The sequence below is a fragment of the Stenotrophomonas sp. NPDC077421 genome, assembly GCF_049545505.1.
GTDB lineage: Bacteria > Pseudomonadota > Gammaproteobacteria > Xanthomonadales > Xanthomonadaceae > Stenotrophomonas > Stenotrophomonas nematodicola.
In genome coordinates this window covers 1-57,671 of the sequence record NZ_JBMWDP010000007.1, presented here as the reverse complement: position 1 = coordinate 57,671, position 57,671 = coordinate 1, and the positions used below count along the sequence as shown (strand labels likewise).

40 protein-coding genes and 1 riboswitch (1 of these 41 running past the window's edge) are annotated in these 57,671 nt (G+C 68.1%); of the genes, 17 read left to right on the top strand and 23 right to left on the bottom strand.

What is annotated here, in order from left to right:
• From ACPEH1_RS05505 to ACPEH1_RS05495, 3 genes are all read left to right on the top strand, one after another.
• Nucleotides 1-437, top strand: the 3' end of a protein-coding gene (locus ACPEH1_RS05505; RefSeq protein ID WP_423715398.1) for a sensor histidine kinase N-terminal domain-containing protein. 952 nt of this gene lie to the left of the window's left edge; 437 of the gene's 1,389 nt are visible here — the last part of the coding sequence; its start codon lies beyond the left edge, outside the window; it ends in the stop codon at nucleotides 435-437.
• Nucleotides 434-1,492: an ABC transporter substrate-binding protein gene (locus tag ACPEH1_RS05500; RefSeq protein WP_017357357.1), complete on the top strand. Its 1,059-nt coding sequence runs from the start codon at nucleotides 434-436 to the stop codon at nucleotides 1,490-1,492. The genes ACPEH1_RS05505 and ACPEH1_RS05500 overlap by 4 nt, the downstream gene beginning before the upstream one ends.
• A gap of 75 nt (nucleotides 1,493-1,567) precedes the next feature.
• Nucleotides 1,568-2,215: a LuxR C-terminal-related transcriptional regulator gene (locus ACPEH1_RS05495; RefSeq protein WP_017357358.1), complete on the top strand. Its 648-nt coding sequence runs from the start codon at nucleotides 1,568-1,570 to the stop codon at nucleotides 2,213-2,215.
• A gap of 1,273 nt (nucleotides 2,216-3,488) precedes the next feature.
• Here the strand turns inward: ACPEH1_RS05495 and ACPEH1_RS05490 are convergent.
• Nucleotides 3,489-6,140 carry a hybrid sensor histidine kinase/response regulator gene (locus ACPEH1_RS05490; RefSeq protein ID WP_423715397.1) on the bottom strand — a complete coding sequence of 884 codons (2,652 nt, stop codon included), beginning with the start codon at nucleotides 6,138-6,140 and terminating at the stop codon, nucleotides 3,489-3,491.
• Nucleotides 6,141-6,199: 59 nt separating this feature from the next.
• Nucleotides 6,200-7,369 (bottom strand): OprO/OprP family phosphate-selective porin, encoded by a 1,170-nt coding sequence (locus ACPEH1_RS05485; protein ID WP_017357311.1) that lies wholly within the window; start codon nucleotides 7,367-7,369, stop codon nucleotides 6,200-6,202.
• Nucleotides 7,370-7,626: 257 nt separating this feature from the next.
• Here ACPEH1_RS05485 and ACPEH1_RS05480 point away from each other — a divergent pair, with 257 nt between their 5' ends.
• Together ACPEH1_RS05480 and ACPEH1_RS05475 are read left to right on the top strand one after the other, a co-directional pair.
• Nucleotides 7,627-8,976: a dicarboxylate/amino acid:cation symporter gene (locus tag ACPEH1_RS05480; protein WP_017357310.1), complete on the top strand. Its 1,350-nt coding sequence runs from the start codon at nucleotides 7,627-7,629 to the stop codon at nucleotides 8,974-8,976.
• Between the two features lie 255 nt (nucleotides 8,977-9,231).
• The gene (locus tag ACPEH1_RS05475) at nucleotides 9,232-11,523 is read left to right on the top strand and encodes an NADP-dependent malic enzyme (protein WP_136002927.1); all 2,292 of its coding nucleotides are present in this window, start codon (nucleotides 9,232-9,234) and stop codon (nucleotides 11,521-11,523) included.
• 396 nt (nucleotides 11,524-11,919) lie between these two features.
• Here the strand turns inward: ACPEH1_RS05475 and ACPEH1_RS05470 are convergent, their stop codons facing one another.
• Nucleotides 11,920-12,624 carry a basic secretory protein-like protein gene (locus ACPEH1_RS05470; RefSeq protein ID WP_313243374.1) on the bottom strand — a complete coding sequence of 235 codons (705 nt, stop codon included), beginning with the start codon at nucleotides 12,622-12,624 and terminating at the stop codon, nucleotides 11,920-11,922.
• A 2-nt stretch (nucleotides 12,625-12,626) separates the two neighbouring features.
• Nucleotides 12,627-15,974, bottom strand: coding sequence for a GH92 family glycosyl hydrolase (locus tag ACPEH1_RS05465; RefSeq protein WP_423715395.1), 3,348 nt, complete (start codon nucleotides 15,972-15,974; stop codon nucleotides 12,627-12,629).
• A gap of 375 nt (nucleotides 15,975-16,349) precedes the next feature.
• Here ACPEH1_RS05465 and ACPEH1_RS05460 point away from each other — a divergent pair, with 375 nt between their 5' ends.
• From ACPEH1_RS05460 to ACPEH1_RS05450, 3 genes are read left to right on the top strand one after another with little or no spacing between them, the layout of a single operon-like run.
• Nucleotides 16,350-16,547 carry a zinc-finger domain-containing protein gene (locus tag ACPEH1_RS05460; protein WP_136002930.1) on the top strand — a complete coding sequence of 66 codons (198 nt, stop codon included), beginning with the start codon at nucleotides 16,350-16,352 and terminating at the stop codon, nucleotides 16,545-16,547.
• Between the two features lie 24 nt (nucleotides 16,548-16,571).
• Complete coding sequence (locus tag ACPEH1_RS05455) at nucleotides 16,572-17,675, top strand: glycosyltransferase (protein WP_423666444.1); 1,104 nt, start codon at nucleotides 16,572-16,574, stop codon at nucleotides 17,673-17,675.
• The gene (locus ACPEH1_RS05450; RefSeq protein WP_423715429.1) at nucleotides 17,656-18,993 is read left to right on the top strand and encodes an O-antigen ligase family protein; all 1,338 of its coding nucleotides are present in this window, start codon (nucleotides 17,656-17,658) and stop codon (nucleotides 18,991-18,993) included. Before ACPEH1_RS05455 ends, ACPEH1_RS05450 begins: the two co-directional genes overlap by 20 nt.
• Nucleotides 18,994-19,012: 19 nt before the next feature.
• Here ACPEH1_RS05450 and ACPEH1_RS05445 read toward each other — a convergent pair whose 3' ends face one another.
• Nucleotides 19,013-19,933, bottom strand: a complete 921-nt coding sequence (locus ACPEH1_RS05445) for an LpxL/LpxP family Kdo(2)-lipid IV(A) lauroyl/palmitoleoyl acyltransferase (RefSeq protein WP_017355402.1) — start codon at nucleotides 19,931-19,933, stop codon at nucleotides 19,013-19,015.
• Between the two features lie 88 nt (nucleotides 19,934-20,021).
• On the opposite strand from ACPEH1_RS05445, the gene waaA reads away from it, so the two are divergent.
• Nucleotides 20,022-21,320, top strand: a complete 1,299-nt coding sequence (gene waaA / locus ACPEH1_RS05440; protein ID WP_423715394.1) for a lipid IV(A) 3-deoxy-D-manno-octulosonic acid transferase — start codon at nucleotides 20,022-20,024, stop codon at nucleotides 21,318-21,320.
• Nucleotides 21,321-21,360: 40 nt separating this feature from the next.
• Here the strand turns inward: waaA and ACPEH1_RS05435 are convergent, their stop codons facing one another.
• From ACPEH1_RS05435 to ACPEH1_RS05410, 6 genes are all read right to left on the bottom strand, one after another.
• Nucleotides 21,361-21,486 (bottom strand): hypothetical protein, encoded by a 126-nt coding sequence (locus ACPEH1_RS05435; protein ID WP_017355400.1) that lies wholly within the window; start codon nucleotides 21,484-21,486, stop codon nucleotides 21,361-21,363.
• Nucleotides 21,483-22,613: a PepSY-associated TM helix domain-containing protein gene (locus ACPEH1_RS05430; RefSeq protein ID WP_313218023.1), complete on the bottom strand. Its 1,131-nt coding sequence runs from the start codon at nucleotides 22,611-22,613 to the stop codon at nucleotides 21,483-21,485. Before ACPEH1_RS05430 ends, ACPEH1_RS05435 begins: the two co-directional genes overlap by 4 nt.
• Nucleotides 22,614-22,621: 8 nt before the next feature.
• Complete coding sequence (locus ACPEH1_RS05425) at nucleotides 22,622-24,757, bottom strand: TonB-dependent siderophore receptor (RefSeq protein ID WP_262071235.1); 2,136 nt, start codon at nucleotides 24,755-24,757, stop codon at nucleotides 22,622-22,624.
• Nucleotides 24,758-24,968: 211 nt separating this feature from the next.
• Nucleotides 24,969-26,330 (bottom strand): TolC family outer membrane protein, encoded by a 1,362-nt coding sequence (locus ACPEH1_RS05420; RefSeq protein WP_017355397.1) that lies wholly within the window; start codon nucleotides 26,328-26,330, stop codon nucleotides 24,969-24,971.
• A gap of 16 nt (nucleotides 26,331-26,346) precedes the next feature.
• Nucleotides 26,347-26,994 carry a protein-L-isoaspartate O-methyltransferase family protein gene (locus tag ACPEH1_RS05415; protein ID WP_017355396.1) on the bottom strand — a complete coding sequence of 216 codons (648 nt, stop codon included), beginning with the start codon at nucleotides 26,992-26,994 and terminating at the stop codon, nucleotides 26,347-26,349.
• A gap of 136 nt (nucleotides 26,995-27,130) precedes the next feature.
• Nucleotides 27,131-27,802: a TetR/AcrR family transcriptional regulator gene (locus ACPEH1_RS05410; protein WP_017355395.1), complete on the bottom strand. Its 672-nt coding sequence runs from the start codon at nucleotides 27,800-27,802 to the stop codon at nucleotides 27,131-27,133.
• A 121-nt stretch (nucleotides 27,803-27,923) separates the two neighbouring features.
• Between ACPEH1_RS05410 and ACPEH1_RS05405 the strand changes: the two genes are divergently transcribed.
• The gene (locus tag ACPEH1_RS05405) at nucleotides 27,924-29,060 is read left to right on the top strand and encodes an efflux RND transporter periplasmic adaptor subunit (protein ID WP_017355394.1); all 1,137 of its coding nucleotides are present in this window, start codon (nucleotides 27,924-27,926) and stop codon (nucleotides 29,058-29,060) included.
• 4 nt (nucleotides 29,061-29,064) lie between these two features.
• Complete coding sequence (locus ACPEH1_RS05400) at nucleotides 29,065-32,235, top strand: efflux RND transporter permease subunit (RefSeq protein ID WP_423715393.1); 3,171 nt, start codon at nucleotides 29,065-29,067, stop codon at nucleotides 32,233-32,235.
• Between the two features lie 135 nt (nucleotides 32,236-32,370).
• Here ACPEH1_RS05400 and leuB read toward each other — a convergent pair whose 3' ends face one another.
• The 9 genes from leuB to ilvC all read right to left on the bottom strand — a co-directional run bounded on the left by leuB (nucleotide 32,371) and on the right by ilvC (nucleotide 42,064).
• Complete coding sequence (gene leuB, locus ACPEH1_RS05395; protein WP_423715392.1) at nucleotides 32,371-33,435, bottom strand: 3-isopropylmalate dehydrogenase; 1,065 nt, start codon at nucleotides 33,433-33,435, stop codon at nucleotides 32,371-32,373.
• Complete coding sequence (gene leuD / locus ACPEH1_RS05390; protein WP_262071238.1) at nucleotides 33,425-34,003, bottom strand: 3-isopropylmalate dehydratase small subunit; 579 nt, start codon at nucleotides 34,001-34,003, stop codon at nucleotides 33,425-33,427. The genes leuB and leuD overlap by 11 nt, the downstream gene beginning before the upstream one ends.
• Nucleotides 34,003-35,424, bottom strand: coding sequence for a 3-isopropylmalate dehydratase large subunit (gene leuC, locus ACPEH1_RS05385; RefSeq protein WP_423715391.1), 1,422 nt, complete (start codon nucleotides 35,422-35,424; stop codon nucleotides 34,003-34,005). The genes leuD and leuC overlap by 1 nt, the downstream gene beginning before the upstream one ends.
• Before the next feature lie 34 nt (nucleotides 35,425-35,458).
• Nucleotides 35,459-36,241, bottom strand: coding sequence for a class I SAM-dependent methyltransferase (locus ACPEH1_RS05380; protein WP_423715390.1), 783 nt, complete (start codon nucleotides 36,239-36,241; stop codon nucleotides 35,459-35,461).
• 10 nt (nucleotides 36,242-36,251) lie between these two features.
• Nucleotides 36,252-37,805 carry a 2-isopropylmalate synthase gene (locus ACPEH1_RS05375; RefSeq protein ID WP_017355388.1) on the bottom strand — a complete coding sequence of 518 codons (1,554 nt, stop codon included), beginning with the start codon at nucleotides 37,803-37,805 and terminating at the stop codon, nucleotides 36,252-36,254.
• Entirely contained in the window at nucleotides 37,802-38,899 is a 1,098-nt protein-coding gene (locus tag ACPEH1_RS05370) for a threonine dehydratase (protein WP_153164741.1), read from the bottom strand. Before ACPEH1_RS05370 ends, ACPEH1_RS05375 begins: the two co-directional genes overlap by 4 nt.
• A gap of 171 nt (nucleotides 38,900-39,070) precedes the next feature.
• A complete protein-coding gene (locus ACPEH1_RS05365) occupies nucleotides 39,071-39,331 on the bottom strand; it encodes an ACT domain-containing protein (RefSeq protein WP_153164740.1) in 261 nt (86 codons plus the stop codon).
• Nucleotides 39,315-41,051, bottom strand: coding sequence for an acetolactate synthase 2 catalytic subunit (ilvG, locus tag ACPEH1_RS05360; RefSeq protein WP_136002940.1), 1,737 nt, complete (start codon nucleotides 41,049-41,051; stop codon nucleotides 39,315-39,317). Before ilvG ends, ACPEH1_RS05365 begins: the two co-directional genes overlap by 17 nt.
• 38 nt (nucleotides 41,052-41,089) lie before the next feature.
• Nucleotides 41,090-42,064 carry a ketol-acid reductoisomerase gene (gene ilvC, locus ACPEH1_RS05355; protein WP_423715389.1) on the bottom strand — a complete coding sequence of 325 codons (975 nt, stop codon included), beginning with the start codon at nucleotides 42,062-42,064 and terminating at the stop codon, nucleotides 41,090-41,092.
• Nucleotides 42,065-42,732: 668 nt separating this feature from the next.
• Here ilvC and ggt point away from each other — a divergent pair.
• Entirely contained in the window at nucleotides 42,733-44,451 is a 1,719-nt protein-coding gene (ggt, locus tag ACPEH1_RS05350; protein ID WP_423715388.1) for a gamma-glutamyltransferase, read from the top strand.
• Nucleotides 44,452-44,572: 121 nt separating this feature from the next.
• On the opposite strand, the gene ACPEH1_RS05345 is transcribed toward ggt, so the two are convergent.
• Nucleotides 44,573-46,141: a BCCT family transporter gene (locus ACPEH1_RS05345; protein ID WP_423715387.1), complete on the bottom strand. Its 1,569-nt coding sequence runs from the start codon at nucleotides 46,139-46,141 to the stop codon at nucleotides 44,573-44,575.
• Nucleotides 46,142-46,420: 279 nt separating this feature from the next.
• Nucleotides 46,421-46,522: riboswitch (TPP riboswitch) on the top strand.
• Between the two features lie 138 nt (nucleotides 46,523-46,660).
• Between ACPEH1_RS05345 and thiC the strand changes: the two genes are divergently transcribed.
• From thiC to ACPEH1_RS05320, 5 genes are all read left to right on the top strand, one after another.
• Nucleotides 46,661-48,538 (top strand): phosphomethylpyrimidine synthase ThiC, encoded by a 1,878-nt coding sequence (thiC, locus tag ACPEH1_RS05340; RefSeq protein ID WP_313217270.1) that lies wholly within the window; start codon nucleotides 46,661-46,663, stop codon nucleotides 48,536-48,538.
• A gap of 100 nt (nucleotides 48,539-48,638) precedes the next feature.
• On the top strand, nucleotides 48,639-49,316 hold the full coding sequence (locus ACPEH1_RS05335) for an ion channel (protein ID WP_017355111.1): 678 nt from the start codon (nucleotides 48,639-48,641) through the stop codon (nucleotides 49,314-49,316).
• A gap of 251 nt (nucleotides 49,317-49,567) precedes the next feature.
• Complete coding sequence (locus ACPEH1_RS05330) at nucleotides 49,568-51,904, top strand: winged helix-turn-helix domain-containing protein (RefSeq protein WP_423715386.1); 2,337 nt, start codon at nucleotides 49,568-49,570, stop codon at nucleotides 51,902-51,904.
• A 112-nt stretch (nucleotides 51,905-52,016) separates the two neighbouring features.
• Nucleotides 52,017-52,919, top strand: a complete 903-nt coding sequence (locus ACPEH1_RS05325; RefSeq protein ID WP_136002945.1) for a helix-turn-helix transcriptional regulator — start codon at nucleotides 52,017-52,019, stop codon at nucleotides 52,917-52,919.
• A gap of 47 nt (nucleotides 52,920-52,966) precedes the next feature.
• Nucleotides 52,967-55,825, top strand: coding sequence for a TonB-dependent receptor domain-containing protein (locus tag ACPEH1_RS05320; RefSeq protein ID WP_026070634.1), 2,859 nt, complete (start codon nucleotides 52,967-52,969; stop codon nucleotides 55,823-55,825).
• A gap of 162 nt (nucleotides 55,826-55,987) precedes the next feature.
• On the opposite strand, the gene ACPEH1_RS05315 is transcribed toward ACPEH1_RS05320, so the two are convergent.
• Both ACPEH1_RS05315 and ppa read right to left on the bottom strand, forming a co-directional pair.
• Complete coding sequence (locus tag ACPEH1_RS05315) at nucleotides 55,988-57,106, bottom strand: HDOD domain-containing protein (protein ID WP_423715385.1); 1,119 nt, start codon at nucleotides 57,104-57,106, stop codon at nucleotides 55,988-55,990.
• Between the two features lie 153 nt (nucleotides 57,107-57,259).
• On the bottom strand, nucleotides 57,260-57,671 hold a 412-nt coding region (gene ppa, locus ACPEH1_RS05310), incomplete at its 5' end, for an inorganic diphosphatase (protein WP_423715384.1).

The following is a 57,671-nucleotide window of genomic DNA, read 5'->3' as shown; positions in this document are numbered from 1 at the left end:
TGGCCGAGATCGTGCACCAGGCGCTGCACGAGGCGCTGCCGCAGGCGTTGCCCGCCCCGCGCGTGCAGCTGGCGGCAAGCCCGGCGCCGGCCTGGGTCAACGGCGACGCGCTGCTGCTGCGCGAAGCGATCAAGAACCTGATCGACAACGCGCTCAAGTACGGTGGCGACGGCCCGCTGCAGATCGCGCTCACCGAAGCCGCCGGGTTCTGCGTGCTGACCGTGGCCGACCACGGCCCGGGCATCGCCGCGGCCGATGCCGAGCGTGTGTTCGAGCGTTTCGCCCGCGGCGAGGGCGCGCCCGCAGGGGGCGCCGGCCTGGGGCTGGCCATCGTCAAGCGCGTGGTGGACAGCCACGGCGGACACATCGATCTGTCCAACCGCGTGGGCGGCGGTGGCCTCATCGCCACCATCCGCCTGCCGAGGATGCACCCATGACGCTGCGCTGCCTGCTGCTCCTGCTTTGCCTGGCCTGCGGTCCTGCCGTTGCCGCGCCGGGCGATGTCCAGCGCTTCCCCGCGCAGGGCGTGCCCACGGCCCACCTGCGCATCCACGGCTCGACCGACATTGAAGTGTTCGCCACCGTGATCGCCGATTACCAGCGGCTGCACCCGGGCACGGAGATCGTCTACGAAGACGTGATCACCCAGGACATGTATGCGCGCTACCTGCGCGACCGCACGGGGCCGGCCGCCCCGGACATGCTGATCAGTTCGGGCATGGACCTGCAGACCAAGCTGGTCAATGACGGCCACGCGCTGGCGCACCGCTCGCCGCAGACCGATGCGCTGCCCGGCTGGGCGCAATGGCGGCACGAGGCCTTCGGGATCAGCTACGAGCCCGTGGCGATCGTCTACAACACCCGCGCGCTGCCGGCGGCCCGGGTTCCGCGCACGCGCCGGCAGCTGCTGGAACTGCTGCGCGCGCCGGACGCGCCCCTGTTGCGCCGGGTCGGCACTTACGACGTGGAACGCAGCAGCGTGGGCTACCTGCTTGCCACCCAGGATGGGCAGCGCGGCAGCATGGCCGGCGCGCTGCTGGGCGCGCTGGGCGACAACCAGGTGCAGCTGGAAGAGCGCACCGGCGTGCTGCTGGACAAGGTCAGCCGGGGTGAACTGTCGCTCGTCTACAACGTGCTGGGCTCGTATGCGCAGGCGCGCATCGATGCGGGCGCGCCGCTGGGCATTGTCGAGCCGGAGGACTACACGCTGGTGGTGCTGCGCACGGCGGTGATTCCGCGCAGCGCACGCCACGCCGAAGAGGCGCGCCGCTTCCTCGATTACCTGCTCTCGCCGCGTGGGCAGCAGGTGCTGTCGCGCGAGGCGCGGTTGATGCCGATCCTGCCGGCGCAGGGGCAGCAGCGCGGGCGCTCGCCCGAGCGCAGCTACCGGCCGATCCAGCTGGGGCCGGGGCTGCTGGTGTACCTGGACGGGCTCAAGCGCCGCCAGTTCCTCGACGCCTGGCGTGGCAGCATGCTCCAGCAGGACCGGTAACGCCGGGCGCCACCGCAGTGCCGGCATGCGTCGCTGACCACCGCCGCGAACCGCCAACGTCACTACAATGACCGCATGAGTGCATTGACCGTCCTGATCGCCGACGACCACCCGCTGCTGCGCGCGGCGGTCGTTCATTCCCTGCGCCAGGCGCTGCCGCTGGCGCAGGTGATCGAAGTGGCCAGCGCCGCCACGCTGGAAGCCGCGCTGGACCAGCACCCGGAGATCGAACTGGTGCTGCTGGACCTCACCATGCCCGGCGCACGCGGGTTTTCCTCGCTGTTGCATGTACGCGGTGCGCACCCGGACATCCCGGTCGTGATCGTCTCCTCCAATGACCACCCGCGGGTGATCCGCCGTGCGCAGCAGTTCGGCGCGGCCGGTTTCATTCCCAAGTCGGCGCCCGCCGAGACCGTCGGCCAGGCCGTGTCGGCCGTGCTCGAGGGCGGTGTGTGGTTCCCGGCAATGGCCGCCGAACGTTCCGAATCCGATGCCCTGCTGGCCGCGCGTCTGGCCCAGCTCACGCCGCAGCAGTTCCGTGTGCTGCTGTGCCTGGCCGACGGCCTGCTCAACAAGCAGATCGCCTACGAACTCGGCCTGGCCGAGAACACCGTCAAGGTGCACGTCACCGCGATCCTGAAGAAACTCGAATGCCACAGCCGCACCCAGGCGGCCGTGCTCGTCAAAGCCCTGGAACCGGAAGGCAGCGCCACCGACCTGTAGCGCCGGCCTCTGGCCGGCTGCTTTCCGCTCCGCCACCGACAACTCTGCGCCGCGCGCGATGAGCCGGCTTCCGACCTCTTGAACCCCCGCGCTGCGCGCGATAGCCGACTGGACGTCGGCTCTACAAAGGCGGCGTCCGATACCCGAAGATGCGGTGTTGCGCGCGGCAGCCGGCGTCCGATACCCGTAGCGCCGGCCTCTGGCCGGCTGCTTTCCGCTACGCCACCGACAACCCTGCGCCGCGCGCGACAGGGCGGCTTCCGACCTTCAAACCCCCGCGCTTCGCGCGATAGCCGACTGGACGTCGGCTCTACAAAGGCGGCGTCCGATACCCGAACATCCGGTGTTGCGCGCGGCAGCCGGCGTCCGATACCCGTAGAGCCGGCCTCTGGCCGGCTGCTTTCCGCTACGCCACCGATAACCCTGCGCCGCGCGCGACAGGGCGGCTTCCGACCTTTAAACCCCCGCGCTGCGCGCGATAGCCGACTGGACGTCGGCTCTACAAAGGCGGCGTCCGATACCCGAACATCCGGTGTTGCGCGCGGCAGCCGGCCTCCGATCCCCGTAGAGCCGGCCTCTGGCCGGCTGCTTTCCGCTCCGCCACCGACAACCCTGCGCCGCGCGCGACAGGGCGGCTTCCGACCTTTAAACCCCCGCGCTGCGCGCGATAGCCGACTGGACGTCGGCTCTACAAAGGCGGCGTCCCATACCCGAACATCCGGTGTTGCGCGCGGCAGCCGGCGTCCGATACCCGTAGAGCCGGCCTCTGGCCGGCTGCTTTCCGCTCCGCCACCGACAACCCTGCGCCGCGCGCGACAGGGCGGCTTCCGACCTTTAAACCCCCGCGCTGCGCGCGATAGCCGACTGGACGTCGGCTCTACAAAGGCGGCGTCCCATACCCGAACATCCGGTGTTGCGCGCGGCAGCCGGCCTCCGATACCCGTAGAGCCGGCCTCTGGCCGGCTGCTTTCCGCTCCGCCACCGACAACTCTGCACCGCGCGCGATGGGCCGGCTTCCGACCCCTTGAACCCCCGCGCTTCGCGCGATAGCCGACTGGACGTCGGCTCTACAAAGGCGGCGTCCGATACCCGAACATCCGGCTTTGCGCGCGGCAGCCGGCGTCCGATACCCGTAGAGCCGGCCTCTGGCCGGCTGCTTTCCGCTCCGCCACCGATAACCCTGCGTCGCGCACGACAGGGCGGCTTCCGACCTTTAAACCCCCGCGCTTCGCGCGATAGCCGACTGGGCGTCGGCTCTACAAAAGCAATGGTTCTATCCGCGGTGGCGCACCAGCAGCTGCGTCATCAATGCGCGCAGCGCTGGCGGGCGGACCGGCTTGGCGAGGAACCCCCAGCCCTTGTCAGCGGCGCTGGCCCTGAGTGCCTCATCGCGCTCGGCGGTTACCAGGATCACCGGGGGACGGCTCTTCCAGCGCCCGGCAAGGTCTTCGTACAGTGCCGGGCCGGCGAAGTCGCCCATGCGTACGTCCAGCAGCACCAATTGCGGCACGCTGTCGGGCGTGGCTGCGTCCAGCGCAGCCTGCGGGCCGTCGGCGAGATCAACGCGGCAGCCCCATCGCTCCAGCAGCGTGCGGGTGGCGGTGCAGACGCGCGGGTCGTCGTCGATGCTCCAGACCCGGCAACCGCGCAGCGGGCTGTCGTCGCCGGGGTCGGGCGACGCTGGCGATGCTGCGGCGGACATCGCCGGTGCCACGTCGCTGGCCTCGCCAAGCGGTACCTCCACACTGAACACGCTGCCGCGTCCCAGCGTGGAGCGCAGCGCGATGCGATGGCCGAGCAGGCGCCCGATGCGCTCCACGATGGCCAGTCCCAGGCCCGCCCCGCGCTCCTGGTCCACGCCGTCATCCAACCGGCGGAATTCCTCGAAGATCTCGCCCTGCAGGCTCTCCGGAATGCCCGGGCCCTGGTCGTGCACCTCGATGCGCAGCTGGTCGCCCACCCTGCGGCACCCGAGCAGCACGCGGCCGCGCGGGGTATAGCGCAGCGCATTGGACAGGAAGTTCTGCAGGATGCGCCGCAGCAGCGCCTCATCGCTGACCACCACCGCGCGTGTATCCACCCAGCGCAGCTGCAGCCCGCGCGCGTCGGCGGCGATACCGAACTCGCGGGCCAGCGTTTCCAGCAGCGGCGACAGTGCGAACGGCTGCACGCGGGTCTGCAGCGTGCCCGATTCCAGCCGCGAAATGTCCAGCAGGCTGTTGAGGATGGCGTCCTGCGCAGCCAGTGCCGCATCGACATGCTCGCTCAGTGCGCGCGGATCGCCCTGCAGCTTGCCGCGCAGCACCGAGACGAACATGCGCGCTGCGTTGAGCGGCTGCAGCAGGTCGTGCACGGCCGAGGCCACAAAACGCGATTTATAGCGGTTGGCGCGCTCGGCCTCACGCCGCGCCTCGTCGAGATCGCGGGTGCGCTCGGCCACGCGATGCTCCAGCGCATCGGCGAGCGAGCGCAGCTCGCGCGCGGTGTTCTTGTAGCTGGTGATGTCCGCATAGCTGGTCACGAAGCCACCATCGGGCAGCGGATTGCCGCGGATCTCCAGCACGGTGCCGTCGTCCTTCTCGCTCTCGCGCATGTGCGGGCGGCCGCTGCGCAGATGGTTGAGGCGACGCTCGATTGCTTCTTCGATCGGCCCCGGGCCGAGCAGGCCGCGGCGTGCGTTGAAGCGGAAAATCTCTTCGATCGGCCGTCCCACCTGGATCAGGCCGGACGGAAACCGGAACAGCTCCAGATAGCGCGCATTCCATGCCACCAGCTTCTGTTCGTTGTCGATCACCACCACGCCCTGCGGCAGGTGCGCCAGGCTGCGGCTGAGACCACTGTCGGCCTGCTGGGCGGCCTGCAGCACCCCGTCCTGCGCGGTACGCAGCTCCTGTGCATGCTGCTTGAGCACGCTCTCCAGCTCGCGCCGGCTGCGCTGGCGATGCGCGGCCAGGCGCCGCCGCTGCTGCACGAACAGCACCAGGAAGCCCAGTGCCAGCCACGCCGCGCCACCGCCGATGGCGGCACTGCGCCCGGCGCTGGTGGCCGCGCCGGCATCGTGCAGCAGGTGCAGGTTCCACTGTTCTTCCGGCAGCGCCAGGGTCTGCCAGAGCATCTCGCCGGGGAGCACGGGGTCGAGCAGGCGCACCATCCGCCCGCCATCGTCCAGCACGCTGCCGGTGCGTGCGCGCAGTGGCTGCAGCGAGCGGTCGGCGTACTGGCGGCTGTCGAGCATCTCGCGCCGCTCGGCCGCGCCCAGCGGGCGCAGCAGGCGATAGCGCCACGCATCGCGGTTGGCCAGGAACACCACGTCGTGTTCGTCGCTGACCAGCACCACGTCGGGGCTGGACAGCCATTCCTGCTCCAGCGCCGCCAGTTCGATCTTGATCACCACCACGCCGATGCGACGACCGTTGTCCTCGATTGCCTGCGACAGGTAGTAGCCGGGTACGCCGGTGGTCATGCCGATGCCGTAGAAACGGCCGTGGCCGGTGGCCAGTGCCTGGCGGTAGTAGGGGCGGTAGCTGTAGTCCTCGCCCACGTTGCTGCTGGCCTGGTCCCAGTTGCTGGCGGCCACGGCCACGCCGTCGTGCCCGACCAGGGTCAGCGTGGAAGCGCGGGTGACCTGGTTGGCCTGCTGCAGCTTGAGGTTGAGGCGCTGCGCGCCGGCGGCATCCGGGCGTTGCAGCAGTGCGCGGCGCAGGTCCGGGTCCAGCGCAAGCACCTGCGGCAGGGTGCCGAAACGGTCGACGCGCTGCTGCAGGCCCTGGCCGTACAGTGCGAGCTGGCGCTGCACCTGGCCGCTTTCATCGTTCAGCGCACGCCGCCAGGCGTAGTGACCGGCCGCGGCCGCGCACAGCAACGTGCCGCCGATCATCAGCAGCAGGGTCAGCAACAGGGTGCGGTGGCGGCCGAGCCAGTACATGGCGGCAGTCTACGGTCGCAGGGCGGGCGCGGCGTGCACGTCCGCCCTGCGCAGGTCGATCAGAAGTGCATCTGTGCGCGCAGCTCGACGATCTCCGGCCGGGTGCGCACGCCGCGACGGCTGGCGTCGGCCTTCACGTAGTTGGCCTGGAACTTGAAGTGGCTGGTGAGGTACCAGTTGGCGCCCAGCGTCCAGTCGTGCTGGCGGCCACCGAAGACATCGGCGTCGTCCAGGTCCAGGCGGCTGTAGCGCGCCACCAGTTCGACCGCGCCGTAATTGTGGGCCGGCTTGATGTTGGCCACGGCGCCGGCACTGTACGGGCGGGATTCACCGGTGAGCACCCAGCTGGCCATCGCATACTGGCCGTGGCCGGTGTAGTCCGGCTTGCCCTCACGGGTAACGGTGGTCTGCAGGGCTTCGCCCTGCACCGAGAACGGGCCCCGGATCCAGATGCCTTCCAGGCCGGTGCGGCGGATCTGATCGGCGGTGGTCAGGGCGCCGGAGTCGACCAGGCGGATGTCGGTCAGGCCGGCTTCCGGGCGCGCGCGCAGGCGTGCGCTGGCCGCATGGTGCACGTCGCGGCCATCGCGGTAGCCGCGCGGGTTCTCCTGCGAATACGCCAGGCCCAGGTGGACCACGTCGCCAGCCGCCTTGAACGGGGTCCACACCGCGCGCACTGCCTGGGTGGTGCCGGGGTTGTCGCCCTGCAGGTCCTTGCCGCCGTAGGCGCCGGCCTGGAGCAGGTACTGCGGGCGTTCCAGCACCCATTCGGCACCGGTGCGGCGGCCTTCGTAGAACGCCTGCACGGGCAGAGCGGTCTCCAGGAAGCTGCCGGCGCGCGAGGAGGTGCCCGCATCCAGGCCAACCGGGGTCTTCATGTAGCCGACGCGGAAACGGCCGATGTCGCGGCCGATGAACGCCTTGCTCTCAACGCGCACGAACACGTCCAGCCAGGTATCGGCCTGGAAGTCGTAATAGACCATCGCGTCGTAGACGCCCTTCTTCTTCAGGGTGGCGCCGAACTCCTTGCGCCGCACCGCATCGGCATCCTCGATGCCGCTGCCGTTGGAGAAGTCGTTGAGGTCGTAGGCAATGTTCGCGGTGGCGGCCAGTTCGGTGCCGTCGCTGAAGGCCACTTTGGTCGGCCAGTTGTCCCAGTCCGCCGCAGTGGCGGCCACGGGCGCGGCGGTCAGGCAGGTCAGGGCGAGGAACAGGGGGGTCGGGCGCATGGGCATCGGCAATCTGAAAGGAATGGGGCAGAACAACAACGGCCGCAGACCGGAAAACTGTGGGGGAGGGCCCCGGCCGGTACGGCCACCCGTCGCCGTGGGGGCGCGGTGCCGGTGCAGTGTAGGCAGCGGCGGGAGCTGAACCGGGGGGCTAGTACCAATAGGTTATCTGCGTGGCGCGGACGGCGGCGTAAAAAGGCCACGCCCGATGCCGCCCGCTGCGGCCGGCCTCCTTCGTGATACAGCCGGAGCTTCCCATGCACGTTCCCACTTCCACGCCGCTCGCGGCCAAGCCGTTGCCGTTCTACCGCCAGCTGTACTTCCAGGTGGTGGTGGCGATCGTGCTGGGTGCCATCCTCGGCCACTACGAGCCGGCGTTTGCCGAATCGCTCAAGCCGCTCGGCGATGCCTTCATCAAGCTGGTCAAGATGATCATCGCCCCGGTGATCTTCCTGACCATCGTCACCGGCATCGCCGGCATGACCCACCTGCGTACCGTGGGCCGGGTGTTCGCCAAGTCGATGGCCTACTTCCTGTTCTTCTCCACCCTGGCGCTGGTGGTGGGCATGGTGGTGGCGCACGTGGTGCAGCCCGGTGCCGGCATGAACATCAACCCGGCCGACCTGGACCAGACCGCGGTCCACACCTACGTGGAGAAGTCGCACGAACTGACCCTGGTCGGGTTCGCGATGGACATCATTCCGTCCACCCTGGTCAGCGCCTTCGTCGAGGGCAACATCCTGCAGGTACTGTTCGTGGCCGTACTGTTCGGCATCGCGCTGGCCCTGACCGGCGAGAAGGGCCGCCCCGTACTGACCTTCCTGGAGGCGCTGACCGCCCCGGTGTTCCGCCTGGTCCATATCCTGATGAAGGCCGCCCCGATCGGCGCCTTTGGCGCGATCGCCTTCACCATCGGCAAGTACGGGGTCGGGTCGCTGGTCAACCTGGCCTGGCTGGTGGGCTCGTTCTACCTGACCGCCTTCCTGTTCGTGGCCGTGATCCTGGGCGTGGTCTGCCGCCTGTGCGGGTTCTCGGTGTTCAAGCTGGCCCGCTACCTGAAGGCCGAGCTGCTGCTGGTGCTGGGCACGTCTTCGTCGGAATCGGCACTGCCCTCGCTGATGGAGAAGATGGAGAAGGCCGGCTGCAGCAAGTCCGTGGTGGGCCTGGTGGTCCCGACCGGCTACTCGTTCAACCTGGACGGCACCAACATCTACATGACCCTGGCCGCGCTGTTCATTGCCCAGGCCACCAACACCGAACTGACCCTGGGCCACCAGATCGCCCTGCTGCTGGTGGCGATGCTCAGCTCCAAGGGCGCTGCCGGCGTCACCGGCGCCGGCTTCATCACCCTGGCCGCCACCCTGGCCGTGGTGCCGGAGGTGCCGGTGGCCGGCATGGCGCTGATTCTCGGCGTGGACCGTTTCATGAGCGAATGCCGCTCACTGACCAACTTCATCGGCAATGCCGTGGCCACTGTGGTGGTCTCGCGCTGGGAGAACGCGCTGGACCGCGACCGTCTGGCGATGGTGCTCGATGGCCGCGAGTCGGAGCTGCCGCCGCTGGTCGTGGACGACCTGCCGGCGCCGCTGCCGGCCGCGGCCCACTGAGCCCGGTGATCTGATTGTGTGGTGCATGGTCGTGTCGTTCCTGCCGGGGCGGCACGGCCATGTTTTGTTCCCAACGTCGGATGCGCGCTGTCATCTGCGCGCGGCAGGCTGGCCTGCATACGCCGGCGAACGGCCGCCGCGCTGCGCTGGATTATGTGCGGTTGCAGCATGACCGCGACAGCGTAGCGACAGGTCCGGCCACGCCAACGGGGGTATGATCCCCTGTTCCTCTCGCCCATTCATCTGCAGAAAGCGATGTCCAACGAAGATTTCAAACAGGCTGCCCTCGATTACCACCGCATGTCGCCGCCGGGCAAAATCCGCGTCGCAGCGACCAAGCCGATGCTGACCCAGCGTGATCTGTCGTTGGCGTACTCGCCGGGCGTGGCACACGCCTGCGAGGCCATCATGGCCGACCCGCAGCAGGCCAGCGAACTCACCGCCCGCGGCAACCTGGTCGCGGTGATCTCCAACGGCACCGCCGTGCTGGGCCTGGGCAACATCGGCCCGCTGGCCGGCAAGCCGGTGATGGAAGGCAAGGGCGTGCTCTTCCAGAAGTTCGCCGGCATCGATGTGTTCGACATCGAGATCGATGAGAACGACCCGGACAAGCTGGTTGACATCATTGCCTCGCTCGAGCCGACCTTCGGGGGCATCAACCTGGAAGACATCAAGGCCCCGGAGTGCTTCATCGTCGAGCGCAAGCTGCGCGAGCGGATGAACATCCCGGTGTTCCATGACGACCAGCACGGCACCGCGATCATCGTCGGCGCCGCAGTGCTCAACGCGATGGTCGTCACCGGCAAGAAGATCGAAGACGTGAAGCTGGCCACCACCGGCATGGGCGCGGCGGGTATTTCCTGCGTCAACATGCTGGTGTCGCTGGGTCTGAAGAAGGAGAACATCCTCGCCTTCGACCGCGACGGCGTGATCCACACCGGCCGCAGCGACCTGGACCCGGAGAAGGCGCGCTACGCGCGCGATACCGACAAGCGCACGCTGGCCGAGATCGTCGACGGTGCGGACATCTTCCTGGGCCTTTCGGCCCCGGGCATCCTGACCGCGGACATGGTCAGGACGATGGCCAAGGACCCGGTGATCTTCGCGCTGGCCAACCCGACCCCGGAAATCATGCCGGAAGTGGCCCGTTCGGTACGCCCGGACGCGATCATCGGCACCGGTCGTTCGGACTACCCGAACCAGATCAACAACGTGCTGTGCTTCCCGTACCTGTTCCGCGGGGCGCTGGACGTGGGCGCCACCGCGATCAACGAAGACATGAAGATCGCCTGCGTGCACGCGATCGCCGCGATGGCACGCCGCGAGGCCAGCGACCTGGGGTCGGCCTATGGCGATGAGACCCCGAGTTTCGGCCGCGACTACCTGATTCCGCGCCCGTTCGACCGCCGCCTGCTGGTCGAGCTGTCGGCCGCCGTGGCACAGGCCGCGATGGATTCGGGCGTGGCGACCCGTCCGGTGGCCGACATGGGCGCCTACCGCGAGAAGCTGGCCCAGTTCGTCTACCGCACCAGCCTGATGATGAAGCCGGTGTACGACCGCGCGCGTTCGGACAAGCAGCGCGTGGTGTATGCCGAGGGCGAAGAGGAAGTGGTGCTGCGTGCGGTGCAGAACGTGGTCGACGAAGGCCTGGCGCAGCCGATCCTGATCGGCCGCCCCGACGTGATCGAATCGCGCATCGAGCGCATGGGCCTGCGCATGAAGGCTGGTGTCGACTTTGACATCACCAACATCAACGACGACCCGCGCTTCAACGATTACTGGCAGTACTACCACAACCTCACCGGCCGTCGCGGTGTGACCGTGGCGGCCGCCAAGAACCTGATGCGGTCGCGCCCGACGCTGATCGCGGCGGTGATGGTCGCGCGCGGCGAAGCCGACGCGATGCTGACCGGCGTGGTCGGCCGCTTCCACAAGAAGCTGGGCTATGTGCGCAGCGTGCTGCCGCTGGAGTCGAAGGTGACCTCGACCTCGGCCATGACCGGTGTGATCAACCAGCAGGGCGTGTTCTTCTTCGTGGACACCCACGTGCAGGAGGATCCGACCGCCGAGCAGATCTGCGAAGCGACCCTGCAGGCGGCCTACCGCATGAAGCTGTTCGGGATCGAACCGAAGGTGGCGCTGCTGTCGCACTCCAACTTCGGCAGCCACGATTCCAGGGATGCGCTGAAGATGCGCACCGTGCGTTCGCTGCTGCTCAAGCGCAATCCGCGCCTGAACGTGGATGGCGAAATGCAGGGCGATACCGCGTGGGACGAGGCGCTGCGCCACAAGCTGCTGCCGGACAGCACGCTGAAGGGCCGTGCCAACCTGTTCGTGCTGCCCAACCTGGAGGCGGCCAACATCGCCTACAACCTGGTGCGCGTGTTCACCGATGGCGTGGCGATCGGCCCGATCCTGATGGGCGTGGCCAAGCCGGTGCACATCCTGACCACCAGCGCGACCTCGCGCCGTGTGCTCAACATGACCGCCATCGCGGCTGTGGATGCGCAGATCCGCAAGCAGCTTGAGGCGGAGAAGAACGCGTAAGGCGTTCTTCCCACGACCGGTTGCCAGCGCGCGCCCTTCGGGGCGCGTTCTGGTTTCGCGCAGTGCCTCTGCCATACGCGCGCCGCACAGGCGTCACCCGCCTGCAACCTCCCAAGGGCCCAATACCCCCACGCGGCCCGGCCGTGGGGACGGTCCACGCGGCCGCCCCCACCCTGGGCCCGACCAGATCATCATTGGCCAGCCTGCGGAGCGGCGTCATGCGTCATCGAGAAACCAAGCGGTACTTCAAACAGCTGTTCGCGCTGTACGCCGGCCTGGTCGGCGCACGCTGACCAGGCAGGGCCGGCCGTTGGTCGGCGGCCCTCCGCACTGCCACCGATACCCTGGCGCGCGGATGCGCCCCGTCGACCGGCGGTGGGCGATGCCATCCCGGCCTCATCTGTCGATCCGGGCGTACTGCGCCCACAGCGCAGGCAACGCCAGGCCGGTCTGCTGCTCCCACAGGGCCGGTGTATACCGCCCGTCGCGCAATGCGCCGTCCAAGGCCTTCACCAGGCCCGGGTGTCGCGCCTCGCCCCACTTCAGAAACGCGCCGGTCACCCGGTAGCCGGTCTCGACGTTCTGCCCATCCTTCACCGTCGTCGGCAGCGCCCAGCCGGCGGCGGCATTGTCGCTGCCATAGCGGTCGCGCGCGTAGTCGGCGATGCCCTCCACCAGCCAGCCCGGCACGCGTTCGTTGGCGTACTCCGGATAGCCCTGCGCGATGTGCATCGCCTCATGCGTGACCAGGTCGATGTCGTCGGGGTGTTTGGCCAGCCAGGCCGGGTTGATGGTGATGGTGGCCGCCTTTTCCTTCTCGCCAACGTACGCGATGCCGTCGTAGCCCGGATCGATCACGATGCGCACCTGCGCCGGTGCGCCGGGATGGAAGTCGGCCCGTTCGCGCACGTAGGCCGCGAAGAACGTCTCGATGATGCGTGACCGCACCGGGGCGGCCAGCGCATCTGATGGATCGCTGTAGGTCAGGGTCACACCCTCCCGGTGCTCGGTGGCGTCGAACGCGGCCGCATCGAACGCCCCCAGCGCCCCCAGCAGCAGGGTCGTGCCGGCCGCGTGCTTCAGAAAACCGGTCATGCCCATGCTCAGTGCTCCCCCATCGGTGCCAGAAGCTCGACCTCGGCCAGCTGCATCCGTCCCGGCGCGGCGATGCGCAGGCGGTACTCGGCGTAGCGGCCGGGTCTGCCGATGGCGAACGGCCGGGTCTGCTGCGCCCAGTCGAAGGCTTCGCCGCGTCGCTCGTCCAGCGTGGTCCAGCGGCCGCCGCTGCGACGCGCTTCCAGCGTCCATGCGCCGCCGCGGACCGGGCCGGTGCCGCTGGTCAGCGTGTACATCGTGGCAGCGCCATCGGCCAGCCCGGTGAGCACGATCGTCCCGGTGCCCACCGGCACGGTGGTGGCGGCATCGTCATCGATCAGGGCCGGCAATGCCGCGCCATCGGCGGTCTGCGCCTGTGCGCCGGCGCCCAGCAGGTCATGCAGCAGGGCAGGGCGCTGGCCACGCGCGGTGAGCGAGCGCGGCGCGTCGTCCGGGCCGGTTCCCCATGTCGACGGCGCCGGGCCCATCACGAAGTCGAGGGTGGCCCCCTTGGCGATCACCTCGTGCGGCACCCAGGTCTTCGTCCACGGCCGACCGTTGATCTTCAGTGACTGCACGTACACGTTGTCGCGCGAATTCTCCGGCGCGTTCACGGTCAGCACCGCGCCGCCCTGCAGCGTCACCTTGGCGTGGCGGAACAGGGGCGAACCGATCACGTACTCCGGCGCGCCCATGCGCAGCGGGTACAGACCCAGCGAGGCCAGCACGTACCACGCCGAGGTTTCACCGTTGTCCTCGTCGCCCGGGTAGCCCTGGCCGATCTCGCTGCCCACGTACAGCCGCGACAGGATCTCGCGCACGTGCTTCTGGGTTTTCCACGGCTGTCCGGCGTACAGGTACATCCACGGAATGTGGTGCGCCGGCTGGTTGCTGTGTGCGTACATGCCCATGCGCACATCGCGCGCCTCGGTCATTTCGTGGATGGTCCCGCCGTAGGAGCCGGCGAAGGCCGGGTCGGCGGTTTCGGGGGTGGCGAAGAAGGCATCCAGTTTGGCGGCGAGCCCGTCGCGTCCGCCGTACAGCGCGGCCAGGCCCTCGCCGTCGTGCGCGGCGGTGAAGGCGAAGGTCCAGCCATTGGATTCGGTGTAGTCGTGGCCCCACACGCGCGGGTCGTAGTCCTTGGCGTCCACGCGCCACGCACCGTCGGCGCTGCGGCCCTGGAAGAAGCCCGCCGCCGGATCGAACAGGGTGGCGTAGGTGCCGGCCCGGTGGCGGAAGTAGTCGGCTTCGGTGGCGTAGCGTTCGCGCGCGGCAGCGCTGCCCGCGCGACGGGACAGTGCCTCGGCCATGTTGGCGATGCCGAAGTCGTTGAGCGCCCCTTCCATCGTCCACGACATGCCCTCGTGCACGTCGGCACTGGCATAGCCGCGGAACGTGGAGCGGTCCATGCCCTTGCGGCCGACATGGCGGTCCGGTGGCACCACGGTGGCGTTCTTCAACGCAGCCGCGTAGGCCTCTTCGGGATCGAAGCCACCGATGCCCTTCAGCCACGCATCGGCAAACGCCACGTCCGAACTGGTGCCCACCATCAGGTCGGCATAGCCGGGCGAAGACCAGCGCGCGACCCAGCCGCCGGCGCGGTACTGCTCCAGGAAGCCCTGCACCAGCGCACCGGCATCGTCGGGGGTGAACAGCGCGTACGCCGGCCAGGTGGTGCGGAAGGTGTCCCAGAAGCCGTTGTTGACGTACACCTTGCCGTCGCGCACCGGCGCGAAGCTGCGCACAGCGCTGCCGTCGGTGTTGTCGTCGGCGGCGCTGGCCTGGCTGGCATAGCGCCAGTCCGGCGCGGCGGCAGTGCCGGCGTTTTCATGCCCCGAGTTGGGGTACAGATACAGACGATAGAGGCTGGAATACAGCGTGGTCTTCTGGTCGTCGCTGGCATCGCCGATGTCGAAGGGTGCCAGGCGCGCGTCCCAGGCGTCCTGCGCGCGCGCGGCCACCCGCTCCAGGTCATCGTCGGCGGCCAGCTCCAGCGCAAGATTGTGGCGCGCCTGGTCCAGCGAGATCAGCGAGGTGGCGATGCGCATGGTGACGCGCCGGTCGTGGTCGACGTCGAACTTGATGTAGCCGGTGGGGCGCCCGGTCTCGATGCGGCCGCTGCTGCGCCACGGGCGGTCGAAGCGGGCCACCACGTACATGCGGGTGGCACCGTTGGACAGCCCGCTGCGCGTGTCGGTGTAGCCGGACAGGGTCTGGCTGGCGGCGTCCAGCGTCAGACCGCCACGCGCGTCGACATTGTCGAACAGCAGGTTGGCATCGCCCTCGGCCGGGAACTCGAAGCGGAACAGCGCGGCATGGTCGGTCGGCGCGATCGCAGCGGACAGGCCGTTGTCGAAACGCACGTCGTACCGGTACGGCCGCGCGCGCTCGTTGTCGTGGGAGAAGGTCAGCGCCCGTTTGGCGCGGTCGGCGACGGGCACGCCACGCGCGATGGAGGGCATCACCTGGAAGGTCTGGCGGTCGCCCATCCACGGGCTGGGCTGATGGCTCAGGGCCAGCGCCTGCAACTGCGGGCGGTTGGACGCATCGTTCTGCTCGTTCCAGCGGTACAGCCAGTTCAACGCGCCGGCGTCGGTCACCGGGGTCCAGAAGTTGAAGCCGTGCGGTACCGCCGTGGCCGGGAAATTGTTGCCGCGCGAGAACGTGCCGTTGGCCTGCGTCCCGCGGGTGGTCAGCACCCAGTCCGACGGTCGCTGCGGCACTGTGCGCGGCTGCGCGTCCAGCACGATGTCATCGATCCAGCCCGACACCGGCGCGCCGTCCGCGGCGGCCACCTCCAGCTCCAGCGCCACCACGCGGCGCCCGCGCAATCCGGCCACATCGCCCAGCCGGACCGCCTTGCGCGCCCACTGCTGCGGATACAGGGTCTTCGAGTCGCCCTGCGCGCGGGCGCCCAGCGCCACGCCATGCTGGTCGCGTGCGACGCTCGCCGAGACGCGTTGGCCATTGTCCAGCACCAGATCCAACGACACATACGTGGAGGCGACGGTGTCCTTGGCGACGATTTCCGGCAGCACCAGCCACGACAGCGTGGTATCGGCATCGATGGTCAGGTCGGTGGCGAACAGCCGCGTGCGTGCGGTACCGCCCGCACTGGTGTAGTGCAGCGCCCGCAGGCCGCTGTAGCCCACCCCGGCCTTGGCCGCGTACGGCGCGCGTGGTCCGTTGCCCACCACAACCCGCAGCGTGCCCGCAGCGGCAGTGGCCGTCGGCGACGGCTGCCCGGCTTCGAACGAGGTCTGCAGGCCCTGGCCGGCGGCGGGGAACGCCGCAGCGGCGCAGGCCACGGCGAGGGCCAGGGGGAGGAGGGCGTGGCGGGGGGCGGACAGGGTCATGCAAGGGTCTCCCGAAAGGGCAGGCGGCAGGCAGGGCCCGCATCGGCGACCACGGCAGACAGCATCGCACCGGCCGCCACGGGGGCGGCCGAAGAGGCGATGCATGTCCGGCGGGGGACGGGCCATGCGATCGGGTGGTGGATCGGAACCGGTCCGATGCTGCAACAGGCGGACCCACCCTGACAAGTGAAATTAGTTCGATCTAAATCCGGATTTCGGCTGGAATCGGTGCCTGGTTGACAGTCGATTTGGATCGATTTAAAAAGGTCGGTCGGATGGGTCGGGCCGACATCACCGCCGCGTCACCGGCAGCGGCCCCGCGGCGCTCCAGGTGCTAGAATCGCGGGCCTCGCAATTCCTTTGTGTGTCCACGCCATGAGCCATACCGCCACCGCGCCCGCCAACGCCGAGAAGCGTTACACCGTGCACCGCAGCGACCTGCCGCTGAGCTGCCCGACGCCGGAAATGGCCCTGTGGAACTCGCACCCGCGCGTGTACCTGCCGATCGAAGACGAGCCCAAGGGCGAGGCCGCGTGCCCGTACTGCGGCTCGGTGTTCGTGCTCGCCGACTGACCGGCGCCAGCATCCGTGCGCCCCATGACCGTGGTGCAGCTGCTGCCGGCGCTGCACTCCGGCGGGGTCGAACGCTCCACCCTTGAGATCGCCTCCGCCCTGGTTGCCGCTGGCCACCGGGCCATCGTCGTGTCTGCGGGGGGGCGTCTGGTCGAGCCGCTGCTGGCCAGCGGTGCCGAGCACCTTACGCTGGACATCGGCCGCAAATCGCTGCTGACCCTCCGACACGTCCTGACCCTGCGCAATCTGTTCAACGAGGTCGGCGCGGACATCGTGCACGCGCGCTCCCGCCTGCCTGCCTGGCTGGGCCTGTATGCGGTGCGCAACCTGCCGGCCGCGCGCCGCCCGCACTGGGTCACCACGGTGCATGGGCTCAACTCACCGGGCCGCTACAGCGCGGTGATGACCAGCGGCGAACGGGTGATCTGCGTTTCCCGGTGCGTCCGCGACTTCGTCCGCCAGCATTACCCGGACGTGGACCCGCAGCGCCTGCAGGTGATCCCGCGTGGCGTGGACCCGGCGCAGTTCCCGCGTGTGCCGCGCCAGGACCGCCGCGCGCGGCTGGCCGTGGCGCAGGCACATCCCGCCCTGGCGGGCGAGGCGCCGCTGCTGCTGCTGCCCGGGCGTGGTACCCGTCTCAAGGGGCACCGCCATGCGCTGCAGCTGCTGGCGGGCCTGCACGCCGGCGGCGTACCGGCCCGGCTGTGGATGCCCGGCACCCGCGAACCGGGGCGTGAGGCGTACGTGGCCGAGCTGGAACAGCAGGCGCGCAGCCTCGGCGTGGCCGACGCCGTGCTGATCACCGCGCCCACCGCCAAGATCGCGCAGGCGTATGCGGCCAGCGACCTGGTGCTGCAGCTCTCCGACAAACCCGAAGCGTTCGGCCGCACCGTGGTCGAGGCGTTGTCGGTGGGCCGACCTGTACTGGGCTGGAACCACGGCGGCGTGGGCGAGCTGCTGCAGCACCTGCAACCGTCCGGCGCGGTACCCTTGCACGACAGCGACGCATTGCTGGCGCAGGCCCGCCACCTGTTGGCGCAACCGCCCACGCTGCCGTCGCGCATTCCGTTTACCTTGCAGGCGATGCAGCGTGACACGCTACAGCTCTATGCCTCCCTCGCCGGTTGAGCGGGCCCTGATGCCCGGTTCGCCGGCCTCCCGCGCAGGCCGTTGGGCGCCGTGGTGGGTGATCGCCTTTGTGGCGATGTGGCCGCTGCCCGGCGTCGCCGAAGGCGTGCTGGTGCTCGGCGCGCTGTATGCAGCCGTGCGCATGGTGCAGCTGCGGCTGGCCGGCAAGCAGCGCCTGCTCAGCAGCCCGGCGTGGGCGCTGACCAGCATCCTGTTCCTGGGGTACTGGCTGCCGCAGGCTTTTTCGGCATTCGATGCCATCGATCCGGGCACGGCCTGGCGCAAAACCGCAGCCGGGCTGCGCTATCTGCCGTTCATGTGGCTCGTCGCGATCGCGGTGGCCTCGCCGCAGCGCCGTGCGCTGACCCTGGGCGGCATCGCCACCATCACGGCGGTGTGGACGGTCGATGCGCTGGCGCAGGCCGCGCTCGGCACCAGTCCGCTGTTCTGGTCGCTGGACCAGCTCAAGTGGGCGGTCAGTGGGCACGGTCTGTGCTCGCCGCAGGAAATGGCGGCGGCGGACCGGCTCAGTGGCGTGCTGGGTCCGTGCAACCTGAAATTCGGCCAGGTACTGGCCAGCCTGTCCCCCTTCCTGCTGTTCTCCGCCGCCCGGCGAGCGGGGGTGTGGGGCTGGGCGCTGGCCGCCGCTGCCGTTGGCGCGGTGCTGGTACTGGCCGGTTCGCGCGCGGCCTGGGTGACCTACGGCCTGGTGCTGGTGTTCTCCGGTTGGCGCCTGCTCGGCGCCCGCGCGCTGGTGGCATGCCTGGCGGTCGGGCTGGTGGCGGCGGTGGCGCTGGGCCTGGGATCGACCCAGGTGCGCGAGCGGGTCGCGCGCACGGCGATGGCCTGGGAAGGCGAGGGCGACGGCATCAACCAGGCGCTGTCCGGCCGCGAACAGATATGGAGCGCCGCCGGCTGCATGATCCAGCAGCATCCCTTCAACGGCGTGGGCGCGCGCGGGTTCCGCGATGCCTATCCGGACTGCAATCCCACCCCGGAGCGACCGGAAGTGTGGGGCGATGGCCCGGCGCTGCACGCGCACCAGATCGTGCTGGAAATCCTCGCCGAAACCGGCGTGCTGGGACTGCTGCTGTGGCTCGCTGCGGTCGCCCAGGCCTGGCGTGCCTGGCGCTTCGCGCCGCAGGCCGCACGCGAACGCGCGCGCCCGGCCATGCTGGCGCTGGCGGTCACGGTGTTTCCGTTCAACACCCACCTGGCGTTCTATTCCACCTTCTGGGGTGGCCTGACGCTGCTGCTGGCGGCGCTGTACGCCGGAAGCCTGCTCGCGCGGGATGAGACGGACGCCGAATCACGGTAGAGACGACCGTTGGTCGGCTCTACCGGTAGTAGTCGCTGCGGCCGCCCGGCTGGCGCTTGAAGCGGCGGTGGATCCACAGGTACTGGTCCGGTGCCTCGCGCACCATCGCCTCGATGGCCTGGTTCACGCGGGCGGTATCGGCTTCCACGTCGTCGCTGGGGAAGTTCTCCAGCGGTGCGCCGATCTTCAGGAAGTACTTTCCGCCTTCACGGCGATGGAAATACGGAATGACCGCGCAGCCGGTCATCCGCGCCAACTGGTGGGTTGCGGTGATGGTGGACGCGGTGTGGCCGAAGAACGGCACGAACACGGTGTCCTTGCCACGCATGTCCTGGTCGGGCGCGTACCACAGGAAGCCCCCCTTCTTCAGGTGACGCACAGTGGCGCGGATGTCTTCGTTGGCATACATCGCCTTGGCGTAGCGCAGGCGGCCGAACTTCACCGCCCATTCGTACACCGGGTTGCGGTGCCTGCGGTACATGCCTGACAGGTCCACGTGGTCGCACAGCAGGCGCCCGCACATCTCCAGGGTCATGAAGTGGCCCGAGACCAGCAGCACGCCACGGCCCTCGGCCTGCATGCGCTGGAGGTGCTCCAGGCCTTCGATCTGCACCTGCGGCCGGATGCTGTCGATGCTGCCCCACCAGGCACGGGCAAACTCGAAGATGCCCACGCCGAGCGCATCGAAGCTGTCGCGCAGCAGGCGCTGGCGCCAGGCGTCGTCCTTTTCGGGGAAGCACAGCTTCAGGTTGACCTCGGCCGCGCGGCGGCGGCTGCCAGCCACCCGGTACGCCACCGTGCCGACGCCGCGGCCCAACGCGCGCTGCAGCCACCACGGCAGCCGCGCGACGGCGAAGGCGCCCAGCATCACGGCAAACATCGGCCAGTGGCGCGGATTGCGCAGGGACGGGCGGGTGGCGGTGGACGCGTTATCGGACATGCACCGATTCTAATGGATACGCCCTGGCGGGTGCGTCCACGCGGCCGCTGCGCGTGTCTTTCGCGGGGGGCTCCCGTATCCTCTGCGCATGCGTAAAAGCCCTGTCGAATGGATCCTGCGCGGCCTGTACTCGGTCGTGCTGTACCTGCTGCTGCCCATCACTGTGTACCACCTGGTGTGGCGCGGCTTCCGGGTGCGTGAGTATTTCCAGCGCTGGGACGAGCGCTACGCGTCCTACCCGCACTCCAGTGGCCAGCCGCGGGTGTGGCTGCACGCGGTCTCGGTGGGCGAGGTGAATGCCGCCGCGCCGCTGGTCAATGCGCTGCGCGCGCAGCGCCCGGACATCCGCTGGGTCATCACCACCATCACCCCGACCGGCTCCGAGCGCGTGCGCGCGCTGTGGGGTGATGCAGTGGACCACGTGTACCTGCCGTACGACGTGCCGGGCAGCGTGGGGCGCTTTCTGGGCCACTTCAAACCCAGCCTGGCGCTGATCCTGGAAACCGAGCTGTGGCCGAACCTGCTGTTCGGCTGCCGTGACCGCCGCATTCCGGTGTACATCCTCAATGCCCGCCTGTCGGCGCGCTCGCTGCGCGGCTATCGCCTGCTGCGGCCGTTGATCGGGCGCGCGCTGCGCACCGTGACCTGCGTGGCCGCGCAGTCGGCCGACGACGCCGAGCGCTTCCTGCAGCTGGGGGCCACGCCGGAGCAGGTGCAGGCGCTGGGCAACCTGAAATTCGACATCGCCACGCCGAACGTGCAGGATTTCATCGCGCGTTTCCACGACCTGGTGCCGGCAGAACGCCCGGTATGGATTGCCGCCAGCACCCATGAGGGCGAAGAACAGGCCACCATCGACCTGCATCGCCGCCTGCACGAGGCGGTGCCGGGCCTGCTGCTGTTGTGGGCGCCGCGGCATCCGGAGCGTTTTCCACGGGTGGAGGCGCTGGCCCGCGAGCAGGGCTGGAAGGTCGCCACGCGGCGCCAGCAGCAGTGGCCGCAGGCCGACACCGATGTGTTCGTGATCGATACCCTGGGCGAGCTGATGTCGTTCTACGGGTGTGCCCAGGTGGCCTTCGTCGGTGGCAGCCTGCAGGCGATCGGCGGGCACAACCTGCTCGAGCCCGCTGCGATGGGCACGGCCACGGTGACCGGCCCGCACCTGCACAACTTCGCCGAGATTTCCCGGCGCATGCGTGAAGCCGGGGCGGTGGTGATCGCCGAGGATGCGCAGGGCGTCGGCGATGCGCTGCTGACGCTGCTGCGCGATCCGGATGCGCGCGAGGACATGGCGCGGGCCGGGTGTGCGCTGGTCAGCAACGGCCGCGGCGCGTTGAAGCGCACGGTGGCCCTGATCGGGCCGGCACTGCCGCCGCCGCTGGAGTGAACGCGGCGCTGCGGCGGCTGTTCCAGGCCGGTCATTGCCGCTACTTCATGGCTTCGAGCGGCACCAGCGATACCCACACGAGCAGCAGTGCCAGCCACAGCCAGCGCCAGCAACCCATGCCGCGCCACGCCGCGCGCCAGGCGCCGGGCAGTTTTTCCGGGCTCATGTCGGCCGCCTTCTGGCAGCTGATCGCAGAGAATCCACGGTGCGAAGTCCGTAGAGATACACGCCGGTGAAGCACAGCCCTGTCAGCAGCGTGCCGGCCAGCAACCAGAGCAGCCGGATGGGCCAGCCACCGAAGCTGCCGAAGTGCAGGGGATCCGCCATTTCGGCGATGCGCTGATGGACCCCCAGCGCCCGGCCGTCATGCCTGCCGATCACTTGCCCGGTGTGCAGGTCCACGGCGATGTTGTTGGCCCGCTCGCGCACCAGCCAGGCATCGGCCTCCCCCAGGAACAGGATGCTCCCGCCATCGCGCGCGGGGATGGCGCCGAGGATCTCAAGGCGGGGCCAGTGCTGGTGGACGGTCTCCACCGCGGCATCGACGGCGGTTGGGTCGGCGGCGGCAAGGCGGTCAACGCCGTTGGCCAGTCGCACGGTCGGCGCGGCCGGCGCATCGCCGCCGAGTGACTCGATCAGATACCACGCTCCGGTCAGACCGATCAGCAGCAGAAACCAGAGTGACCAGACCCCGGCCAATCGATGGACATCGCCCCACAGGCGGCGCGGTCGCGAGGCGTCGGGCCGTTTGAAGAACCCGCGCCACCACTTCTTGTAGATGTACAGGCTGCTCAGCAGCGAGAGCAGCAACGGGATGGACAGCGCCGCCACCAGTGGCACGCCCCACGCCACCGGCAGCATCAGGTGGCGATGGGTGTTGCGCAGCAGCCGTTGTGTATTGAGCCAGCCCGTGTCGCCGGTTACCTGCGCGGTGTAGGGGTTGATCCAGACAAAGCGTCGCCTGCCATCGGGGAGGCGCATCTGCGCCCGCGCAGCGAACAGGCGCGTGTGGCCGGCGGAGATGCTTTCCAGTTCCCAGTCCGGGTGTGCCGTCTGTGCGGCATGGATGATGGGCCCCCATCCAGCTTGCTCACCGCTGTCGGCCACGCGGATGGGCGCGTGCAGCAGCCAGTCGATCTCCTGCGAGAATACCGCCAGCGTGCCGGTGAGGCAGACAAATCCCATGAACAGGCAGAGCTTCAGGCCGAGCCAGCTGTGCAGGTCGAACCACAGTCGGCGCCCGCTGCCACTGCGCGCAGGGCGATCGGGATGCGCTGGCGCAGGCGGAGGCATGGGCAGTCTCAGAAGGCGTAGGCGGCTTGCACGTACACGCGGCGAGGCTCACCCGGGAAGTGGCCGGTGCGCTCGGTGAACCCGCTGGCGGCATAGACCCTGTCGAAGAGGTTCTTGACGTTCGCCTGGTACTGCCACTGCTTCCACGTGGTCTTCCAGCTCATATCGAACACGGTATAGGCCTTTACCGCCTGTCCATCCAGGCTGACGCGCTCGCCCACATGATCGGCACCAAAGCCGATGGCGGAGTTGATCGCCGGCAGGTCGTAGCGGGTCCACAGGCCCAGCTTGTTCTGCGGTGCGTTGGCGAAGCGGTCGCCGGAGGCATTGGTGATGCCAGTCGGGCCCATGTCCTTCACACGCGCGTCGTTGTACGCATAGGTCAGATTCACCACCCAGCGCTCGGTGACGTCGGCCAGCAGGTCCAGTTCCATGCCGGTGCTGCGCACCAGCCCAAGTGCCGCCAGCTGGTTCACCCCGTCCACCACGTCACCGGTGGCCTGCACGATGTTGCTGCGGTCGATGCGGTAAGCGGCCATGTTCAAGGTCACGCGATCGGCCAGCAGGGATTTCATGCCGACCTCCCACTGCCTGCTGCGCTCGGCGTCGAACGGGCCGCCCGCGGCGGGGTTCTGGTTGGCCGCGCTTTGGGGCACGAAACCGCTGGCCACGTTGGCGTAGAAGTTCAGACCTTCGCGGACGGTAACGGTGCTGCCCAGCCGCCAGCTGAGGTCGTTGCCATCGACACGGCTGCCGCCAATGCGGTCGTCATCCTTGAAGCCATCCCAGCGCAACCCGGCCAGCACATGCCAGCGCGCGGTGAGCGCCAGTTCGTCCTGCAGGTAAGCGCCGTAGCGTTTACTGCGGGTCGATGTGCTTCGCCAGGGCAGGGCGGCCAAGTTGTAGTCATGCCAGGTGCTGGCCCCATAGACCGGATTGAACAGATCGATGCCGTGTACCGGCCCGGCACCGCGTGCAAGGTCGGCGCTGTTGGCGGTCTGCGCGGTGAAGTCGGCGTCGAGCTGATACACATCGGCACCGAACAGCATTGTGTGTCCGATGCTGCCGGTGTTGATCCGCCAGACCGCGTTGGCGTTGGCGGTGAACGCCTCGTTGTCGCGGATCTGGTTGCGCAGCTGGCGCGTCATCCACGCGGCCACACCATCGCGGTCACGATCAATCAGTCCCATCGGCTCGTGGTACATCTGGTGTTCGTTGTTGCTGAACCAGCGTGCGGCGACGTCCACGTCCAGGTTGTCGCGCGGCGCGAAACGGTACTGCGCCAGCGCCACCCTGGCACGCATGTCGAGGAAGTCGCTGGCCTCGTTGTGGTTCCAGCGGCGGTCGGTGAGGAAATTCCCGGCATCGTCCACCGGCACGCCGCGCAGGCGGTTGCCGCCCAGGTTCTGGGTGATGTCGGTGAACTGCAGGGTCAGCTCGCCGGTGTCGCCCACGTCGACGGCGAGCGAGGCGTCACCGATCACGCTTTCGCTGTCTGCATTCCACCGCACGCCCTGTTCGGCGTCGCTATACAGCCCGGCGCGATAGCGCACGCTGCCCGCAGCGTTCATTGGCCCGGTGGCGTCGATCGATGCCGCGCTGAAATCGTTGTTGCCGGCCTGCAGTTCGATGCGGCGCTCGGGCGTGGCTTTCGGCTTGCGTGTCACGTAGTTGATGACGCCTCCGGCGTCCCCGCCGCCGTAGAGCGCGCCGGCCGGCCCCTTCAGGACCTCCACGCGCTCGATATTGAACAGCTGCGGGACCGAAAAGCCGGCATAAGGATCGCCGCGCAGACCGTCATACAGCACGTTTTCCTGGCGGAAACCGCGCATGGTCACGCCCGCATAGCTGAAGAAGCTGATGCCGCTGATGCTGCGATACAGGTCGGTGACATAGCGGGCGGCCTGGTCTTCAATCAGCTCTCGCGGTACCACCTGGATGGACTGCGGTACCAGTGCCAGCGGCGTGTCCGTACGCGTCCCCACCGCCGCGTCATCCACCCGGTAAAGGGTCTGGGCGCGGCCGAGCACCTGCACCGTGTCCAGCTGCACCGCATCGGAGGACGGGGGGGCGGCGTGGGCCGGGAGGCTGGCCAGGGTCAGGGCGAGGCCCAGCGTAGAGAAACGAAGCGACGGACGATTCATTGCACGGTGAATGGGGGAATTGGTGCGAATGAGAAAGATTAACATGTAGCGGCCCGTTGTTTGCCGCTCGCGCGTTGATCCGGCGTGCTTCAGCCCGAAGCACGGACTGTCGGCACTGTGTTCCCAAGAAAAAGCGCCGACGTTACCGTCGGCGCTCGGGACGTGCGATGGATTGCCAGGGCGGCCATTCCGGAGCCGCGCCCGCCGTCGATCAGTTGACGGTGGTGCTCGGCGTGGCGGCCTTCAGCGTCAGCAGGCGGTTGATGTCCTGCAGTTCGGCGATGTCCAGCGTGCCGATCGCCTGGCCCAGCTGCAGGCGGTTCTGCAGGAAGGTGTAGCGGGCGTTGGCGTAGTCCAGCTGGGCCGAGAACAGGATGCGCTGGTTCTGGATCACGTCCAGCACCGTACGCGTACCCACTTCCAGGCCAACCTGCGAGGCGTCGTACGCGCTCTGTGCCGAGACCACGGCCAGGCGGCGTGCTTCCACTTCGCTGATGCCGGCCACCAGGGTCTGGTACGCGTTGCGGGTGTTGCGGTCCAGGGCGCGCTTCTGCTGCTCGTAGCCATCCTGGGCGATGTCGCGCTGGGCCAGGGCCTGGCGCACGCCGGACTGGGTGGCGCCGCCGGCGAAGATCGGCACGCTCAGGGTCAGGCCGACGCTGTTGGTGCGCAGGTCCGGGTTATAGGAACTGCCGCTGCCAACGCCGGCATCGCCCCAGGTGGCGCTCTTGCCGTAGTTGCCGCCCAGCGACAGGGTCGGGTAGTGACCGCCGCGTGCGGCCGACACGCCGGATTCGGCGGCGCTGACCTTCAGCTCCTGTGCCTTCAGCGCGGGGTTCTGCGCGACGGCTTCGCTCACCAGCTGGTCCACGGTGGCGTACTTGGCCGGCAGTTCCGGACGGAAGTCGGCCGGCAGCGCGCGCAGGTCGGTGACCGGCTGGCCGGTCAGTTCGGTCAGTGCCTGGTAGGCGTCGGCCAGGGTGTTCTGCGCGATGATCGTGTTGGCGCGGGCCTGGTCGTACTGGGCGCGCGCTTCATGCACGTCGGTGATGGGCGCCAGGCCCACTTCCAGGCGCTTGTCGGCGAAGTCGAACTGCTTCTTGGCGGCCGCTTCGTTGGTCTGTGCAGCCGACAGCGATTCGATGCCCACCAGCACGTTGAAGTACGCCGCCGAGGTGCGCACGATCAGGTCGTCGTTGGCCGAATCCAGGGTGAAATCCGCCGCCTTGCTCAGTTCGCGCTGCGACCGCAGGTTGGCGAACTGCGACCAGTTGAACAGCGTCTGGCTGCCCGTGACGGTGTAAGTGCGGCGCTTGCTGGTGGTGCTGCCGGTATTGAAGCCCTGGTCGTCGGTGCGGGTGCGGTTGAGCGCGGCCTCGCCATTGATCTGCGGCAGCAGTGCCGCGCGCGCCTGCACGGCGCCTTCCTTGTCGTACAGACGGGTCGATTCAGCCGCGGAGAGCTGCGGATCGCCGTTGCGCGCCATTTCGTAGACCTGCAGCAGGTCGGCGGCAGAGGCGGTCATCGGCAGCAGGGCGGCGGCCAGCGCAATAGCGAGGGATCGGCGGATCATTGCGGCTTCCTTGGACTCAGAGTTGGAACTGGGGCGCCGGGGCGGCACCGCGCAGGTAGTCGATATCGGTTTCGAACAGCGAATCAATGCTGCCATCGGACTTGACCAGCACCGCTTCCATGACCGGCGAATGGCCGCGGATCACGAACAGGCGGCCACCGGGGCGCAGCCACTGGGTGAAGCGCGCCGGAACGGTCTCCACCGCGGCGGTGATGCAGATCGCGTCGAAACGGCGCTCGGTCTCCCACGCCAGGGCATCGGCGGTTTCAATACGGACGTTGTTGCCCAGACCGGCGGCATCCAGGCGTGCACGGGCGGTGGCGGCCAGGTCCGGTTCGATTTCCAGGCTCAGCACTTCGCGGGCCAGTTCACCCATGCAGGCGCTCAGGTAGCCGCTGCCGGTGCCGATTTCCAGCACTTCATCGCCCGGCTGCAGATCCAGGGCCTGCAGGGTACGGCCTTCGATGACCGGCTTCATCATCTTCTGCCCGAAACCCAGCGGCAGCTCGATGTCGGCATAGGCCAGGGCTTTGTGCGATTCAGCGACAAACGCCTCCCGCGGCAGACGTGCCAGTACATCGAGCACGCGAATGTCCAGTACGTCCCAGGGACGGATCTGTTGTTCAACCATCAGTTCGCGGGCGTGGGCGTAATCGATCATCATGAGGTTCTAATCCAGCGCAGTGGGCCGGCCATTTTACCGGTGCCGGGAGCCGGCGGCGCGCTGAGAGCATCGCTGCCGTCGCGCCGGGGTCGCAGTGCCGGAAGTCACCGCGACCTCCGGTCCATTCATGTTGTTGTCACCGCCCGTGGCGGGTGGCGTACGCCCTCAGGAAAAAGGCGACACTGGCGTCCACATGGGCGTCGGCGTCGCACTCGGCTGGGGCCGGCCGCAGCCCGCACATCATATGCGTATGCAGCTCGCCTTTGATGAGGGTGAAGAACTGCAGCGCCGCCGTCTGGAAGTCGGTGATCTCCAGTTCGCCCCGTTCGGTGCGGGCGCGCAGGAACTCGGCCAGCGCGTCGCTGGTGCGCTGCGGGCCGGCCAGCCAGAACATCTCGCGGATCCGGTCGTCGGTGTCCGGCGCCATCATCACCCGCTGCACGGCCACGGCAGCCGGCGAGGTGATCATGGTGAAGAAGGCCCGTCCGATGCCCACCAGCTGCTCGCGCAGCGCGCCATCGGCATCGGTGACAAACAGTGCATCGGGCAGCATCTCGTTGCAGGTGGACTTCACAGCTTCGGCGAAAAGCGTTTCTTTATCGCCGAAATGACTGTAAACGGTCAGCTTCGAAACGCCTGCCTGACTGGCGATGCTGTCCATGCTGACGCCGCCGTAGCCCTGCTCGACGAACAATGCCTTGGCCGCATCCAGGATGGCCGCACGCTTGCCCAGATCCTTCGGGCGGCCGGGTCCGGCGGCCTTGGCAGGGAGCTTGGGCGGGGGGGCGGAGGACGTCGGATCGATCATGCAAACAATACTAGACCAATCGGTTCGATATTTATACTATACCGGCTGGTTCACTATTGGCCGTCATGGAATAGAGTGTCTCTTCCGTGCGGCTTCCCCGGTATTCAAGGTCCAGGACCTCATGAACAACTTGCGATGGATGGGCGGTGGGCTGCTGGCGGTGATGCTGGCGGCGTGTGGCAAACAGGATGCCGAGCCGGTGGCACCGATCCCGGTGCTGGTGGTGCATCCGGGCACGGTCGATGGCCAGGGGGTGGCGGCCTATCCGGGCGAGGTGCGTGCGCGCGAGGAAAGCCCGCTGTCGTTCCGGGTCGGCGGCAATCTCATCAAGCGCCATGTCGATGCCGGCCAGCGCGTGCGCAAGGGCGAGGTGCTGGCCGAGCTGGACGCGGCCGACTACGCGTCCCAGGCAGCCGCTTCGCAGGCCCAGCTCGCGGCCGCCGAGGCCGATCTGGTGCGCGCCCGCGACGATCAGAAGCGCTATGCGGCGCTGGCCGAGCAGCAACTGGTCAGCCGCTCCGCATTGGATGCGCAGACCGCCGCCTTCAAGGCCGCGCAGGGCCAGGCCAACGCCGCCCGCGCCAACCTCGCCGTGTCGCGCAATCAGGCCGGCTACGCGCAGCTCCGCGCGCCGGCCGATGGCGTGATCGCCAGCCGCCAGGCCGAGGCAGGGCAGGTCGTCAGCGCGGGGCAGACTGTGTTCACCCTGGCGGCTGACGGTGGCCGTGAGGTACTGATCGCGCTGCCGGAAAGCAGCATCCGCGACTACAAGGTCGGCCAGCCGGTCCAGGTCGAGCTGTGGAACCGCCCGGGTCAACTGCTGCCAGGCACCCTTCGCGAAATCGCCCCGGCCGCCGATGCCCAGGCGCGTACCTATGCCACCCGCGTGAGCCTGGCGCCCGAAGCGCTGGGCGAAGTGGAACTGGGCCAGAGCGCGCGCGTATTTGCCAGCGCCGGTCGCAGCGGCGCCCTGCAGTTGCCGCTGGCGGCCGTGCAGCGCGGTGCCGACGGCAAGGGCAGCGTGTGGGTGGTGGATGCGGCCAAGGGTACGCTGAAGGCGGTGCCGGTGACCGTCGGCGCCTACGGTGCCGAGTCGGTGCCGGTGCTGTCGGGGGTGGGTCCGAACGACTGGGTGGTCGCCGCCGGCGGCCATCTGCTCCGCGAGGGCCAGGCGGTGACGGCGGTGGATCGCCAGAACCGACCGGTGCTGGCGCCGGCCAAGGCCGCCGCGCCGGCCGCCCCGGCCAAGGGGCACTGACCCCGTGCGCCGTTTCAATCTCTCCGAGTGGGCGCTGGGCAACCGCCCGCTGGTGCTGTTTGCCATGCTCGCCTTCGCCGTCATCGGTGCCTGGTCCTACAAGCATCTGGGTCAGTCCGAGGACCCGCCGTTCACCTTCAAGGCAATGGTGGTGCGCACGCTATGGCCCGGCGCCACCGCCGAGCAGGTCTCGCGCCAGGTCACCGAGCCGATCGAGAAGGCGCTGATGAACACCGGCGAGTACGAGTTCATCCGGTCGTACTCGCGTCCGGGCGAATCGCAGGTGATCTTCATGGCCCGCGACAGCCTGCGCTCCAGGCAGATTCCGGACCTGTGGTACCAGGTGCGCAAGCGCGTGGGCGATGTCCGCGCCACGCTGCCGCAGGAGATCGTCGGGCCGTTCTACAACGATGAGTTCGGCGACACCTTCGGCAACATCTACGCGCTGACGGGCGAAGGCTTCGACTATGCGGTGATGCGCGATTACGCCGACCGCATCCAGCTGGAACTGCAGCGGGTACCGGACGTGGGCAAGGTCGATCTGGTCGGCCTGCAGGACGAGAAGGTCTGGATCGAACTGTCCAACACCAAGCTGGCCACGCTGGGCGTGTCGCTGCAGCAGGTGCAGCAGGCGCTCGCCGACCAGAACGCGGTGACCGGGACCAGCTTCTTCGAAACCCCGACCGACCGCGTGCAGCTGCGCGTGACCGGGCAGTTCAACAGCATCGAGGACATCCGCCAGTTCCCGATCCAGGCCGGCGAACGCACGCTGCACCTGGGCGACATCGCCGAGGTCAAGCGCGGCTTCGCCGACCCGGCGTCGCCCAAAATGCGCTTCATGGGCGAGGATGCGATCGGCCTGGCGGTGGCGATGAAGGACGGCGGCGACATCCTCAAGCTCGGCGGTACGCTCGATGCCGAGTTCGAGCGCCTGCAGAAGACGCTGCCGGCCGGCATGCAGCTGCGCAAGGTCTCCGACCAGCCGCACGCGGTGGAGGAATCGGTCGGCGAGTTCGTGCAGGTGCTCACCGAAGCGGTGGTCATCGTGCTGCTGGTGAGCTTCTTCTCGCTGGGCCTGCGCACCGGCCTGGTGGTCGGCGTGACCATCCCGCTGGTGCTGGCGATGACATTCTTCGTCATGCATTACTTCGGCATCGGCCTGCACAAGATCTCGCTCGGCGCGCTGGTGCTGGCGCTGGGCCTGCTGGTGGACGATGCGATCATCGCGGTGGAGATGATGGCCACCAAGATGGAGCAGGGCTACGACCGCCTGCGCGCGGCCAGTTTCGCCTGGGAATCGACCGCCTTCCCGATGCTGACCGGTACGCTGATCACCGCCGCCGGCTTCCTGCCGATTGCCACGGCCGCCTCCAGTACCGGCGAGTACACCCGCTCGCTGTTCCAGGTGGTGACCATCGCGCTGGTGGTGTCGTGGATCGCCGCGGTGCTGTTCATTCCCTATCTCGGCGACAAGATGCTGCCGGACCTGTTCAACCCGCAGCCGCCCAAGCCGACCAGCCTGGCCGGACGCTGGCGCGCGCGGCGCGTGCAGTGGGCGGACCGCCACCCTGCCTTCGCGCGCTGGATCGCGCCGAAAGAGCACGCGCACGACCACGACCCGTACCAGCGCCCGTTCTACACGCGCTTCCGCCGCTTCCTGGATGCCTGCCTGCGTCATCGCTGGTGGGTGATTGCGGCGACCATCGCGCTGTTCGTGTCCTCGCTGATGCTGTTCCGCTTCGTGCCGCAGCAGTTCTTCCCGGATTCGACCCGGCCCGAACTGATGGTGGACATCGAACTGGCCGAAGGCGCGTCGCTGGCCGCCACCCAGGCACAGGCGACCAAGCTGGAGAAACTGCTGAAGGGCCGCGATGGCATCACCAACTACGTCGCCTATGTCGGTACCGGTTCGCCGCGCTTCTACCTGCCGCTGGATCAGCAGTTGCCGGCCACCAACTTCTCGCAGTTCGTGGTGCTCACTGCCGATGCCAAGGCCCGTGAGGCGACCCGTGACTGGTTGATCAAGGACGTGATCAAGCAGTTCCCGGACGTGCAGATGCGCGTGACCCGCCTGGAGAACGGCCCCCCGGTCGGCTACCCGGTGCAGATGCGCGTCTCGGGCGAGCACATCGCACAGGTGCAGGCGATCGCACGGCAGGTCGAAGCCAAGGTCCGCGAAAACCCGCACGTGATCAATGTCAATCTGGACTGGAGCGAACCGAGCAAGGTGGTGCGGCTGGTGATCGACCAGGACCGCGCACGCGCGCTGGGCGTGAGCAGCGCCCAGGTGGGCCAGTTCCTGAGCAGCTCGTTGTCGGGCATGCGGGTGAGCACGTATCGCGAAGGCAATCGCCAGATCGAGATGCTGCTGCGCGGGCCGGACAATGAACGCGCCCAGCTGGACCTGCTGGCCAGCCTGGCCATTCCGACCAGCAGCGGCACGCCGGTGACGCTGTCGCAGGTGGCCCGCCTGGAGTACGCCTTCGAGGACGGCATCATCTGGCACCGCAACCGTCTGCCGACGGTGACCGTGCGCGCCGACATCGGCGATGGCATGCAGGCACTGGACGTGGTGCAGCAGATCCTGCCGACGCTGGACGGCATCCGTGCGGATCTGCCCAGCGGCTATCTGCTGGAAACCGGCGGCACCGTGGAGGACTCGGCACGTGGGCAGGACTCGATCAAGGCCGGCATGCCGCTGTTCCTGATCGTGGTGGCCACATTGCTGATGCTGCAGCTGCGCAGCTTCTCGCGTGCGGCGATGGTGCTGGTCACCGCGCCGCTGGGCATCATCGGCGCTACCTTGTTCCTGCTGCTGTTCCGTGCGCCGTTCGGCTTTGTCGCTCTGCTCGGCACCATCGCCCTGGCCGGCATGATCATGCGCAACTCGGTGATCCTGATCGACCAGATCCAGCAGGACATCGACGCCGGCCACGATCGCTGGCACGCCATCATCGACGCCACCGTGCGCCGCTTCCGCCCGATCGTCCTGACCGCGCTGGCCGCGGTGCTGGCGATGATTCCGCTGTCGCGCAGCGCGTTCTACGGCTCGATGGCAATCTCGATCATGGGCGGCCTGATCGTCGGCACCGTGCTGACCCTGGTGTTCCTGCCGGCGCTGTATGCCGCGTGGTTCCGGGTGAAGCCGGATGAGGCGAAGAGCACCGGGGAGTAACAGGCGGCGGCGCGCAACCGAACCGGTGGGAGCCTCAGAACGCCTTCACCGGCATCAATAGAGCCGACCGTGGGTCGGCTGCTCTCCGGACCGGCACCTTGCCAGACACGGCTCTGGCAAGGAAGGGGGACGGAATCAGGTGCGCAGGTGCGCCAGCACCGCCTCGGTGGCCTGGGGGGTGCTCACCGCCGCGCCCCCGGCCGCCAGGTCGGCGGTGAACACGCCGACATCCAGCGCCGCATGCACGGCCGCTTCCACGGCCGCTGCTTCCGCTTCCAGCCCCAGTGAATGGCGCAGCAGCATCGCCGCGCTGAAGATCGTGGCGTAAGGATTGGCGATGCCCTTGCCGGCGATGTCCGGGGCCGAGCCGTGGATGGGCTCGTAGATGCCTACCGCGCCGGGTTCACCCAGTGACGCCGACGGCAACAGGCCGAGTGAACCGGCCAGCATCGAGGCTTCGTCGGTGAGGATGTCGCCGAACATGTTCTCGGTCACGATCACGTCGTACTCGCGCGGCTTGGCCAGCAGGTGCATGGCCATCGAATCGACCAGCTGGTGTTCCAGCGCCACGTCCGGGAATTCCTCGCGCCCGATCCGCGCGGCTACATCGCGCCACAGACGTGAGGTTTCCAGCACGTTGGCCTTGTCCACCGAGGTGACCTTGCCGCGACGGGTCCGCGCCAGCCGGAAGGCGGTGCGCAGCACGCGCTCGATCTCGCCCACGCTGTAGCTGCACAGGTCGCTGGCGCTGTCGGCAGTGCGGGTCTTCTCGCCGAAGTAGATGCCCCCGGTCAGCTCGCGCACCACCACGACGTCCACCCCCTCGAGCAGCTCGGCCTTGATCGGCGAAGCACCGAGCGCGGCCGGATGGGGGCGCACCGGGCGCAGGTTGGCGTACAGCCCCAGCGCCTTGCGGATCGCCAGCAGGCCCTGCTCCGGGCGTACCGTGGCATTCGGGTCGGACCACTTCGGGCCGCCCACGGCGCCAAGCAGAATCGCGTGGGCGGTGCGGCAGGCCTCCAGCGTGACGGCCGGCAACGGCTCGCCATGACGGTCGATGGCGATGCCGCCGATGTCGTGTTCGGTGAAACGGAAGGTGTGGCCAAAGCGTTCGGCTACCGCGTCCAGCACCGCCAGGGCGGCAGCGGCGACTTCCGGACCAATGCCGTCACCCGGCAGTACGACAATCTCAGCGTGCATGTTCACTCTCGTAACGTTCGATTTCAGAGGTACGGCCCAACAGATACCCCAACTGGTCCACGCCTTCCAGCAGGCAGGTCTGCGAGAAGCCGTCCAGCGGGAAGGGGTAGACGCGACCATCGGGCGTGCGCAGCGCGCGCGCGGCGATGTCGATGGTCAGGGTGTCGTCAGGACGCTGCATCAGCGTCTGCACGTCGGCCTCGTCCAGCACGATCGGCAGCAGCCCGTTCTTCAGCGCATTGCCGCGGAAGATGTCGGCGATCTCGCTGCTGACGATGGCGCGCAGGCCCAGGTCGGTCAGCGCCCACGGCGCATGCTCGCGCGAGGAACCGCAGCCGAAGTTGCGGCCGGCCAGCAGGATGCTGCGCCCGGCGTTGTGCGCCTGATTGAATGCAAAGTCCGGATTGGGTGTGCCATCGGCCCGCCAGCGCCAGTCGTTGAAGGCATGCTTGCCCAGGCCGGCGCGTTCGGTGGTGGACAGGAACCGCGCCGGGATGATCTGGTCGGTGTCGATGTTGGTTTCGCGCAGCACCACGCTGGTCGAGGTCAGGGTACGGAAGCCGCTCATCAGGCCACCTCCTGGGCGGCATACAGGTCACGCGGGTCGGACACCCGTCCGTTCACCGCAGCCCAGGCCGCGGTCATCGGCGAGGCCAGCAGCGTGCGCGAGCCCGGGCCCTGGCGGCCTTCGAAGTTGCGGTTGCTGGTGCTCACCGCCAGCTGGCCGGGGGCGACGAGATCGCCGTTCATGGCGATGCACATCGAGCAGCCCGGCTCGCGCCACTCGGCACCCGCGCCGCGCACAACCTCGTGGATGCCTTCTGCCTCGGCCTGGCGCTTGACGATCTCCGAACCGGGCACCACCAGCATGCGTACGCCTGCCGCGACACGGCGGCCACGCAGCACGTGCGCCACCTCGCGCATGTCGCTCAGCCGTCCGTTGGTGCACGAGCCGACGAACACCACGTCCACCGGCGTGCCGGCCAGCGTCTGGCCTGCCTGGAACTGCATGTAGTCCAGTCCCTTCTGGTCGGCGGCGTCGTTGGCGGCCGGGATGGGCCGGTCCACCGCGATGGCCGTGCCAGGGTGAGTGCCCCAGGTCAGGGTCGGACGGATGTCGCCGGCATCGATATGCACCTCCGCGTCGAAGCGCGCGCCCGGATCGCTGCGCAGCTGCGTCCAGGCGGCCACGGCGGCATCGAACGCCGCCCCCTTGGGGCCGCGCGGGGTGTTGGCGACCCAGTCGAACGTGACCTGGTCGGGCGCGACCATGCCGGCGCGGGCGCCGGCCTCGATGGACATGTTGCACAACGTCATGCGCTGTTCCATGTCCATTGCCTCGATGGCGCTGCCACGGAATTCCAGTACATGGCCGGTGCCTCCGTTGACCCCGATCACGCCGATGATGTGCAGCACCACGTCCTTGGCGCCCACGCCCTGCGGCAGGATGCCATCGACGGTGATCGCCATTGTCTTCGCCTTGCGCTGCAGCAGGCACTGGGTGGCCAGCACATGGCCGACTTCGCTGGTGCCGATGCCGAAGGCCAGGGCGCCGAATGCACCGTGCGTGGAGGTGTGGCTGTCGCCGCAGACGATGGTCATGCCCGGCTGGGTGAACCCCTGTTCCGGAGCGATCACGTGCACGATGCCGCGGTTGGCCGACTGCATGTCGAACAGTTCGATGCCGTGCTCGCCGCAGTTGCGCGCCAGCATCGCCACCTGGGCTTCGGAGGCGGCGCTGGCGTAGGGCAGCCTGCCATCCGGGCTGGCCGGCAGGGTCGGGGTGGAGTGGTCCATCGTCGCCTTGGTCCGGTCCGGCCGGCGCGGCGACAGGCCGCGCTCGCGCAGTTCGGTGAACGCCTGTGGCGAGGTGACTTCGTGGATCAGGTGCAGGTCGATGTACAGCACGGCAGGCGCGCTGTCCGATTCGGGTACGACGACGTGGGCGTCCCACAGTTTGTCGTACAGGGTGCGGGGAGCTGGGGTCATGGAATGGCCTTGCTGTGGTTCGTGATACGGAAATTCATCGGATCGGCAGGCGCGCGTCGAAGCGCAGGCGCACATAGTCTGCGCTCCACTGGCCGCGCGCATCGCGCCGGGTGGGCGCCAGCAGCGCCACGGCATCGTCGAGCACGCGCTGTCGCTGGTCGGCTGCCAACCCGACCAGGAAGGGGGAGGCGAAGGTGCGCAGCCAGCCCTGCATGCCGGTCGGCAGGACGGTCGGGCGTGGCAGGCACTCGATGTAGCGCACGCGGAAGCCGTGCGCGCGCAGGCGGTCCGCGTATGCATCGGCGGTCGGGAAATGCCAGGGGAACGCCGGTACGACGTGGCCGTTGCTGGCCAGCGCGGCCTGCAGGGCGCTGGTGATGGCGGCCACATTGCCGTGTCCGCCCATCTCGGCGACGAAGCGGCCGCCGGGTGCCAGCGCGCGGCGCACGCCCTCGATGACGCGGTCCGGCTCGCGCATCCAGTGCAGGGCGGCATTGCTGAACACCGCATCGAACTGGCGGTCGAAGGTCAGGGCATGGGCATCCATGATCTGCGCGGCGACGCCGCGCGCGCGCGCGGCGCCGACCAGCTCCGGCGCGGCATCCACGCCGGTGACATGCGCACCGCTCAGGGCCAGGTCGAAGCTCAACACCCCGTCGCCGCAGCCCAGATCGAGGATGCGCTCACCGCGTTGCGGATCAAGCAGCCGCGCCACCGCGCCGCCGAGAAGCGGTACGAAGCCGGCGTCGATGGCGTAGTCGTGGGCGTTCCAGCACTGGCCGGCGGCGGGGATGTCGTAGCTGTCGAAGGCACTCATGGCAACTCCTTCAGGCGGCGGCGCTGGCCGCGGGATGTTCGGTGACGGCATTGCGCTGGCGCAGCAGGCGGTTGGCCACATCCAGCCAGGCCAGTGCGGACGCCTCGATGATGTCGCGGCTGGTGCCGGTGCCTTCGTACTCCACGCCGTCGTGGCGCACGCTCAGGTTGGCTTCGCCGCGGGCATCGGCGCCGATGCCCACGCTGTGGACGTGGTAGCTGTCCAGCATCAGCTGCACGCCGGTGGCCGAGGACAGCGCGCCGAACAGCGCGTCGACCGGACCATCGCCCTGCGCGGTCTCGGCCACACGGTTGCCGTCCGGGTCGGACAGTTCGACCAGTGCGTTGGCGCGGCTGCCGACGTCGCTGATGGTCATCGAGGCCAGGCGGTAGCCGTTCTGGGTGGAGCTGCCCTGCATCAGCACCTGCAGGTCGGCGTCGGTGACCACGCGCTGCTGCTCGCACAGCGCCTTGAACTGCTCGAAAACCAGCTTCAGTTCTTCCTCCTCCAGCCAGAAGCCCAGCGCACGCAGGCGGGCCTCGACGGCGGCACGACCGCTGTGGCGGCCCAGCACCATCTGCGAGTTCTCCCAGCCCACGTCTTCAGGACGCATGATTTCGTAGGTGCCGCGATGGCGCAGCATGCCGTGCTGGTGGATGCCCGACTCATGCGCGAACGCATTGGCACCCACGATGGCCTTGTTGCGCTGGACCGGCATGCCGACCAGGCGCTGCAGCAGCTGCGAGGTGGCCACGATGCGCGGTGTGTTGATGCGGGTGTCTTCCTCGTAGAACGCGTTGCGTACCTTCAGCACCATCGCCAGTTCCTCCAGCGAGCAGTTGCCGGCGCGTTCGCCGATGCCGTTGATGGTGCACTCCACCTGGCGCGCGCCGCCCTCGATGGCGGCCAGCGAGTTGGCCACGGCCAGGCCCAGGTCGTTGTGGCAGTGCGTACTGAAGACGATGCGGTCGCTGTCGGGAACACCGGCGATGACCCGCTGGAACATGCCGCGGATTTCTTCGGGCGTGGTGAAGCCCACGGTGTCGGGCAGGTTGATGGTGGTCGCACCAGCCGCTACGGCCACGCGCGTCACCTCGATCAGGAAGTCTTCCTCGGTGCGCGTGGCGTCCTCGGCGGAGAACTCCACATCATCCACGTAGCTGCGGGCCAGGCTGACATGCCTGTGGACCGATTCCAGCACCTGCTCGCGGCTCATCCGCAGCTTGTGCTCGCGGTGCAGCGGGCTGGTCGACAGGAACACGTGCAGGCGCGCGTTGGCGGCCGCGTCCAGCGCCTTGGCGGAGGTTTCGATATCGGCGGCCAGGCAGCGCGACAGCACCGCCAGGGTCGGGCGGCGGACTTCGCGGGCGATCATCGCCATCGCCTCACGGTCGGACTGCGAGCTGGCCGGGAAGCCGGTCTCGATGATGTCCACGCCCAGCTCGTCGAGTGCGCGGGCCATCACCAGCTTCTGCTGCGGGCTCATGCTGCAGCCCGGCGACTGCTCGCCGTCACGCAGGGTGGTGTCGAAAATTCGGATGCGGGGGGAGTCGGGCGTGGTCACCAGGAGGTCTCCTCGACAACAAGGTCGGATGGGGTGGCAAAGGAAGGGGAAGCGGGGGATGTCGGGGACGGTGCGAGCACGGTCGGCAGCGGTGGACGCGTGCGCTCGCTGGCGCGGCGGCGGGGTTTGCGCGGCGGGCGCGGGCGGATGTCGGCGAGCAGCTGGGCCAGGACCAGCGCATCGATGTTGCCGCCGGAGACCACCGCGCACTTGCGCTTGCCGGCTACGCGCCGGCCTGCCGCCAGGGCCAGCGCACCGGCGCCTTCGGCGATCACGTGTTCCTCCAGCGCCAGCCGCACCAGGGTTTCGCGCAACTCGGCTTCGCGCACGATCACCACATCGTCGAGCAGTGCAGCGCACAGGCGCCGGGTCAGCAGGCCGGGAATCTTGACCTTGACGCCGTCGGCGAGCGTGGCGACCGGGGTGATCTCGCGGACGTCGCCGCGGATGGCACGCGCCATCGAATCGACGCCTTCCACCTGCGCGCCGACGATGCGCACGCCCTGCGACTTCAGCGCCAGCGCCACGCCGGAGGCCAGGCCGCCGCCGCCGATCGGCACGATCACCACATCCGGTGCATGCGGGGCCAGTTCGATGCCCAACGTGCCCTGGCCGGCGATCACGTCCGGATCGTCGAACGCGGACAGGAACCGGTAGCCATGCTGGTCGGCCAGTGCGCGGGCAAAGGCGTAGGCCTCGTCGTAGCTGCTGCCGTGCTGGCGCACGGTGGCGCCCCAGTGGGCGACGCCGGCGATCTTGGTGGCCGGTGCACCGTGCGGCATCACGGTGATGGCCGGGATGTTCAGGCGGTAGGCGGACCACGCCACGCCCTGGGCGTGGTTGCCGGCCGACGCGCAGATCACCGGGCGCTCGTCGCCACGCTCGCGTCCGGCCAGCAGAGCATTCAACGCGCCGCGCACTTTGTAGGACCCGGTGCGCTGCAGGTTTTCCAGCTTCAGCCAGGTGCCGAAGCGCTCGGCGTAATGCAGCGGGGTGGGCGGCAGGAAGCGGCGCAGCCGCGCCTGCGCGGCCAGCACGTCGGCGACGCTTACATCGCCTACATCCGGTTCCTGCGGGGCGCGGCTAGCGGGCATGCCGGCTCCGGCTGCGCCCCATGACAGGCGGGCGCCCGCAGGGGGAACGCATCGCCCGGCGTGCAGCGCCTGCCGCCGGGGCGTGGCGGGCTGCCGGCGTGGCGGCGCGGCTCTGCAGGCACCCTGCGAGAAGACGCCTCCGTACCGGCACCGGCATGGCGGTGCGGGCAGTCATGCGGATACTCCCGGCGTCGGGTCCAGCGCGCTGATGCGCACCGACACGCAGTCGTAGATCTTCTCGATCTGGCGACGCAGTGTTTCCGGCGGTCGGGTGCTGTCCACCACCAGCTGCAGATGCCAGCGGCCATCGTCGGCGGCATTGGGCGCACCGGCGATCGCGCGGGGCGCGAAGCCGCGCCGTTCGGCCATGCCGATCACGCGCAGCAGCGCGCCCTCGGCCGGCGTCAGCACCAGGTCAAGCCGGTATTGCATTGGGGGTCTCCTGGGTCTGGTGGGCCGGGTTGCTTTCCAGCATCGTGCTGTTGGCGTTGTTGGGCGGCACCAGCGGCCATACGTTGGCGCGCGCGTCGATGGCCACGTGCAGCAGCGCCGGGCCCGGCTGGGCCAGCAGTGCGGCCAGGCCGCCCTCGACGTCATCGCGGGCATCGATGCGCGTGGCCGGAATGCCGAACACCTGCGCCAGGGCCGCGAAATCGGGGTTGTCGGACAGGTCGATCTCGCTGTACCGCTCGGCGAAGAACAGTTCCTGCCACTGGCGAACCATGCCCAGCGAACTGTTGTCCAGCAGCACGATCTTCACCGGCAGGCGGCAGCGCCCGATGGTGGCCAGCTCCTGCACGTTCATCATGAAACTGCCATCGCCTGAAACCAGCACGACGGTGCGGTCGGGGCAGGCGAACTGCGCGCCCATCGCGGCCGGCAGGCCGAAGCCCATCGTGCCCAGCGCGCCGCTGGTCAGATGGTTGCGCGGGTGATTGAAGCGGCAGTGCTGGGCGACCCACATCTGGTGCTGGCCGACATCGCAGGCGATGATCGCGTCCGCCGGGGCCAGCTCGCTCAACCGCTTCAACAGCGCCGGTGCGTAGATGTGCCTGCCGGGTGCGTCATAGCGCGGCGCGAAGCGTTCGCGATGGCCGGCACAGCGCCGGCGCCACGCCTCCTGTGCCGGCACGGGTGCAGTCAGGGCGGCGGTCAGGGCGCGCATGGCAGTGCCGACGTTGCCGGGCACGGCGACATCGGCGGTGCGCAGCTTGGAGATCTCGTAGGCGTCGGCATCGATGTGGACGACCCGCGCGAACGGCGCGAACTCGTTCAACTTGCCGGTGGCGCGGTCATCGAAGCGCGCGCCCACCACCACCAGCAGGTCGCTCTCCTGTACCGCCATGTTGGCGGCGCGGGTACCGTGCATGCCCAGCATGCCCAGGTAATGTGGATGCTGTGGCGGCAGGGCACCCAGGCCGCGCAGGGTCAGCACGGTGGGAATCGCGGTGGCGTCGACAAAGGCACGGAAGTCCTCGACGGCATCGCCCAGCGCCACGCCACCGCCGGCATAGATCACCGGCTTTTCGGCCGAGGCGATGGCGGCGATGGCCTGTGCGATCACATCGTCCTGCGGTGCCGGCAGCGCCGGCACGGTGGCCGGCACGTGGGCGGGCAGGTGCGATGCATCGGCGACCTGGACATCCTTCGGCAGGTCGATCAGAACCGGGCCGGGGCGCCCCTCGCGGGCGATCCGGAACGCGTCGCGGACGACCTGCGGCAGGTCCTCGACCCGGCGCACCAGCCAGCTGTGCTTGACGATCGGCAGGGTCAGTCCGAACACGTCCAGTTCCTGGAATGCGTCGGTGCCCAGCAGCGGCGTGGCGACCTGGCCGGTGATGCAGACCATTGGTACCGAGTCCAGCATCGCATCGGCAATGCCGGTAACCAGATTGGAGGCGCCCGGGCCGGACGTGGCGACGCAGACGCCGACCTGGCCGCTGGCGCGCGCGTAGCCATTGGCCGCCAGGGCGGCGCCCTGCTCGTGGCGTACCAGGATGTGCTTCAGCCCGGAATCCACCAGGGCGTCGTAGAACGGCATGATGGTGCCGCCCGGATAGCCGAACAGCGTGTGCACGCCCTCGGCTTCCAGGGCCTGCGTCAACCAGCGTGCGCCGTTGCGGGGCGCGGTGCTGTGTGCGGAGGTGTTCATGCGGTGACCTTTGCGAAAGCGGTGGGAGAGCCGCGCGGTTACGCGGCTTGACTTTGCAGCCAGACCATCTTGGCGCGCAGTTCCTTGCCTACCTTCTCAATCGGGTGCTCCAGGTCGGCCTGCTTGAACCGGGTGTAGTTCGGCAGGCCTGCTTCGTACTCGGCGACCCAGTTCTTGGTGAAGGTGCCGTTCTGGATGTCGGTCAGTACGTCCTTCATGCGCGCCTTGGTGCCGGCATCGATCACCCGCGGGCCGCTGACGTAGTCGCCGTACTGCGCGGTCTCGGAGATGAATTCCAGCATGCGGGTGATGCCCCCTTCGTAGAACAGGTCCACGATCAGCTTCAGTTCGTGCAGCACTTCGTAGTAGGCGATTTCCGGCTGGTAGCCGGCTTCCACCAGCGTTTCGAAGCCGGCCTGCACCAGCGCCGAGGCACCGCCGCACAGCACGGCCTGCTCGCCGAACAGGTCGGTCTCGGTCTCTTCCTTGAACGTGGTCTGGATCAGGTTGGCACGTGCACCGCCCAGACCGGCCGCATAGGCGAGCGCGTACTCGGCGGCCTTGCCGCTGCGGTCCTGGTACACCGCCCAGATGCACGGCACACCACGGCCGATTTCATACTCGCGGCGCACCAGCGCACCAGGACCCTTCGGTGCGACCAGCACCACATCCAGATCGTCGCGCGGGGTGATCATGTTGAAGTGCACGTTCAGGCCGTGCGCGAACAACAGCACCGCGCCCTGTTTCATGTTCGGCGCGAGCACGTCCTCGTAGAGCTTCTTCTGCACCATGTCCGGGGTCAGCACCGCCACCAGGTCGGCGTCTTTCACCGCATCGGCGGGCGCTTTCACGGTAAAGCCGTCGGCCTGTGCCTTGACCTCGGTCGGGCCACCCGGACGCAGCCCGACGACGACATCGAAACCGGATTCGCGCAGGTTCAGCGCGTGCGCGCGGCCCTGGCTGCCGTAGCCGACAACAGCGATCTTGATCTGGGGCAGGTCGTTGGTGCTCATGGGAGAGGTTCCTTGGAGGTAAGAAAAAAGACGGCCGGCGGTCTCAGGGACACGCCGGCCGGTCAGGGGAAGCGGCGGCACGCGCATCGCACCGCCCACACGTGCCCGCCGCGCAGGCGGTGGGCGTGGATCGGGCGGCGGCGGGATGGCGGGTCATGGCGGAAGGCGGCTCGGAAGGGGGAGGAGGAGGAGGAGGAGGGAATCGAGGGGCTCTGAAACGAAAAAACCCGCACCTGGGCGGGTGCGGGTTTTTGATGGATACCTGGCAGTCTTGCTTACACGCCGGTCCGTCCCGCACCTGTTGGCTGGGTAATAAGTACGAGGACAAGGAGCGAACGGATCGAGGCCGCGCCGGGATCGGCGTGCTGGATGGATTCGCGAATGGGCGTGTGGCGCTGCAACATGTGATCGAGAAAACCACAGCGGTTTTGGCACTGTCAACCTTTGCGGCAACATTTCCAACGGTTTCGGCTGTATCCAGTGCAAAGCCCCGCCGCGCAAGGATGGTTGCGGTTGAAAGCGTTCTGGTGAACCGGAATTCACTATTTTGCGATGCGGATCTGCGCGGATTCGCCCCGCTTTCCACTGTCGTGCATGACCATTGTCGGATGTCCGCGCCGGGCATCTGCGGCGAGTATCGAGGCCGCTGCCACCCACCAGGAACTCCCGTGCCTTCAGCCCTTGCCCGCGGCGTGCTCACTGCCGCCCTCCTGTGCGCCCTGCCGGCGCTGTCCCCGGCGGCCGACCGTGTCACCGGCCATCCCTTTGCCACCCGCTCGGAAGTGATCGCCCCGCACGCGATGGCGGCCACCTCGCAGCCACTGGCCACCCAGGTGGCGCTGGATGTGATGAAGTCCGGTGGTTCGGCGGTGGATGCCGCCATCGCCGCCAATGCCGCGCTGGGGCTCATGGAGCCCACGGGCAACGGCATCGGCGGCGACCTGTTCGCCATCGTCTGGGACCCGAAGACGCAGAAGCTGTACGGCTACAACGGCTCGGGACGGTCGCCGAAGTCGCTGACCCTGGCCGAGTTCCAGCGCCGGGGACTGAAGGAGATTCCGGCGACCGGGCCGCTGCCGGTGTCGGTCCCGGGGGCGGTGGACGGCTGGTTCGCGCTGCACGCGCGCTTCGGGCGCAAGCCGATGGCCGAGAACCTGGCGCCGGCCATCCGCTACGCGCGTGAGGGCCACCCGGTGGCCGAGGTGATCGCCTACTACTGGGACCGCTCGGTGCCGCGCCTGTCCAGGTATCCGGGCTTCAGCGAGCAGTTCACCATCGACGGCCACGCGCCGCGCAAGGGTCAGATGTGGCGGAACCCGAACCTGGCCAACACGCTGGAGAAGATCGCGCAGGGCGGTCGCGATGCCTTCTACAAGGGCGAGATCGCGCGGACTGTCGGCGACTACTTCAAAGCCAACGGTGGGTACCTCAGCTACGACGACCTGGCCAGCCATCACGGCGAGTGGGTGGAGCCGGTCAGCAGCAATTACCGGGGCTACGACGTATGGGAGCTGCCGCCCAACAGCCAGGGCATTGCGGCGCTGCAGATTCTCAATGTGCTGGAAGGCTACGATTTCTCGAAGATCGCCTTCGGCTCGCCCGAGCATGTGCACCTGTTCGTGGAGGCCAAGAAGCTGGCGTTCGCCGATCGCGCGCGCTTCTATACCGATCCGGCGTTCCATCCGGCGCCGGTGGACCGGCTGATCTCCAAGGGCTACGCGGCCGGGCGGCGCACGCTCATCTCGATGGACAAAGCGTCGCGTGAAGTGCAACCGGGCACGCCGAAGCAATTGGAGGAGGGCGACACGATCTACCTGACCGTGGCCGACGCCGACGGCATGATGGTGTCGCTGATCCAGTCCAACTACCGTGGCATGGGCAGCGGCATGGCGCCGCCGGGACTGGGCTTCATCCTGCAGGACCGCGGCGAGATGTTCGTGCTGCAGAAGGACCACCCCAATGGCTACGCGCCGGGCAAGCGCCCCTTCCAGACCATCATTCCGGCGTTCGTCACCAAGGACGGCAAGCCGTGGATGAGCTTCGGGGTGATGGGCGGGGCGATGCAGCCGCAGGGCCACGCACAGATCGTCATGAACATGGTTGATTTAGGCATGAACCTGCAGGAAGCCGGCGACGCGCCGCGCATCCAGCATGACGGGTCGACCGAGCCGACCGGCCAGGCCACGGCGATGAGCGATGGCGGCGAGGTCAACCTGGAGACGGGCTTCCCGTACGAGACTGTGCGCGCGCTGATGCGCAAGGGCCACCGTGTGGTGTTCGCCGATGGCCCTTACGGCGGCTACCAGGCGATCCTGCGCGACCCGGAAACGGGCGTGTATTACGGCGCGTCGGAAAGCCGAAAGGACGGGCAGGCGGCGGGGTACTGAGTCCCCGCAGGTGGCGTCGACTGTTGGTCGGCGGCTCCCGGTCGCGGCGCTGATACAGCCATCGTGCTCCAGCCGGGTAGAACCCGGCTCTACGGGTGATGCAGCCGGGTAGAACCCGGCTCTACGGCGCGCGGGCAGCTTCGTCGCGGGTTTCTTCCTGTGCGGCGATCTCGCGTTCGATCCACGCGTCCATCATCCGTCGCGCCCGTTGGGCACGACGGCGCTGCAACGCGTACTCCATGTCCAGCACACGGTAGAGCGACCACATCACCAGCAGCATCAACAACGCGAATGGCAACGCGGCGATGGTGATCATGCCCTGCAGCGCCTCCAGGCCGCCGGCCAGCAGCAGCGCCCCGGCAATCAGTGCGATGGCCACGCCCCAGATCATGCGGCGCGACAGCGGTGGGTCGCCCGCCTCGTCGGTGGACATGCTGGCCAGCACCAGCACCGCCGAATCGGCCGAGGTCACAAAGAAGATGATCAGCAGCACTAGCGCGATCACCGACAGCACCGTGGGCAGCGGCAGGCTGTCGAACATCGTGAACAGCACGGTCTCATAGCCATTGCCCAGGGCCTGCGCCAGATCCACGTGACCGAAGATCTGCGACCACAGCGCGGTACCGCCAAACACCGAGAACCACAGGAAGCCCAGCACGCTCGGCGCGATCACCACGCCCAGCACGAACTCGCGGATGCTGCGCCCGCGCGATACGCGGGCGATGAACGAGCCCACGAACGGCGCCCACGCGATCCACCATGCCCAGTAGAAGATCGTCCAGTCGGCCACCCAGGTGCTGCCCGAGAACGGCGACATGCGCAGGCTCATCGTCACCAGCTGGTTCAGGTACGAGCCGATCGTGGTGGTGAAGGTATCGAAGATGAAACCGGTCGGGCCCAGCACCAGCACCAGTGCCAGCAGCAGTGCGGCGAGCGCGAGGTTGAAGTTGGACAGCCACTTGATGCCGCGATGCACGCCGCTGGTCGTGGAGGCCATGTACATCACGAAGGCGACGGCGATGATGGTCAGCTGCACGGGAATCGAGGCGCGCACGCCGAACACGCGCTCCAGCCCGGCGGCGATCTGGATGGTGCCGAAGCCCAGCGTGGTGGCCACGCCGATCGCGGTCGCGACCACGGCGGCCACATTCACCACGGTGCCCATCCAGCCGCGGTGGCGCGCGCCGATCAGCGGCTGCAGCAGGTCGCTGATCAAGCCGCGCCCGTTGCGGTTGAACTGGAACCAGGCCATCGCCAGACCGATCAACGCGTAGATCGCCCACGGATGCAGACCCCAATGGAAGAAGGCATAGCGCATCGACGCACGCGCCGCTTCCATGCTCTGCGGCGCCAGCCCCTCTGGTGGCTTGACGAAGTGCGAGATCGGCTCGGCCGCGCCCCAGAACACCAGCCCGATGCCCATGCCGGCCGCGAACAGCATCGACATCCAGCTCGCATTGGAGAAGTCCGGCTCGGCATCTTCGCCGCCGATGCGCAGCGACCCGAAGCGGCCGAACGCCAGATACATCAGGAACGATAGCGTGATGAACACCACCAGCAGGTACAGCCAGCCGGTGCTGCGCACGATGTTGGACAGGCCAAGCTGCACCACGTCGTTGAACGGGCCGGGCGCGATGCCGGCAGTCAGGACGAGCAGCGCGACCAGCGCGATGGAAATGCGAAACACCATGCAGGGGCTTCTCCAGGAAAAGGGCGCGAGCGGATGCTTGCAGTCTCCAGCGGCACGACGGCGACAACTGGGGCGAAGCCGGACGAAGGCCGGTCGGCGGGATGCCACGGCATCGGGTTCAGCCCGATGGTCCCCTGCGTGGGCGCAGCGCCAGGCGCCAGGCAGCACGTCACGGGGGTGGAGATCCTCGCGGGGCGATACTAACCGCGCTGACGTAATGAACCCGTTCACAGCGGTGGCAACGGCGGTGTCGATGCACGGGTCTTTGTGGTCTAATTCGCCTCGAAGCGGGGGTACCGAGGCCATGTGGCCGAGGTTGAGACAGTCCCTTCGAACCTGATCCGGTTGATACCGGCGTAGGGAAGCTTCGCATCCGCTGATGCATTGCGCCGTAGGGTCCCCACGCCCGCAGACCGCCCGCAGTGCGCCCGTCGTGCGCCGCCGTTTCGTCCCTTTCAACACGGATTTCCCGTCACGGACCGCCGGTCCGCGCGCGGGGTCCAAACAGGACGATGCCCGATGAACGCACCGCTTTCCACCCTGCAGCAGCAGGCCCAGCAGCTTTCCGGTTCGGTTACGCGACCGATCCCCGGTTCGCGCAAGATCCACGTGCAGGGCTCGCGCAGCGACCTGCAGGTTCCCATGCGCGAGATCGTGCTGACCCGCACGCCGACGTTGTTCGGCGGCGAGGAGAACGCGCCGGTCACCGTCTACGACACCTCCGGCCCCTACACCGATCCGGCCGCCAGCATCGATCTGTCGGCCGGCCTGCCGGCGTTGCGTGCCGCCTGGGTAGCCGAGCGCGGCGACACCGAAACGCTGCCCGCCCTGAGTTCTGCATTCGGCCGGTCGCGCGATACCGATGCGCGCCTGGACGCGGTGCGATTCCCGGCGCGCGCGCTGCCGCGTCGCGCAGTGGCCGGTGCCAACGTCACCCAGATGCACTACGCGCGGCGCGGCATCGTCACCCCGGAGATGGAGTTCGTGGCGATCCGCGAGAACCAGCGGTTGGAGGCGCTCGCCGATGCGACACTGCGCCGGCAACACCCCGGCCAATCGTTCGGTGCGTCCATCCCGGCTGTCATCACCCCCGAGTTCGTGCGCGACGAGATCGCGCGTGGCCGGGCCGTGCTGCCCAACAACATCAACCATCCGGAAAGCGAGCCGATGATCATCGGCCGCAACTTCCTGACCAAGATCAACGCCAACATCGGCAACAGCGCGGTGTCCTCCGGCATCGCCGAGGAAGTGGAGAAGCTGGTGTGGGCGATCCGCTGGGGCGGTGACACCGTGATGGACCTGTCTACCGGCAAGCACATCCATGAAACGCGCGAGTGGATCATCCGCAACTCGCCCGTGGCGATCGGTACCGTGCCGATCTACCAGGCGCTGGAGAAGGTGGACGGGCGCGCCGAGGAACTCACCTGGGAGATCTTCCGTGACACGCTGATCGAGCAGGCAGAGCAGGGCGTGGACTATTTCACCATCCATGCCGGCGTCCTGCTGCGCTACGTGCCGCTGACCGCCGGGCGCGTCACCGGCATTGTCTCGCGGGGAGGCTCGATCATGGCCAAGTGGTGTCTGGCCCATCACAAGGAGAACTTCCTCTACACGCATTTCGACGACATCTGCGAGATCATGAAGGCCTACGACGTGACCTTCTCGCTGGGCGACGGACTGCGCCCGGGCTGCATCGCCGATGCCAACGATGCCGCACAGTTCGGTGAGCTGGAGACGCTGGGCGAGTTGACCAGGATCGCGTGGAAACACGACGTGCAGACCATGATCGAAGGCCCCGGCCACGTGCCGATGCAGCTGATCAAGGAGAACATGGACAAGCAGCTGCGCGAATGCGGTGAGGCGCCTTTCTACACGCTGGGGCCGCTGACCACCGACATCGCCCCCGGTTACGACCACATCACCAGCGCGATCGGTGCGGCGATGATCGGCTGGTACGGCACTGCGATGCTCTGCTACGTCACCCCCAAGGAGCACCTGGGCCTGCCCAACCGCCAGGATGTGCGCGACGGCATCATGGCCTACCGGATCGCGGCGCATGCATCGGACCTGGCCAAGGGCCACCCGGGTGCGCAGGTGCGCGACAACGCGCTGAGCAAGGCGCGCTTCGAATTCCGCTGGGAAGACCAGTTCCACCTGGGCCTGGATCCGGAGAAGGCCAAGGAATTCCATGACGAAACCCTGCCGAAGGACGCGCACAAGCTGGCCCATTTCTGCTCGATGTGCGGCCCGCACTTCTGTTCGATGAAGATCACCCAGGACGTACGCGACTACGCGGCGGGGCAGGGGCTGGACGCCCAGGCGGCGCTCGACGCAGGCATGGCCGAGAAGTCGCTGCAGTTCCGCGACCAGGGCGCCGAGGTCTACCGCCCGCAATGACGCGGCGGCCGGGGGGGCAGCTGCCCCCCCGGCATCCTCATGCGTTCGCCCCGGCAACCGCGCTAAGCTCGGCGCCGGACGGCCAGGGGCGGGAAACACGATGGCGATTGCGCGCAGGACCAAATGGCTGGCGATGGCACGCCGGCACCCCTCGGCGTGGTTGCTGGGCGTGCAGCTGCTCGGCGTGCTGCTGTACCCGGCGATGGACGAGGCCGGCGCCAGCCGCGCGCTGTTCGGCGCCTTCGGCATTGCGGTGCTCGGCCTTTCCCTGTGGGTGGTGCGGCGCAGCCCGCTCGGCATGTGGCTGGCGCTGGTACTGGCGATCCCCTCGGTGGTGTTTTCCATCGCCGGCGCGCTGCTGGAGCGCCCCGGGCTGATTACGACAGCGCAGCTGCTCGAATGTCTGCTGTACTTCTATACCGCCGGCAGCCTGACCGCCTACATGCTGCAGGATCACAAGGTGACCCGCGACGAACTGTTCGCGGCCGGTGCGACATTCACATTGCTGGCGTGGGCGTTCGCGTTCGCCTTCGCGGTGTGCCAGCAGTGGTTTCCGGGGAGTTTTCTCGCCACCAGCGAGAGCGAACTGCGCACGTGGATGGAGCTGCTTTATCTCAGCTTCAGCTTGCTGTCCGGGGTAGGGTTGAGCGACGTCGTGCCGGTGCACCCGCAGGCACGCGCGCTGGTCATGCTGGAGCAGTTTTCAGGCGTCATGTACGTGGCGCTGGTGGTGTCGCGGCTGGTGGGACTGACCATGCTCAGGCATGCACGAAACTGAATCCCACCTAAAAATATCGCGCCCGAAGGCGCGAATGCTGAATCAATTTATGGGAATTCGTCGGCGAGAGAGAGCCTGTTGTCGGCCACGCGCGTAGGCGCGGTTAACCGGCATAGGCTAGTATTCGCGCGCTTCGGTTTTTTTGCTGTTTGCGCTGATGCCTTGTGCGGAATCTGGCGGTTCGTTCGATCTTTCCTGTGGAGATGAATGCAACGCTGCCGTCGAGCCGGCATTCACCTGTGTCGCCTGGAATGATCAACAACGAAAGTGAGCCACCTTCCGCCGACGTGATGAAGATCGGCGACTGCACCGTCATTCTCTCTTCGCGGGAAGTCATGGTGGCAGGCGCACGTCGGCCACGACGCCTGACTCCCAAGGCACTGGGGGTGCTCAAGGCGCTCATGCGCGCTCCGGGCGCGGTGGTCACCCGTGATGAACTGTTTGCCGAGGTGTGGCCCGATACGCTGCCCACCAACGATGTGCTCACCCAGGCGGTGACGCAGCTGCGCAAGGCCTTTGCCAGCGACGACGACAGCGGCACCGCCTACATCGAAACCATCGCCAAGACCGGCTATCGCCTGCTGGTGCCGGTGAGCGTGGTCGAGACCCCGTTGCCGCCCCCGCCCGTAGAGGCCGAGGACAGCCAGGCCATGCCGGCGTCGGCCGCCGCGACCGACGCCGGGGGAACGCTGGCCGCGCCGGCTCCCATTGCGTTGCCACCGCGCCGCAGCCGACGCGTACGGCGCTACGTGCTGCTGGCCGTCGGTATCGCCATGCTGGTCGCGCTGCTGGTGATGGCCGCGCTGCTGGTGCAGCGCGAGCAGCCCCCCTCGGCACTGGACGCCGCCGTCGAGGACGGCACGCGCATTACCGGCAGCCCACAGCGCCCCTATCGCCTGATCACTGCAACCGCAGGGTTTGAGACCTATCCAACGCTGTCGCCGGACGGTTCCCAGGTGGCGTATGAAGCCGACATGGGCGTGCCTGAGGGCAGCACCATCAAGGTACAGACCGCCGGCAACACGCCGGCGCGCGCGCTGGTCGAGACCCCGACGGGCCAGTCCGACCGCTTCCCGAACTGGTCGCCGGACGGGCGCGACATCGCCTTTGCGCGCTTCGGTGCGGAAGGCAGCTGCGAGGTGCTCATCGCCAGCGCGACCGGTGGTGCGCTGCGCCATGTGACCCGCTGTGACGGCACCGAACTGCTGAGTTTCGACTGGACGCCGGACGGTCGCGGCCTGATCTTCGGCGCGCTCTCCGGCGCGCACGCCCACCGTGGCATCCGGGTGCTGGACATTGCCAGCGGCCGCTGGACCCCGCTGGCCTACGACACCGGCGAAGACGACTTCGACTATGCCCCGCGTTACTCGCCGGATGGCCGCTGGATCGCGTTCGTCCGCAATCCGCAGGTAGGCGACCTGTGGCGGATGCCGGCCAGCGGCGGCACGCCCGAGCAGCTTACTGACGATTCGGCCGAGATCCGTGGCTGGAGCTGGCGCGGCGACAGCCGCCACATCGTGTTCGGCCGACGCGTGGACAGCGAGGCGCGCCTGTACGAACTGGATACCGAGAGCCGGCTGTTGCGGGATGTCGGCCTGGATGACGCGCAGACGCCGGCGGTGTCGCGCAACAATCGCATGCTCGCGTTTGTGCACCGGCGCGCCCAGTTCGGGGTGTTCCGCGTGCCGGTGGGTGCCAACGGCCCGGGTACGCCCGAGCGCCTGTTCCCCTCCGGTGGGCGGGATGCGCAGCCGATGGTGTCGCCGGATGGCCGCCAGCTGGTGTTCTCCTCGGACCGTTCCGGCAGCTTCGCGCTGTGGTGGGCAGACCTGGAGCGTCCCGATTCGCTGCGCCCGATCGAGGGTCTGCGCCCCGAGGCACGCCAGGCACCGGACTGGTCCGGCGACAGCCATCGCCTGCTGGTGCTGGGGCGCGACGACCATGCCAATCCCTCGGTCTATGAAGTCAGTCCGCGCGATGAACAGGCACTGCGCCTGCCGTTGCCGGTCACGCAGCCGCTGCAGGCGTTGTACGGCGAAGACGATCAGCATGTGCTGGTGATCGAGCGCGACGGCCAGGAGCGGATGCGCCTGCTGCTGTTTGATCGCAGCACCACCGACTGGCGCCTGCTGGGCAGCATTGAAGGCGTGTCGCAGGCGCGCTTCGACCGCAGCGGTCGGCGCGTGCTGTTCACCCGCCTGTCGGCCGGCGGACTCTGGTCGGCCGATGCGCGGTTGTCGGCCGGCAGCATCCGGCAGGTCAGCGAAGACCGGCCCACGCGCTGGCGCTACCGCACCTGGAGTGTGGCCGGCAATGGCAGCATCGATTACCTGTCCAGTCATCGTGACTGCGCCACGCTGTTCGCGCGGTTGAGTGCCGGAAGTGCCGGGGTCGAGCACTGTCTCGACCGTGCACGCCTGAGCGCGGGCAACGGTTTCAGCGCCAATGCCGGGGGCGATGCCGTTTACGTCGCGTTGGCGGTGGCCGATGGGGCCGATATCGGCGTCATGCCCCTGCCCAGACAGACCCCGTCGCTGTTCCCGGGGTTCTCCAGGTTGCTGTTTTTAAAGGGAAATGACCCTTCGTGATTTCTTCGTGGCAACGTCGTCGCGAATTCGGATGAATCTCGCCGGGAATTCCTGAGAACGCCGCCCGACTTGGCAAAACTGGTGGCCAATCAAGGCAAACTCCGGTGCAGTCATGCGTCAGCTCTCCTTGGCCGATCGTGGTCAATCGCTCTCCCTGGACAAGATCGTCGACGACGGCCCGCTGCCGACCTGCCTCGGCGTGGCGCGGCTGGGCAGCCTGCAGACCGCGGGCAACACGTTCACCGTATGGATGCAGCTGCGCGGCAGCGCCTGGGTCGAATCCAAGGAAGGCCGGTTCCGTCTGCGCCAGCGCGAGTGGATCGCCTTCGAGAAGGAATCGCGACCGATGGTGCAGGCCGGTCGCGATGGCCTGTGCATCGGCCTGAGCCTGGCGCCGGAAGCGCTGCGCGCGCTCGGCGAGCTGGCCGACTGCGGCCTGTACGCCGGCCGCGGCAGCATGAGCCGCAGCGAAGTGCGCGTGGCGTTGCGGTTGTGGCGCGATGCGCTGGCCAGCGGGCAGCCCGCGCAGGCGCTGCGCCCGGTGCTGCTGCACCTGGCCTCGCTTCAGCACGGCATGGCCACCGGGGTGCAGCGCTGCCCGGGACGTTCGCGCTCGCGCAAACGCCAGGTGTTCGGGCGCATGCAGCGCGCGCGGCTGTATCTGGAGGGCAACAGCCACCGCGTGGTGCGCATCGGTGAACTGGCCGAGCTGACCAATTTCTCCAGCTGGTACCTGTCCAAGACCTTCCAGAGCCTCTACGAGGAAAGCCCGCAGTCGCTGTCGGCCCGTCTGCGTCTGGAGCGCGCCGCTGATCTGCTGCGCGATACCGACATGATGGTGGGTGAAGTCGCGGCCGCCAGCGGATTCGACAACTGCTGCAGCTTCGCACGGGCCTTCCGCGCGCGTTACGGCCAGTCCGCGTCGCGCTACCGCGAAGCCATTGCGACCTTGCCGCCAGAATCGGCAAAGTCATCGGTTGTCTCACGCAAAAAATTCGCTGCAACGCAATCGTAACTTTCCGAGGCGTTTTAACACGCTACTAACGTACCTTGGAGAGATTAATGAATTTTCGTACTCCCGCAGTGCGGCTGGGCCTTCTGCCCGCCGGCATTGCGCTTGCCCTGACGCCGACCTTTGCATCGGCGCAGGAAGCGGGTGGCACGACCGATCTTGACCGCATCTCGGTCACCGGCTCGCGTATCCGCCAGGCCAGCATGGAAACCGCCCAGCCGGTGATCGCGCTGCAGCGCGCCGACATCGAGAAGCAGGGCTTCACCAGCGTTGCCGACATCGTCCAGAACCTGTCCGCCACCGGCTCCCCGGCGATCAGCCGCGCCGACGCGCTGTCCTCGGGCGAAGAAGTGGGCGGCCAGTACGTCAATCTGCGCAACCTCGGCCCGGAGCGCACCCTGGTGCTGCTGGACGGCAAGCGCATGGGCGTCAGCTCGGGCGGCTACACCGACCTCGCCTCGATCCCGACCTCGGTCGTGGAGCGCATCGAAGTCCTGACCGACGGCGCTTCGGCGATCTACGGTTCGGATGCCATCGCCGGCGTGATCAACATCATCACCCGCAAGAACTTCGACGGCCTTGAAGCCAGCGTCTACAAGGGCCAGTACGGCCAGGGCGACGGCGACAAGACCACCTACAACTTCGTCTACGGCCAGACCGGTGAACGCGGTTCGGTCACCTTCGGCGCCGAGTACAGCGAAGAAGAGCCGGTGCTTGCCAAGGACCGTCGCTTCAGCGCCTACGCCAACGGCTACCGTCATCCGAGCCCGACCGCCGATGACAGCAATGGCTGGAGCGCGATCACCGAGAAGGGCGTGCTGGTCACCCCGGGTGGCAACTACGTGCTCAACCCGGGTGGCGACTCGAGCGACTTCGGCGACTACCACGCGCTGACCAACGACGACCTGTCCAACCCGTCGCAGCAGATGTTCCTGTCGACCGGCATCAAGCGTCGTTCGGTGTTCACCAACGGCCAGTTCGATTTCACCGACAACATCCGCGGTACCGCCAGCGTCCTGTACACCGAACGCGAAGCGCTGCAGCAGATCGCCGGCTACCCGTACCGTTCCGGCGCGTACGACACCGCGATGTCGGCCAACAGCGTCTTCAACCCGCTGGATACCGACGTCGACTTCATGCGTCGTACCTGGGAAGTGCCGCGTCAGACCAAGTCCGAGCTGAACACCTTCCGCTTCAGCGGCGGTCTGGAAGGCTCGTTCGAGTTTGCCGACAAGTACTTCGACTGGGATGTGGGCTACGTCTACAACCGCAACAAGGGCGTCAAGACCGGCACCGGCAACCTGTTCATCCCGAACGTGCGCAATGCCGTCGGCGCGTCGTACATCGATGCCAACGGCGTGGCCCAGTGCGGCACCGCGGCGGCCCCGATTGCCGGCTGCACCCCGTGGAACCCGCTGCTGCCGTACGGCTCCACCGCCGATGGCTCGCTGTCGAACCCGGATCTGCAGAAGTACCTGTTCCTGCCGACCCACGACACCTCGGTCACCACCAGCAAGGTCTACAGCGCCAACCTGAGCGGCGCCATCGCGACCCTGCCGGCCGGCGATCTGTCCTTCGCCGCCGGTTACGAGCACCGCGAAGAAGACGCCGAGTACAACCCGGACGCGCTGCTGCAGTCGGGCCTGAGCACCGACCTGTCGGGTGCGCCGACCGCCGGCGGCTACAAGCTGGACGAGTTCTACCTGGAACTGAACGTGCCGATCCTCGCCGATCTGCCGTTCGCCAAGGAACTGTCGGTCGACATGGCCGGCCGTTACTCGGACTACAACACCTTCGGCGACACCGTGAACAGCAAGTTCGGCCTGAAGTGGAAGCCGACCGACGACCTGCTGGTGCGCGGCACCTACGCCACGGGCTTCCGTGCGCCGACCGTGGCCGACCTGTACGGCGGTACCTCGCAGACCTTCGACAAGTACACCGACCCGTGCGACACCCTGTTTGGTGCGGCCGTGCGCAACCCGGAAGTGGCTGCACGCTGCGGCGGCGCAGTGCCGGCCAACTTCCGTCAGGAAGCGTCGGGCGGCATCGATGCGACCGGCCCCGGCTCGCAGTCGAACTACGCGTACCTGTCCGGTTCCAATGACGCGCTGCTGCCGGAAACCTCCAAGACCTGGACGCTCGGCCTGGTCTACAGCCCGAACTTCGTGCAGGGCCTGGACGTCAGCCTGGACTGGTGGAAGATCCGCATCGACAACGTCATCGCGGCGGAGTCGGTCACCTCGATCCTCAACCAGTGCTACGTGCTGAACAACGCCAACGCCTGTGGCCGCGTCACCCGTGATGCGGATTCGGGCCAGGTGGTCGATGTGACCCGCAGCCTGATCAACGCCGGCTACCAGGAAACCGCAGGTTACGACCTGGGCGTCCGTTACCGTCTGCCGGAACTGGCGATCGGCAACTTCGTCATCGACTGGAAGACCACCTATGTGGACTACCTCGAGTACAAGCGCGACAACGAAGCTGAAACCGCCGTCGAGCAGCACAACGGCTGGGGCACCGGCGACTGGGGTGCCAACTTCCGCGTGCGTTCGAACCTGAACGTCGATTGGAGCTACGGCAACTTCGGCGTCAACTGGGGCGTGCGTTACTACTCCGGCCTGAAGGAAGAGTGCTCCTATGACCGCGATGGCGGTCCGGAGTGCAACAACCCGACGTACTCGTCGGATTACACGCTGGCCATCCCGGTGCGCAACACCGGTTCGAACACGTTCCACGACCTGCAGGTGCGTTACACGACCCCGTGGAATGCCACCGTTTCGGCCGGTGCGAACAACGTGTTCAACCACGAAGGTCCGCTGATGTACAGCCAGCCGAACTCGAGCTTCGCCTACTACGGCGGCTTCGATATCGGTCGCTTCTACTACCTGAAGTACACCCAGCGCTTCTGATCCATCGACGCACTGGTGCAGCACAGGGAGGGCGGACCGCAAGGTCCGCCCTCTTTCTTTCTGATCGCTTCATCCACTTGAGGGGGACGCACTGAGCGCGCCGCAGACAAAAAAAGCGCGCCCCTGCGGACGCGCCTTCGGGTGCCTGCGTGCGGCGGCGCCTCAGGCGTCGGCGGCCACCAGCCCCATCAGAGCGTTGGCATGATCGCGCCACTGCGGCAGCTTGTTGAGTACGCCGGCGCGCTGCAGGTATTCCTCGTCGACCGGATCGCCGTTGATCAGCGCCAGTGCGACGTGCACCGCGCCGGTCACCCAGAAGCTCCGGGTGTTGGAGCGCTGCGGCTGCAGGTGGAAGGCGACCGCTTCGATGATCGGCATCGGCAGGCCCCACAGGCCCAGCAGGTATGCACCGGCTTCGGCGTGGCCCGGGCGGTCGTCGCCGTCGGCCGCGTCCACCCGCTCGTTGCGCACGCCCGGCAGCAGCAGGCCGATGTCGGCCAGCAAGGCGGCCGTGGCGCCCAGTTCGGCGCTGGAGTCCGGCAGCAGCTTGGCGGCCAGGCGCGAGGCCAGCAGCGCGCGCTGCTGCAGCGAGTTGCGCTCGGCACCGGACAGCGGCTGGGCCGAGAAAACTTCGCTGGCCAGGACCAGGTCGCGCAGCGTCGACAACCCCAGCCGGGTCACTGCGGTACGCAGGTCGGAGATGATCCGGCCACTGTTGAAGAAGGCCGAGTTGGACAGCTGCAGCACCTTGGCCGCGATTGCCGGGTCGGCGGCGACCAGCTTGGCGACGTCGGCGGTGTCGGTGTCGTCATCGTGTTCCAGCGCCTGGGTCAGGCTCAGGTACAGATGCGGCGGCGAAGGCAGCTTCTCGATCCGGCCGATGGCACTGCGCAGGCGTTCGCTGTCAAGCAGCTCGCCCAGTTCTTCCAGGCTGGTCAGGGCTTCCAGCAGCACTTCCGGCGCCAGCGGCATCGGCAGGAAGCGGTGCGCCACCCCGATCAGGCGGGCCGGCGGCGGACGGGTGCCCACGCTGGCTTCCACCAGCGCGATACGGATGGTTTCCGGACGAAGCGTACGGATCTGCCCCAGCAGCGTGGTCGCGGTGAGATCCGGCAGAACCGGGCAGACAATCACCGCATCCACGGGCGAGCCGGCCACGATGCTCATCGCGCCCTGGCCATCGGCGGCGGTCAACGGTTGCCATTCTTCCCCAAGATCGGCAATGAACTCCAGCAGCTCAGCCGACAGGCTGGCCTGGTCCCCAACAAGCAGAATGCGCACGACACTGTCCCCTGGCTGACCACGGTGAAGCGCACCGTGGACGGTGTGAAGAGACGCAATGTACCCAATCCGGCACAAATAGTGATGTGCCGCATTCAAAAAACGTGATGCACATCGCTCCGGCGGCGAGCGCCGGAGCGATGTCGTTCAGCCTCAGGCGTTGCCGTTGAGGTAACGCTGATGGGCGTCGATCAGGATCTGCTTGGCCTCGGCGGCGCCGCCCCAGCCATCCAGCTTGACCCACTTGCCCTTCTCCAGGTCCTTGTAGTGCTCGAAGAAGTGGCCGATGCGCTCCAGCCAGTGGCTGGACACCTGCCCGATATCCTCGACATGGGCGTAGCCGCTGAAGATCTTGGCGATCGGCACGGCCAGGATCTTTTCGTCGCTGCCGGCCTCATCGCTCATCTTGAGCACGCCGACCGGACGGCAACGCACCACCGAACCCGGCACCAGCGGTAGCGGCAGCACCACCAGCACGTCGGCCGGATCGCCGTCGCCGCACAGGGTGCTTGGCACGTAGCCGTAGTTGCAGGGGTAGCGCATCGGGGTGGACAGGATGCGGTCG

Excerpts from the sequence above, each read along its gene's own strand:
- ACPEH1_RS05500 (WP_017357357.1), top strand. The coding sequence starts at position 434 with ATGACGCTGCGCTGCCTGCTGCTCCTGCTTTGCCTGGCCTGCGGTCCT.
- ACPEH1_RS05495 (WP_017357358.1), top strand. The coding sequence starts at position 1,568 with ATGAGTGCATTGACCGTCCTGATCGCCGACGACCACCCGCTGCTGCGC.
- ACPEH1_RS05490 (WP_423715397.1), bottom strand. The coding sequence starts at position 6,140 with ATGTACTGGCTCGGCCGCCACCGCACCCTGTTGCTGACCCTGCTGCTG.
- ACPEH1_RS05485 (WP_017357311.1), bottom strand. The coding sequence starts at position 7,369 with ATGCGCCCGACCCCCCTGTTCCTCGCCCTGACCTGCCTGACCGCCGCG.
- ACPEH1_RS05480 (WP_017357310.1), top strand. The coding sequence starts at position 7,627 with ATGCACGTTCCCACTTCCACGCCGCTCGCGGCCAAGCCGTTGCCGTTC.
- ACPEH1_RS05475 (WP_136002927.1), top strand. The coding sequence starts at position 9,232 with ATGTCCAACGAAGATTTCAAACAGGCTGCCCTCGATTACCACCGCATG.
- ACPEH1_RS05470 (WP_313243374.1), bottom strand. The coding sequence starts at position 12,624 with ATGGGCATGACCGGTTTTCTGAAGCACGCGGCCGGCACGACCCTGCTG.
- ACPEH1_RS05465 (WP_423715395.1), bottom strand. The coding sequence starts at position 15,974 with ATGACCCTGTCCGCCCCCCGCCACGCCCTCCTCCCCCTGGCCCTCGCC.
- ACPEH1_RS05460 (WP_136002930.1), top strand. The coding sequence starts at position 16,350 with ATGAGCCATACCGCCACCGCGCCCGCCAACGCCGAGAAGCGTTACACC.
- ACPEH1_RS05455 (WP_423666444.1), top strand. The coding sequence starts at position 16,572 with ATGACCGTGGTGCAGCTGCTGCCGGCGCTGCACTCCGGCGGGGTCGAA.
- ACPEH1_RS05450 (WP_423715429.1), top strand. The coding sequence starts at position 17,656 with ATGCCTCCCTCGCCGGTTGAGCGGGCCCTGATGCCCGGTTCGCCGGCC.
- ACPEH1_RS05445 (WP_017355402.1), bottom strand. The coding sequence starts at position 19,933 with ATGTCCGATAACGCGTCCACCGCCACCCGCCCGTCCCTGCGCAATCCG.
- waaA (WP_423715394.1), top strand. The coding sequence starts at position 20,022 with ATGCGTAAAAGCCCTGTCGAATGGATCCTGCGCGGCCTGTACTCGGTC.
- ACPEH1_RS05435 (WP_017355400.1), bottom strand. The coding sequence starts at position 21,486 with ATGAGCCCGGAAAAACTGCCCGGCGCCTGGCGCGCGGCGTGGCGCGGC.
- ACPEH1_RS05430 (WP_313218023.1), bottom strand. The coding sequence starts at position 22,613 with ATGCCTCCGCCTGCGCCAGCGCATCCCGATCGCCCTGCGCGCAGTGGC.
- ACPEH1_RS05425 (WP_262071235.1), bottom strand. The coding sequence starts at position 24,757 with ATGAATCGTCCGTCGCTTCGTTTCTCTACGCTGGGCCTCGCCCTGACC.
- ACPEH1_RS05420 (WP_017355397.1), bottom strand. The coding sequence starts at position 26,330 with ATGATCCGCCGATCCCTCGCTATTGCGCTGGCCGCCGCCCTGCTGCCG.
- ACPEH1_RS05415 (WP_017355396.1), bottom strand. The coding sequence starts at position 26,994 with ATGATGATCGATTACGCCCACGCCCGCGAACTGATGGTTGAACAACAG.
- ACPEH1_RS05410 (WP_017355395.1), bottom strand. The coding sequence starts at position 27,802 with ATGATCGATCCGACGTCCTCCGCCCCCCCGCCCAAGCTCCCTGCCAAG.
- ACPEH1_RS05405 (WP_017355394.1), top strand. The coding sequence starts at position 27,924 with ATGAACAACTTGCGATGGATGGGCGGTGGGCTGCTGGCGGTGATGCTG.
- leuB (WP_423715392.1), bottom strand. The coding sequence starts at position 33,435 with ATGCACGCTGAGATTGTCGTACTGCCGGGTGACGGCATTGGTCCGGAA.
- leuD (WP_262071238.1), bottom strand. The coding sequence starts at position 34,003 with ATGAGCGGCTTCCGTACCCTGACCTCGACCAGCGTGGTGCTGCGCGAA.
- leuC (WP_423715391.1), bottom strand. The coding sequence starts at position 35,424 with ATGACCCCAGCTCCCCGCACCCTGTACGACAAACTGTGGGACGCCCAC.
- ACPEH1_RS05380 (WP_423715390.1), bottom strand. The coding sequence starts at position 36,241 with ATGAGTGCCTTCGACAGCTACGACATCCCCGCCGCCGGCCAGTGCTGG.
- ACPEH1_RS05370 (WP_153164741.1), bottom strand. The coding sequence starts at position 38,899 with ATGCCCGCTAGCCGCGCCCCGCAGGAACCGGATGTAGGCGATGTAAGC.
- ACPEH1_RS05365 (WP_153164740.1), bottom strand. The coding sequence starts at position 39,331 with ATGCAATACCGGCTTGACCTGGTGCTGACGCCGGCCGAGGGCGCGCTG.
- ilvG (WP_136002940.1), bottom strand. The coding sequence starts at position 41,051 with ATGAACACCTCCGCACACAGCACCGCGCCCCGCAACGGCGCACGCTGG.
- ilvC (WP_423715389.1), bottom strand. The coding sequence starts at position 42,064 with ATGAGCACCAACGACCTGCCCCAGATCAAGATCGCTGTTGTCGGCTAC.
- ACPEH1_RS05345 (WP_423715387.1), bottom strand. The coding sequence starts at position 46,141 with ATGGTGTTTCGCATTTCCATCGCGCTGGTCGCGCTGCTCGTCCTGACT.
- thiC (WP_313217270.1), top strand. The coding sequence starts at position 46,661 with ATGAACGCACCGCTTTCCACCCTGCAGCAGCAGGCCCAGCAGCTTTCC.
- ACPEH1_RS05335 (WP_017355111.1), top strand. The coding sequence starts at position 48,639 with ATGGCGATTGCGCGCAGGACCAAATGGCTGGCGATGGCACGCCGGCAC.
- ACPEH1_RS05330 (WP_423715386.1), top strand. The coding sequence starts at position 49,568 with ATGATCAACAACGAAAGTGAGCCACCTTCCGCCGACGTGATGAAGATC.
- ACPEH1_RS05325 (WP_136002945.1), top strand. The coding sequence starts at position 52,017 with ATGCGTCAGCTCTCCTTGGCCGATCGTGGTCAATCGCTCTCCCTGGAC.
- ACPEH1_RS05320 (WP_026070634.1), top strand. The coding sequence starts at position 52,967 with ATGAATTTTCGTACTCCCGCAGTGCGGCTGGGCCTTCTGCCCGCCGGC.